We start from the raw sequence: 55727 nt of genomic DNA on the forward strand, positions 1-55727 counted from the left end.
CTCACCGCCGCCACCAGCGAACTCAACCTCGCAGCCACCGTGGTCAACCTCCTCAAACTCCGCACCCGCACCCTCCAACCAGCAACCTGACCCCCAGCCCGGGGACTCCCCGGCCAACCAGCCCGCGCAACCGTGCTGACCACCAACCAAATCGCAACAGGCTCAATCCGCACATTTGTTTCCCCGCTCCCAGGCACCCCGGATCGAGCATCGATCCCCCGCACTCGGCTCCGCGCCGCCTGGGCGAACCGCCCGGCCGACAACTGTGTCGCGACGACGGCCCGGAGACAGGAACCGGTAGCCACCGACAAGAACTCACGGCTGGAGACACCCAGCAACCTGTTCAAGCCCCCCGCCAGCCCCCACCCCGCCCTCCGCGCACCAGTCACCGCCCACACACCGAGCAGAAGAGCCGTATATCCCCTCGTGTTGGGGTGTCGGTAAGAGAGCTGTCACCAGCCGCCACATCCGCGGATCTGCCCGGTAGCGAGCGCTGACCTTCGATCGCGGGAGTATGCCGACCGTGGATCGGTCGATCGAGCTCGATGAGTGGGTCGAGCAGTGGACGCTGCTGGATGACGAGCAGGGTCTGGTGTTCGGCAAGGGCGGAGCTGGGAAGCTCGGCTTCGTCTTGCTGCTGAAGTTCTATGTTCGGCATGGCCGGTGCCCCCGCGGCCGCGGGGAGCTTCCGGACGACGCGGTGCGGTTCGTCGCCGATCAGGTGAAGGTGCCGGCCCCCGAGCTCGGTCTGTATGAGTGGACCGGTCGAACGATCGAGCGGCACCGTACGCAGATCCGCCGGCATCTGGGCTTCCGGGAGTGTTCGGTCGAGGGCGCGGACAAGCTGGCTGGATGGCTGGCTCCGGAGGTCTGCGAGGCGGAGCGCCAGCATGATGTGGTGCGCGAGCAGATGCTTGCGCGTTGCCGAGACGAACGGATCGAGCCACCGACTGCGGGTCGTGTGGACCGAATTGTCCGGTCGGCACTGCGGCAGGCTGAGACGACGCTGGCGTGCCGGATCGCAGCCAGATTGCCGTCCGTGACGTCGGCCCGGTTAGAAGCTCTGGTGTCAGAGACCGGCGACGCTGCGGATGACGCCGATTCGGTGTTGGCGCTGGTGAAGTCGGATCCGGGCAACCTGAGCCTGGACTCGATGCTGACCGAGATCAAGAAGCTGCGTGCAGTCCGGGCGATCGGACTGCCACCGGGTCTCTTCGGTGATGTGGCGCCGAAGGTACTGGCAGGGTGGCGAGCCCGGGCGGCAGTTGAGTCCCCATCGCGACGAACAAGAACTCTCCGTGCTGTGCCTGCGGATGCTGCAATCGGCGCTGGTGTACGTGAACACCCTGATGGTCCAAGACGTCCTGGCCGACGACGACCACCGAGGCCTCACTCCGCTGTTCTGGATGCATGTGGCGCCGTACGGAGAGGTGCGGCTGAACATGGATCGACGGCTCAGCCTGCGCGCCGAAGCGTGATCTGCTCGGCGCGCGCGAGCTAGACAGAGAGAAGATCCCGGAGGCGAGTGCGCGAAGCCTGCAGGTTTCGAGTACGGGCTGTCTTCGCTGGAGTAGTCCGCAGAGCCGCTAGCCGTTCTGTTCGCGCATCTGTTCGTTGATGCGCAGGGCTTCGGCGAGTTGGTCTTCCAAGATGATGATCCGGCAGGCGGCCTCGAGGGCCGTTCCTTGATCGACGAGTTCGCGGGCCCGGGCTGCTATCCGCAACTGGTAGCGGGAGTAGCGGCGGTGGCCACCCTCGGAGCGTTGCGGGGTGATCAGTTTCGCCTCGTCCAGGCTCCGCAGGAATCCCGCCGTGGTGCCGAGCATCTCGGCGGCTCGGCCCATCGTGTAGGCAGGGTAGTCCTCGTCGTCGAAGTTGGCCGGCCCGGTTGTCGGGGTTGAACTCATCGGTGTCTCCGTGTGCAGGTCTGGGGTCATCGAACCTCCATGCCGAAGGGCCCCGGTGCCGAAGCGCCGGGGCCCAGGGGTTGTGGATTGTCACCATCTACCGGCCGTGAGGCCGACCTTGCATGTCCGCAGCGCGCCACGTGAAGGCCATCACTGCGGGGATCGCTGAATGCGTAACCGAAGACCACCTTCCCATCTGATGGAGCTACGGCACCCGCCCGGCGAAGTTCTGGCACTGGCGGGCGATCCGACGGTGTAATCCCTTCCCTTCTTCTCTCGAACCTCAACTGCCTACTGCTAACCACAACTACGAGTACTACGCACTACCTACTGCGAAACCGCTCACTGCAACTGCAAACTGCACCAGCTGTGTTGCATCCCATCAAGCCTGGAACCCTTCTCGACCGCTGGCTCCAGTGACTCTGATCGGATCTTGGCGGGAAACCCGAACCCCTTCACTGATCGGCTCGGCGGAGTCCGCCGTCGTACCACTTCACCGCTTGGACAGATCGGTAGCTGTCCACGTCAGCTTCGCTGTTCTTCTCTGTCAGTACGAGGAACACTACACAACCCAAGTTCCAATGTCTAATCTCGCCACCATAGATTTAATCTTGTGTCGAGAGAGCTTTACTGGCGGCGCAGCCGGAGGATCTGCCCGAGCGCCTCGCCGTCACCTCCGAACGGCGCGGCCGGCTTCGCGAAGAAGCCGACCGCGCTGCAGATCAGCGAGAGTGCGAACGCGGACGCGGCGAGTTGCGCGATTGCTCCCGGGTACCGGCGCCGCAGCAGCGCCAGCGCGCTGATCACCGCCCCGGATCCGAAGAACGCGATAGCGCCCGGAGTGGTTTGGTCGTGCAGAAACAGCCGGCGTACCGCTTCGTCACCGTTGAAGCCCACAAGTGCCACGACCTCCAGGACGACCAGGACACGGCCGAGGTCCGGTTGGTGCTTCGGATCACCGGGTACGCCGTCCTTCCCCGTCGTGCGGAACAAACATCATCGCGGCCGACGCGTCGTGGACCGATCAGTCGTGCTCCGGCAGCCGTCCGGTCAGCAGGAACGAGGTTGCGGCCGTGTTCGCGCACTGGTTCTTGTTCAGCAGGTAGACGCCGTGCCCGCCCTGGTCGGCCGTCACCATTCGGGCCCGGTCGCCGAGTGCCTTCCGCAGCTGCACGGCCCGGCCAGCGGGGTCGCGGAGGTTCTGCACCATCAGCACGTTCGACGGGCCGGCGTCGCCGACCTTGACCGGCTCCTCGATCGGCTTCGGCCAGTAGGCGCACGGGTTGATGTTCGCTCCGGCCGCACCGAACAACGGATACCGGATCCGATCGATCGCCACGTTCCGCTGGTACGACTGCAGCGACGTCGGCCAGTACGAGTCGTTGCAGATCATGTAGTACCGGGCCGAGTTGAGGTTGTCCACACTCGCCGCCGACGCGTTGGCGGTCGCGCCCGTGGGCAGCGGCGGAGGCGGCTGGTTCGCCTCGAGTGCCTTGAAAGCTCCGGCGAGGGTCGCCAGCTGCGTCGCGCCGTACGAGGGGGCGACTGGTTCGCACCCTGGCCGAAAGTACTAGGCCACTGCGTCGTCACGAGGGTCGTCACCAGGCCCGGCCGATGAGTGAACAACCGTCGTACCAGCCGGCGATCGACGTGCCTGTCGTGCCTGGTTCCGGAACTGTGCGGGCGATACGCCGACCACACGGCGGAACGCGGTGCTGAACGCGCTCTCGGACAGGTAGCCCGTGGCCCGTGCAAGTTCGGAGATCGACAAAGTGTCGCGGACGAGGGCGTCACGGGCAAGGCTCATCCGCCACTGAATCAGGTACTCCAGGGGCGGGACCCCGACGTGGCTCCTGAACGCCTGGGCGAACGCGGAACGCGACATGTGGCTGATCTCGGCGAGCTCCTTGAGGGTCCAGGAGTGGGCCACGTCCGCGTGCAGGGCGCGCAGGGCGGCGCCGATGCCGTCCTCGTTCAGAGCGCCCAGCCAGCCGGTGGGCCGATCTGTCTGGGCAGCGTGAGCGCGCAGCATGTGCACGAGCAGGATCTGGGCGAGGTGGTTCTGCACCAGCGGGCCGCCGGCGGCGATGACCCCGACCTCGGTGGCCAGGAGATCGATCAGCTGCGCGAGTCGCCGGCCATGAGGATCAGCCTCGCGGACGATCACGAGCGGCGGCAGGAGATCGGTCAGCAGGGCCGCGTTCTGGTCGTCGAACGCGATATGCCCGACGCAGAGGTAGAGGTCCTCCTCGGAAGCCGGGCCGATCTCGGGGCCGATCCGCACGATCCCGTCTTCGGCGCCCGTCAACACCGGCGCCGCGGAGCGCGGGCTTGCGTCGAGCGTGCCGGCCAGCACGTACGGCGGTGGGTTGCCCAGCATGAAGGTGTCACCCTGCTGCAGGAGCACCGGCTCGTGCCCGTCGAGGATCAACCAGCACTTGCCACGCACGAGGCCCCCGATCCGCACATGCAAGAACGTGTCGAAGCGCAAAGCCCACTCGCCCACAGCCCGGATGCTGGGCCCGATCACCGTGCGGGGCCGGAGCAGGCCGATCGCGTCAGCCACTGGATCCCGATATCCGAGCACCAAGCCCTCCTCCTGGACGATACGTAAAGAACTCTGGACTATCCCTTATGGATAGTATCCCGGGCCTCCCGCAGTATCGAAGTCGAACAGATCGACATGGAGATCGACACAAACAGCGATGGAGACACCCATAATGGGACAGCTCGAAGGCAAGACGTCGGTGGTCACCGGAGGCAGCAGCGGGATCGGCCTGGCCACCGCCGTACGACTCGCCGACGAAGGCGCGTACGTGTTCGTCACCGGCCGGCGCGAGGCCGAACTGGAGGCCGCCGTCAAAACCATCGGCCCAGACCGGGCCACCGCGGTCGTCGGCGATATCTCGAAGCCGGAGGACCTGGACCGGCTCTACGCCGCGGTCGGGGCCCGAGGCAAGGGCCTGGACGTGCTCGTGGCGAACGCGGCGATCGGGTCGTTCGTGACGTTGGAGCAGACCACCGAGGAGCACTTCGACCAGACCTTCGCGGTCAACGTCCGCGGCACGCTGTTCACCGTGCAGAAGGCGCTCCCGCTGCTCCACGACGGCGCCTCGATCGTCCTGGTTGGTTCGACTGCCGGCGACCGTGGAGTAGAGGCGTTCGGCGCGTACGCGGCGTCGAAGGCGGCCGTCCGATCCTTCGCGCGGACGTGGTCCAACGAGCTCAAGGGCCGCGGCATCCGGGTCAACGTACTCTCGCCGGCATGGATCGAGACTCCCGGAGGCACCGCCGCTTTCGGCGACGAGGAAACCGCCCGGGCCATCAAGGAGAATGTCGCCGCGACCGTGGCCAAGGGCCGCATGGGTCAGCCTGAGGAGGCCGCCGCAGTCGTGGCCTTCCTGGCCTCGGAACAGAGCAGCTACGTCGTCGGCGCGAACATCTACGTCGACGGAGGCACGAACCAGATCTGAACAGGCACCACACGGGAGGCGCAGCTGAAAGCATCCCAGATTCTCTGCCGCCACTCTCCAGGGCAACGCGAGCGACGATCAGCCCGGCGGCGCATCGGACACCGAACCGAAGGAGACCGGGACATACGCGCCGAGGGCAACAGAGCTGCGGACAGGCATCAGCGATGCCAGCACCGGCCATGGTGATATGTCGATTGGCGTCCGCATGTGTGTAGCGGCCGGCGTCGTCGGGCTGAAAGAGCGGTTCGGTCGTCGAGTAGGCCTTGGTGCAGCGCAGCGGGTTGGTGGCGGCGGAAGTGCCGGTGGCGGAGGTTCGCTGGCCAACGGGGGCGTAGGTGTAGGTGGCGGTCACAGCGCCGGCGGCCCGACGAGTCCGATGGCAAAGAAGTCGCAGCAACCTTGCAACCAGAACCCGTAGTGCTCCCCGGGGACACAGATATCCGGTCATGTGCTCGGGTACGTCGGCGGCGGGGAGATCGGCGCGGGCGGGACGGATCCGGGCGGTGAGCGGGGCAGGCTTGGTGGTGGATAGCGGGCTTGGTGCGGATGGCGCGGTGGGTTCGTGCCGTGGGGCGGGTTTGGTGTGGGCGGAGGCGGGTTGTGGGCGGGGCGGGAGGTGTAGATGGCGGGGCGGTGGGGTGACTGGGGACAGGCGGTGGGGTGGGAGGACAGGAGATGCCGGGTGCTGTGGGTCCGCGGGGTGTTCCGTGTTCGCGGACGGCGGTCGTTGGCCGTGTGTCGGGTGGGGGTCTGGCGCCGCTGGCAGTGGTGGGTGGCGGGGTTGTCGGTGGTGGGGGGCAGACTTGCGGGTTATGGGTGTGAAGGTTCCGCGTGGGGCTGCGGTTGTGGTTGAGGCGGGGAAGGTTCTCGTGGTGAAGCGGTATCTGCGGCAGGGGGTGTCTGGGAGTGTGTGATGTGCGAGTACGGCGGCGCGCGGGGGCCGCGGTGTGATGGGCATCGGTACGCCGTACTTCCTGGCGGGCATGTGGAGCCGGGTGAGTCGGCGGCGGGGGCTGCGCTTCGTGAGCTTCAGGAGGAGACGACGCTGACGGGCACGTTGGATCGGTTGCTGTGGACCGGTACGCACAACGGGCGGCCGGCGTACTACTTCCTGGTTCGCGACGTGGACGGCGTACCGGAACTGTCAGGTGATGAAGCCGTGGAGCATTGTGCGACGAATCATTTCGAGCTGCGGTGGGCTGATGCGGCGGACCTGGAGGAGTTCGGGATTTATCCGGCCGAGCTGCGGGCGCATTTGACGCAGTTACTTCAGGCGGGCGACTACGCGGGTTAGGCCGAGGAGATTTCCTTGGTCGGCTTGCAGTAGGTGTTCGTCGGGTTCGTAGCCGCGACCGACCTGGGCGCAGGTTTGTAGCCAGAGGAGCCAGTCGGCCCAGCCGTTCGGTACGAAGTCGGCGGTCTCGATGGTGACCAGGCCGGTGCGTTCCCAGAGGCGTCGCCACCAGTCGGGTGGGAGCCAGGTGCAGACGTCCGGTCCCCAGCGCTCCGCGACGTACGGCGGCGGCGCGAAACTGCGGGCGCTGACGTCGGGCGGGGTGAGGTCGGGCGGGGTGAAGTTGGGGGCGGTGCGGATGCCGGGGGTGATGATGCCGAGGGTGCCGTTCGGGCGGAGGAACTCGGTGAGGTACGGGAGGTAGTCGACGCCGGTGCCGAAGTAGTTGTACGCGCCGACGCTGACGACCGCGTCGAAGAACCCGTGCGCGAACGGAAGCTTGCGGGCATCGGACTGGATCGGATGCACCCGGCCCGCCACGCCGGCGTCCTGAATACGTTGCCAGTTCTCGGTGGGGTCGACCCACAGGTCGGTCGCCCAGACCTCGACGTCGTACTCGCGGGCCAGGAAGATCGACGTCAACGCCGTACCGCAGCCGAGGTCGAGGACCCGCATTCCGGGCCGCAGCGACATCGTCTCCAGCAGGCTTTCGGCGCTCCACAGCGGGTGCGGGCCCATCAGATTGTCGACGACCCATTGCTGGTCGTACGTATTCGATCGCGGATATCGGTCAAGGGTGAGCGCTTCGCGCAGGAGTTCGCTGGACATGCCGTGACGATGCCAGCGTGCTCGGTTCGCTCACAACGCAATTTCGGCGACGGTCTCGGCGATCATTCGATGTCCTTGCTGCCCAAAGGATTCGTCGCCGACCTGGTGTGCCCACACCGCCGTGCTGACCGCCTGCGCGGCCGAAGTCGATGACGCGGACGGTGCCGTTGTCGACGAGCCAGTTGCGGGGCTGCCAGTCACCGTGGGTCGGAACGAGCGTCGCAGGCGGTGGTTCTCGTGGGATTCGTAGTTGTCGTCCGGTACGGCGAATTGCCGGTGAAATGCAGCGAGCAGTTCACCGGCTTGGCGATAGGTGTCGGGCGCCCATTCGTACGGCGTGCCTTCGACGAGTTCACCGGGCAGGAAACGGGTCAGGAGGAGCTTGGCGTTCTCGTCTGCGTGGATCAGCTCGGCCGCTCTCCCCCGCGTGGTCCACGACTGCAACCAGTTGCGGTGGGCACGGATCTCGCGGGCGAGGTGGTGGTCGGCATCGTCGCCTGCCTTGGCGATGTAGCGCTCTCCGTGGTGCTCGAGCTCCAGGACGAGGGTCCCGATGGTGCCCCAGCTGTGGTCACGCACGATCGCCGCGGACGGTAGCCACGTGTCGAGGAGCTGTTGCTGCTGCTCGGTGAGTCCCACGCGCCTGAGAGTAGCGCAAGAAATGTGTGGGAAAGGATGGACGAATTCTCTGGAAGGATTTATCCTGGCCGAATGCAGAATTCACAGGAGAATGCATCCCTACCAATAAACTTATCATCGGGAATTGCGGAAAGCAAGTCCAGCGAATTCTGGACGCTCGGAGAGGTGGCGGTCCGGCGGATCGGGTTCGGGGCGAAGCGGCTCGCGGGCGCCGACGGCGGCGGGGCCGACGTACAGGACCGGGCGATCGCGCTGCTGCGGCGAGTCGTGGAGCTGGGGGTTAATCACATCGACACTGCAGCGTTCTACCCGAGTCATGGGCTGACGGGCGAGACGCGGTTCGAGAGTCTCGGGTGGGCGAACGACGTGATCCGCCGGGCGCTGGCGCCGTACCCGGAAGAGTTCGTGCTCGCGACGAAGGTTGGGCCGACCGAGCACGGGCTGGCGCGGCCGGACGAACTGCGGGAACTCGTCGAGAGCGATCTCCGGGTTGTCGGGGTGGATTCGCTGGACCTCGTGTACCTGCGGCAGATGGGACTGGAGTCGATTGCTGAACATTTCGGTGTCCTGGCTGAGCTGCAGGCGAAGGGGATGATCCGGCACCTGGGTGTCTCGAACGTGCGGGTCGCGCATCTGCACGAGGCGCGGGAGATCGCGCCGGTGGTTGCGGTGCAGAACCGGTACAGCGTGGGGTTTGGGCGGGTGAACGACGAGATCCTGGAGCTGTGCGGTGAGCTGGGGATCGCGTTCATCCCGTTCTTCACGCTCACGGCGGAGTCGCGGGAGGCCGGCGGGGTGCCTGAATCCGGGCCGGTCCAGGAGATCGCGGCTCGCCACGGGGCGACCGATGCGCAGGTGCGGCTGGCGTGGACGCTGAGCCGCGGTGATCACGTGCTCGCGATCCCGGGCACCTCCAGCCCGAAGCACCTGGAAGAGAATCTCCAAGCCGCTGACCTCACGCTCTCCGCCGAGGATCTAGCGGCCCTCAACTCGCTGGTGGACTGAGCTTGCCTGAGGTTTGCCCACTGAAGATCCGGTGGGCAACCCTCCACCCATCAGCAATCCACAGGCGGTCGGGATCCAGGCCGTGCTCATCGACCGGAACGACGCGCACGCGAGCGCCGACGTACCGCGGGTGCGGCTGCTGACTCAGCTCCTGGACGTCGTCAGAAGGTGACCTCGTCAGTCTTCTGTACGGCGGCGGTCCGGCCCGGAGCCCGGTGGTACTGCCAGTAGAGGTTGGTGTGCGCGATCACCTTGTCGGGCGTCGGTGCGCCGTACTCGGTCAGGTCCTCCGTGGTGTGGGCGTCGGCGACCAGCGTCACGTCGTACCCACGCACCATCGCGCCGTGGATGGTCGAGCGGATGCATTCGTCGGTCTGCGCGCCGCTGACGATCAGGTGACCGATGCCGGCGCGGGCGAGGACGTCCTCGAGGTCGGTCGCTTCGAAGCTGTCGGCGTACGTCTTGTGGACGAGCGGCTCCGAGTCGTCCCGGGACAGTTCAGGCACGAGTTGCCACGCGTCGCTGTCCTTCACAAGGTTGTCGCTGGAGTGCTGGACCCAGACGACCGGAACTCCCCCGGCGCGGGCCTTGCCGACGAGCGTGCCGATGTTGGCGACGACGCGGTCTCGCTCGAACGCCTCCCCCACGACACCGTTCTGGACATCGACGACGAGCACGGCCGTGTGCGGCCGGTCGGACAGCGTGGACATCGCGGCTCCTCCCTCTTCAAAACGTGACGGCAAAACAAGTACGGCGAACGCTAGACCCGCCCGCCGACAGTTTTCGTTCAGCTACGCAATCGCAGCCGCACGGTCGGTACGTCGCCGTCGTCGAGATCCTCCGCCCGCCGTACGGACGCCTTCACCGGCAGGAGGTACCGCCCGTCCTTCGGGAACATCGACGTGTCCCAGACGCTCGCGCCGATCTCGGCCGTGACCGGGATCATCCCCCACCCGTACGTGACGAAGTTCGACTCCGCCTCGAAGTACGCGCTCTCCTCGTCCGGCACGGTAATGAAGTACCAAGGCGCCGGCCCGCGCCAGTACCAGATCTCCCCCGAGAACTCGATGTCGTTCATCCCGCTAGCAGCCACTCGTCCACCACTCCCATGAACTCGTCGAGATGTCCGTACCAGACCGAATGCCCCGCACCCGGCACCGACCGCACCCAGAATCCCATCTCCACCAACTCCCGCGCCCGCTCCGGTCGCCGGATCCCCAGGTGAGGATCAGTCGGGCGGGGCCGTGCTTGCGGCGAGCAGGCGGCGGGCCAGGAACTGGCAGGCGGCCTGGAGTTCGGGGCTGGCGACGACGCGGAACGGGGCGCGGATCTCGGACAGGTGCGCGGCGTACCAGTCGGGTTCGTTGGTGCTGGCCAGCAGACGGGTGCGGTTCTCGTCGATGGGTTCGAGGCGGCCCATGCTGCGCGGGATCCAGCGGGCGGCGTCGTCGAGCGGCGCGTTGATCTCGACCTCGATCGGGTACCGCCAGCCCATCGCGAGGTGTTCCTCGACGGCGGCCAGCGGGTCGAGGTCGGCGGGTGGGACGAACGAGGTCGGCTGTGCTTCGACCTTGGTGATCTTGTCGACGCGGAGTACGCGCCGGGCGTCCTTGGTGTGCGACCAGCACAACAGGTACCAGCGACCGCGGCGTACGACGACCGCCCACGGGTCGACGTCCATCGGCCATTCGTCCTCGTGGCGGCGGTAGTGGATCGTCACGCGGCGGCTGTCTGCGCTGTGCGAGACGAGCGCGGCGGTGATCTCGGGATCGGGGGTCCGGGCGCCGGGATCGGGTCCGCGCGCGCTGACCCGGCGGATCGCGTCGGTCGACCGGGCGACGGCCTCGGGCAGGACCCGGACGATCTTCCCGAGCGCGTCCTCGACCGGGTCGGCGGTGCCGCGCGGTCCTTCGAGCACCGCCATCACCAGGCCGAGCGCCTCGGTCGGGCTGAACATCAACGGCGGTAGTCGCAACCCACGTCCGACCCGGTAACCGCCGTACGGCCCGCGGACCGACTCGATCGGGATGTCGGCCTCGCGCAGGATCGCGACGTACCGGCGGGCCGCGCGCTCGGACACGCCGAGCTTGTCCCCCAGCTGATCCGCGGTGATGCCGGGGCTGTTCTGGATCAGCTCCAGGACCATCAGGGTCCGCGCCGTCGGGCTCACGTCGTACGCCATCAGTCACCATTCCGGAAGAAGGCCGTCCGGAACTGAGGGTAACCCGATTTAAGTGCTCAGACGGTGAGCGGTTTGTCTGCGACGATCGGGGTCATGCGGGCGGATCGGTTGGTGGCGGTGTTGTTGCTGATGCAGGCCCGGGGCCGGGTGACCGCTGCCGACGTCGCGGCGGAGCTGGAGATCTCGGTGGCGACGGCGCGCCGGGATCTGGAGGCGTTGTCGACGGCCGGCATCCCGGTTTATCCACAGCCGGGGCGGAACGGCGGCTGGCAGTTGGTCGGCGGTGCGCGGACCGATCTGAGCGGGCTGACGGCAACCGAGGCGCAGGCGTTGTTCCTGCTCGTGGGTCCTGCGGCGTCGATCGCTCCCGACGCGAAAGCGGCGCTGCGCAAGCTCGTGCGGGCGCTGCCGGACACCTTCCGCGAGCATGCACAGGCGGCGGCCGAGGCGGTGGTGATCGACCCGGCCCGCTGGGGCGAGCACATGAAGGAACGCCCAGAGCTGGTACGTCGCCTGCAGGACTCCGTCGTACGCCGGGAACGCGTGCGACTGGTCTACTCAGGACGCGGCCGGGACACGTCGGAGCGGGCGGTGGATCCGCTCGGTCTCGTGGACAAGGACGACGTCTGGTACCTGATCGCGTGGACCGAGAAGGGACAGCGGACGTTCCGCCTCGATCGAGTGGTCGACGTCGCGGCGACCGGCGAGTCGTTCGAGCGGCCGGACGGGTTCGAGCTGTCGACGGCGTGGGCGGAGATCGTCGAGCGGATGGAGGAACGGCGATCGGGGCTGACGGCAACTGTCCTGATGGACGAGCGGTTCGTGTGGGTGATGCAGGACCGGCTCGGCCGCAACTGTGAGGTCGACGGGACCGTCGGTGACCGGGTGCGGCTGAAGGTCACCGCGCCCACTCCGTTAATGATCGCGCAGCACCTGGCCGGCTGGGGCGGGTCGATCGAGGTGGTGGACCCGCCGTCGGTGCAGGCGGAGCTGGCGCGTCTTGGCCGGGAATTGACGCAGCGCTATGCCGGAGTGGACCACCGGCATGAGTAAGGTGCCATGGTTCATCGTGTCCCGACACCGCCCCTCAATCAGCCTCAGGAACCATCCGTGACCACATCCCCTCCCCAGCCGCCGCAGGGCCCGTACTCAGGTCAGCCGGCCGGCTACGGTCCGCCACCGCAGCAGTTCCCGCAGTACAGCCAGCCGGGCCAGCCCGGTCCGCAGCAACCAGGCCAGCAGTACCAGCAGCCAGGTCCGCAGCAGCAGACCGGCCTGCCGCCGTACCCGCAGGACGGTCAGCAGTACCAGGGCCAATACCCGGGCCAGCAGTACCAGCAAGGGCAGTCGTTTCCGCAGCACGGGTACGAGGCGCAGGGCCAGACGACCTGCCGCTTCTGTGGTGCGTACCCGGCGGCCGCGGCGACCGTCCGCGGTCACCAGGGCCTGATCATCATCATGCGGTTCCTGAAGCTGCAGGGCCCGTTCTGCCGGACCTGCGGGATCGCGTCCGTGCGCGACATGACCGCGAAGAGCCTGTGGCAGGGTTGGTGGGGTATCGGTTCGTCGATCATCAACCCGATCACGATGCTGATGAACATCGGCCCGATGCAGCGGTTCAAGCAGCTCCCGGAGCCGACGCCGGGTCAGGGCCGGCCGATGGACCCGGGCAAACCGCTGTTCCAGCGGCCGGCGATCCTCGGTCTGCTGCTGCCGATCGCGCTGATCGCGGCGATCGTTGCGGTGAACCTGAACTCGACCGAGTCGAAGGCCAAGATCGGCGCCTGCGTCGTCAACAAGGGCACGACGAAGGACCCGGACGTGAAGGTCGTCGACTGCGGGTCCTCGGAGGCCGAGTACAGGATCGTCGACAAGATCGACGATTCGACCGACGACAGCCAGTGCGGTGAGGACGCCGAGGCGTCGTACGTCTATCAGAGCGGCTCGACGAAGTACACGCTCTGCCTGACTCCAGTTAAGTAGCGGTTGCGGGGTCCCGGCACCGGGACCCCGCTTTCAGCTGTAGTACCCGTCGACCGGCACGCGCGCCTCGTCGTACAGCTCCGGCCCTTCCAGCGGTACGTCGGGGAAGCCTCCCGTCGACTTGAGCCCGTCGAGCTGTTCACCCGACAGCGCGAACACGACCTTGCCGAGCCCGGATCTGGCGAGCGCGCCCGAGCACATCCCGCACGGCTGGCAGCTCGTGTACATCGTGGTGCCGGCCGCGACCTCGGGCGACAGTTGCTGCGCCGCCCACACGGCGAGCTTCAGCTCCGGGTGGAAGCTGATGTTCCCTTCGGTGAGCGTCGTGTTCCGCTCCTCGATCAGCACGGTGCCGTCGGGGCCGACCAGCAGCGAGCCGAACGGCGGGTTCCCGTCGTTCCGGGCCTCCGCGGCGAGTGCGATCGCGCGGCGCAGGAATCCTTCTGCCTCAGGTGTCACGTCGTCTCCAGTTCACTTCGTTGCGCGGCGATCGTCGCCAGCGCCTGCCAGGCCGCCTCGGGCCGTTCGGTCTCGGTGGGGTCGCCGACGAACGGATCGAGTACGACGCTTTCCGCGCCGAGTTCCCGCAGTACGGCGAGATCCTGCAGCACCTGCTCGATCGAGCCCTCCCCCGCGACCCGATCGTCGTCGCTCAGCGGGTCGTCCGTCAGCCGGAGCAGGATCCGCGGCGCGAACCCCGGCGCCGGCCGGTCCTGCGACGCCGCGATGGTCCGCAGGCGATCCAGCCCGGACCGCAGTTGCTCGATCGTCTGCCGCAATGGATGCCACGCCTCGCCATACCGGACGGTCCGCCGCAATGCCGCCGTGCTCGAACCGCCGACCCAGATCGGGATCGCCCCCGCGCCGTAGTCGGCCGCATCGGCCCACGCGCGCCGCAGTTCGGCGAGCACCTCGTCGGTACGCCGGCCGCGGTCCGCAGGTTCCGCGCCGAGCGCCTCGAACTCCTGCCGCGCCCACCCGACCCCGACACCGAGCACGAGGCGGCCACCGCTCAACGCGTCCAGGTTCGCCGCCATCCTTGCCACCAGCAACGGATGCCGGTACGGCGCGATCAGTACGGTCGTCCCGAGCCGGACCCGGTCGGTGATCCCGGCCAGCCAGCTCAGCGTGGTGAACGGCTCGTAGAACGGCGCCGGGTACTGCTTCGCGACATCCGGCGTGATCACCACGTGGTCGGACACCATCAGCAGGTCGTACCCGAGTCCTTCGACGACGCGCGCCCAGTCCCGCAGCCGCGCCGGATTCGTCCCCGGGCCGAAGTTCGGCACGTTCACTCCCAGTTCCACGCCATCAGACTATCCAGGCGATGACCCGCCCCTGAAGAGATTCCTCCCGGCGTACGCCGCCTCGCGCCGGGGAATCGCCGGTAGATTGGGTGCATGGCCGAGAGTCTCGATCCGACCGACTGGGCGATCATCGACGAACTGCAGGAGGACGCCCGGCTGTCGCTGACGCAGCTCGGCAAACGGGTTAACCTGAGCGCGTCGGCCACCACGGAGCGGGTACGCCGGCTCGAGGCCATCGGTGTGATCACCGGCTATCGCGCCGAGGTCGACCTCACCAAGGTCGGCTACCCGGTGCTGGCCGTCGTACGGCTGAAGTACCCCGGCAACAAGCATGAGCCGCTGCACCGCCTGCTGGCCGAGCGCCGCGAGATCCTCGAGTGCCTGCGGACTACAGGCGACGACTGCTACACGTTGAAGGTCGCCGCAGCGTCGATGCCGCACCTGGAGGAGCTCGTCAACGAGCTGACCGACTTCGGTAGTACGACGACCAACCTGGTCTACTCGCAGACGCAGCGCTATCGCGGTCCGCGAAAGCCGGTAGCCGATCCGGGCTGAGGATGAGAGCGTTGCCCGGTGCTGACCGTCCTGGGTGTCGACGTCTCGCCTGATCTGCTGGAGCGATGGGTCGACTGGCTCGCACCCGACGAGCAGCCGTTCTTCGTGACGAAGAAACAGGCGACGGCCTGGAAGCTGGCGACGGACGATCGGGAACCGAGCCGGGAGGACCGCGACACCTACCTCACGTACGCGGTCGACGGGAAGGCCGCTCGGACGGCGTGGCTGAGCGATGCGGCGTTCAGCGAGTTGCCGAAGGCGACGCGGGCCGCGCTGGTCCGGGCGCAGGTCAACTACGACCGTGGGGCGGTGCCGACGGTGCGGAAGTGGGCGCGGATCGTCGGGCCGGAGATTCGGCAGCAGGCGGACGGGCATCGGTTCGTCTGGTGGAAGTCGCTGCTGCGGGAGCCGGCGCGCGTGCTTCCCGAGATCGTGAGCGAGGATCTCGGGCCGAGCCGGCATGCCGAGGTCCGGACCTGGCCCGCGGAGTTGCCACGCGTACGGGAGCTGGCCGGAACGTTCCCGGACGGTAGCGGGCCGAACTGCTTCGGCACCGTGATGGCGGCCTGCGGTGTCGACGGCGCCGAGGACGTCTGGATGCTGCGCGAGCCGTTCGAGGAATGGCTCGCGCACCACACCGAGCGCGGCGGCAAGGACGACGTACCAGGCACTGTGTTTGTCTGGCGCAACACTGCGGGCCTGGTCCAGCATGCGGCGCTGACCATCGGAGACGGGTGGATGCTGCACAAGCCGTCGCAGTCCTGGATGACGCCACGGAAGGTGCGAACGGTCGCGGAGGTGAAGCGCGCCACGCGGACCGCCGGCTGGCGGCTCGAACGCCATAGGGTTGCCCGATGAGGTTGCTCGTCACCGGTGCCGCTGGACTCCTGGGGCGCGAACTCCTGCACGCGGCCGGCCATGAGGTCGTGCCGGCGTACCACTCGCAGGTCGTGCCGGGTGGAGTGCATCTCGACGTACGGCGACGTGACGCGGTGCACGAGGTGATCCGCAGCGTCCGGCCGGACGGAATCATCCACACCGCCTACAAGCAGGACGACTGGGCTGCGACGGCCGACGGTGCGGTCAATGTCGCGCTCGCGGCCGGTGACGCGAGGCTCGTGTTCGTGTCGAGCGACGCCGTGTTCGGGCCACGTGACTCGGCCTATCGCGAGGATGATGCGCCTTGTCCGACAACGCCGTACGGCGCGGCCAAGGCTGCGGCCGAGACGGCGATCCGGGCGATCCGGCCGGGCGCGGTCGTTGCGCGTACGTCGATCATCGTCGGATCGGACGGCCGGTCGGGCGAGGAACAACGGGTACGTCGGTTGCTGGCCGGCGAACCCGGTGCGTTCTACAGCAGCAACATCCGCTGCCCCGTCCACGTCGCCGACCTCGCATCAGCGCTACTCGAACTGCTCACGTCGGACGTCAGCGGCATCACGCATGTCGCCGGACCGGAGGCACTGAGCCGGTTCGAGCTGGGCCGGAGGATCGCGATCCGCGACGGACACGACCCGGACCAACTGCCGTCGGAGCCCGGCGAGCCGTCGGACATCCGCATCGACTGCCGACGTACTCAGCAGCACCTGAAGACGCGCCTCCGACCAGCCGCCGAGTTCCTACGCCCCTGACCGCAGGGGCTCGGCTCAGTCGTTGACCGTTGTGGTGACAGGGGTGCCGAGTTCGACGGTGCGGCTGACCGTGCAGAGGCGGTCGTGGGACATCTTCACGGCGCGCGGCAGGGCCTCGCGGGCCTTGTCGCCGTCCTCGCCCTCGGGGAAGTACACGGTGAATTCGACCGCGAGGTTCTCCATCCGGTTGCCGTCCTCAGCGTCCCGGATCTTGTCGCCGCGGACCACCGCGCTGAACTCGGTCGGCTCGGCCCGGCGGCTCACCACGATGTCGACGTCGATCGCCGAGCAGGTCCCGATCGCCGCCAGCAGCAGCTCGACCGGCGTGAAGTCGGTGTCCGCGCCGCCCGAGCCGATCCGGATGCTTCCGCCGCGGGCGTTCCGCACCTCGTAGCTGCTGTTCGCGAGGCGCTCGAAGGTGACCTGCCGGAGTGTGTCTGCCATAGTGTCGCAGTCCCGTCACATTCTGTTGCTTGTGGCAACGTCATAAGGGTCAGAGGTTCTCGAGCGCCACGCGCACGGGGGTGTCCCCGGCGATCAGCTCGAGCGTCCGGCCGATCGCGGCCGGGGCGTCACAGAGTCCGGCCAGCACCAGCGCGACGTCGTCGCGGGTGATGGCGCCTCGACCGGTCTTGTCGGCGAGGTACACCATGCCGGTCCCAGGATCGTCGGTCAGGCCGCCGGGCCGCAGCACCGTCCAGTCCAGGTCCCTGGCGCGGAGGTCCTCCTCGGCGGCCCACTTGGCCCGGAGGTAGATCGTGAACGTCTCGTCGTCGGTCAGCGACGGTGCGAGGTCCGCGCCCATCGAGCCGACCTGGATGTGCCGCCGTACGCCGGCCTGTTCGGCGGCGTCGGCGAACAGCGCGGCCGCACCGCGGTCGACCGTGTCCTTGCGCGCGTTCCCGCTGCCCGGCCCGGCGCCCGCCGCGAAGATCGCCACGTCCGCGCCCGCCAGCACCTTGGCCACCGCCTCGACGTCGGCCTGCTCGAGATCCAGCACGGCGGCCTGCCCGCCGGCCGCGGCGATGTCGGCCTCGTGATCCGGGTTCCGTACCACCCCGACCACCTGATGCCCGTCAGCGCTCAGCAACCGGGTCAGCCGCAACGCGATCTGCCCGTGTCCACCCGCAATCACGACTCGCATACCCGCAGCCTATCCCCGCGCGTTCGACGATCTGCAGCTCGACAGGACATGTCCCTTCGGTTGGCCGAGCCGCACGCTCAGCCAACCGAGCGTTTCGTCGCAGTGGACGTATACGTACTGTCGAGCTGCCGATTGCTACCCACGCAGGACCGGGCGGAGCGCGTCCAGTACGGCGGGATCCTCGATGGTGGACGGGACCGGTTCGTCGCGGCCGTCGGCGATTCCGCGCATCGTGCGGCGCAGGATCTTGCCCGAGCGGGTCTTCGGCAGCGCATCGACCACCGACACGTCCCGGAACGCGGCGACCGGCCCGATCTCCCGGCGTACGGCGGCCACCAACTCGTCCCGCAGTACGTCGTCCGGCACCGTCGCGCCCGCCTTCAGTACGACGAACGCGCGCGGCAACTGCCCCTTCAACGCGTCGTGTACGCCGATCACCGCGCACTCCGCGACCGCCGGATTCGCCGCGACGACCGCCTCGATCGAGCCCGTCGACAGCCGGTGACCGGCCACGTTGATGACGTCGTCGGTGCGGCCCATCACGAAGATGTAGCCGTCGTCGTCGATGAACCCGCCGTCGCCGGTCAGGTAGTAGCCGTCGTACTCCTTGAGGTAACTGTCGATGTAGCGCTGGTCGTCGCCCCACAACGTCGGCAGGGCGCCCGGCGGCAGCGGCAGCTTGATCGCGATCGCGCCCTCCTGCTGCGGCAGCAGTTCCTTGCCGTACGCATCGAGGATCTGCACGTTCCAGCCCGGCATCGGCACGGTCGCCGAGCCCGGCTTGGTCGGCAGCGGCTCGAGTCCACGCGGGTTGGCCGCGATCGGCCAGCCGGTCTCGGTCTGCCACCAGTGGTCCACGACCGGTACGCCGAGATGCTCGTGCGCCCAGTGGTACGTCTCCGGGTCGAGCCGCTCCCCCGCCAGGAACAACGTCCGGAACGTGTCCAGCGAGTACTTCGCCAGCTCGGCCGCCTCGGGATCGACCTTCTTGATCGCGCGGATCGCGGTCGGCGCGGTGAACAACGCCTTCACGCCGTGCTCGGAGATCACCCGCCAGAACGCGCCCGCGTCCGGCGTCCCGACCGGCTTGCCCTCGTACAGGACCGTGGTCGCGCCGACCAGGAGTGGCGCGTAGACGATGTACGAGTGGCCGACGACCCAGCCGACGTCGGACGCGGTCCACCACACGTCGCCCGGCCCGATGTCGTACACGTTGCGCATCGTCCAGGCGAGCGCGACCGCGTGGCCGCCGTTGTCGCGGACGACGCCCTTCGGACGTCCCGTCGTACCGGAGGTGTAGAGGATGTAGAGCGGGTCGGTCGCCGCGACCTGCACCGGGCCGACCGGCTCGGCGACAGCGGTCAGCGTGGACCAATCGAGATCGCGTTCGCCCAGTGCCGCCGGGGCTTGTTCGCGCTGGAACACGATGGTGTGCTCGGGCTGGTGCGAGGCGATCGTCAGCGCCTCGTCGATGATCGGCTTGTACTCGACGATGCGTGTCGGCTCGATGCCACACGAGGCCGCGACGATCACGCGAGGCCCGGCGTCCTCGATCCGCGCCGCGAGCTCACGGGGCGCGAAGCCGCCGAACACCACCGAGTGGATAGCGCCGAGTCGCGCGCAGGCCAGCATGGCGATGACCGCTTCCGGGATCATCGGCATGTAGACGATCACCCGGTCGCCCTTGCCGACACCTAGCGCTGCTAGCGCACCGGCGAACGTCGCCACTTCGTCCCGCAGCTGCGCGTAGGTGTAGCTCCGCCCGGTCCCGGTGACAGGTGAGTCGTAGATCAGCGCCGTACGATCGCCGTCACCTGCCTCGACGTGCCGGTCGAGCGCGTTGTACGACGTGTTCAAGGCGCCGTCGGGGAACCAGTGGAAGATCGGCGCCTTCGTCGCGTCGAGCGCCCGCGTCGGCGGTCTCGTCCAGGAGATCGCCTCGGCCGCCTCGAGCCAGAACCCATCTGGGTCGTCCAGGCTCCGGCGGTAGCTTTCGTCGTACGCGCCCATTCCCTGGCCTCCATCTTTCGGCTGATCACCATCGTGGCAGGGTTGAGGCATGACGGTAAGCCTCGAGGACGTGAAGCAGGCCGCGGAGCGGATTGCCGGGCGGGTGCGGCGTACGCCGGTGATCCAGGTGGCGCCGGGGCTCACGTTCAAGCTGGAACTGCTTCAGCACACCGGCTCGTTCAAGCCGCGCGGCGCGTTCAACCGGCTGCTCACCGCGAAGGACAGCGGCGAACTCACAGGTCAGGGCATCGTCGCCGCATCCGGCGGCAACCACGGCCTGGCCGCTGCGTACGCGGCGCGCGAGCTCGGCGTACCGGCCCGGATCTTCGTCCCCCAGACGACCCCGGCCGCGAAGCTCGGCAAGCTGCGCACCCTCGACGCGGACATCGTGCAGGTCGGATCGGAGTACGCCGAGGCGCACCAGGCTTCGCTCGCGGCGCAGGAGGAGTCGGGTGCGCTGCTGGTGCACGCCTACGACCAGCCGGAGGTCGTCGCCGGGCAGGGCACGGTCGGCCTCGAACTGCTCGAACAGGCCGGCATGTTCGACACGGTCCTCGTCGCGGTCGGTGGCGGCGGGCTGATCGCCGGCATCGCGACCGCCATCGGCGACAACGTGCAGGTCATCGGCGTCGAGCCCGCGCAAGCACCCACCATGCACCGCGCAATTCAAGCCGGAGCCCCGACCGACGGCCCGGTTGGCGGCGTAGCAGCCGACTCCTTGGGCGCACGCCGCCTAGGCATCCTCGCCTTCGAAGCAGTCCAGGGCCACCACGTGCAGTCCGTCCTCGTCGACGACGAGTCGATTGTTGCCGCCCGCAAGCAGCTCTGGCGCGAGTACCACCTGGCAACCGAACACGGAGGAGCAGTCGCCTGGGCAGCCCTCGCCTCCGGCGTCTACAAACCCGCCGCCGGCGAGCGGGTGGTGGTCGTCGTCTGCGGGGCGAACACCGACCCCGCCACGCTCACTTGACGCGTTGCTGCTTGTCGTCGGACAGGACCCAGGCCGCGAGCACACCGGCGATGCCACCGAACAGGTGACCCTGCCAGGAGATCCCGTCCTGCGGGAGCAGCCCGCCGAGCAGCGCACTGCCCCAGACCATCACGACGACGATGCCGAGCAGCACCTGACCGAGTCGGCGGTTGAACAGCCCGCGGAGGATCAGGTACGACGCGTACCCGAACACCAGCCCGCTGGCGCCGATCGTGATCGTGTTCGGCGGTGAGATCAGCCAGGTCCCGAACCCGCCGATCACCGTCACGATCGCAGTCACCGCGAACAGCCGGGCCGCGCCGCTGACCGCGATCAGTGCGCCGAGTGTGACCAGCGGCAGCGTGTTCGAGATCAGGTGACCGAACCCGAGGTGCAGGAACGGCGCGGTCAGGATCCCGATCAGGCCACGCGGCTCGCGGGAGATGATCCCGTACTGGTCGAGCGCGCCGTGCGTCGCGGTGTCGACGACCTCGCTGAGCCACATCAGCCCCACCAGACCGACGAGCAGCTTCAGCCCACCACCGATCCGGGCCGTGTCCACAGCCCGTCCCGTCCGCTTCGCCGGAGTCTGGAAGCTCATACCCCAACGATGCCGTATCCGCTCAAGTCTCAGCCCGTGACAGGCGCGGCGACAGCGGACAGTGATCTCTGGGATACTGCGAGTGGCAATCGTCGAGTGAGGGGGAACGATGCCGATAGCTGTCTATGTCCTCGGGCTGAGCATCTTTGCGCAGGGCACGTCGGAACTGATGCTCGCCGGGCTGCTTCCCGAACTCGCGACGGATCTGCACGTGACGATCCCCCAGGCGGGCCTGCTGATCTCCGCGTTCGCGATCGGCATGCTCGTCGGTGCCCCGGTCCTCGCGGTCGTCACGCTCACCTGGTCCCGGCGTACGGCGGGACTCCTCTTCTTGGCGATCTTCGCGCTCACCCATGTCGTGGGCGCACTGACGTCGAGCTACGCCGTACTGCTCGCCACCCGGATCGTCGGCGCCTTCGTGTACTCCGGGTTCTGGTCGATCGCCGCGGCGACCGTGGTCGCCCTCGTACCGGCGAACAGCCGCGCGCGGGCGATGAGCATCGTCACCGGCGGCCTCACGATCGCGACCATCGTCGGTCTCCCGCTCGGAACTGTCCTGGGGCAGCACCTCGGCTGGCAGTCGGCGTTCTGGACCGTGGCCGGGATGTGCGTGCTCGCGATGGCAGGCGTCTTCGCCACGCTGCCGGCCGACCGGCCGGACCCCGCCGGCGCACCCCGCCTCGCCGACGAACTCCGGGGGCTCCGCAACGCCCGGCTGTGGCTCGCGTTCGGCACCACGGTGATGGTCACCGCGACCATCCTGGTCGTGTTCAGCTACCTGGCCCCGCTGCTGACGCAAACCACCGGTCTGCCGACTGGTGCCGTCCCGGGTGTGCTGGCGCTGTACGGTCTCGGGTCGTTCATCGGGATCACCATCGGCGGCAGGTACGCCGACGCGCTGCCGTTCCACACGCTCTTCATCAGCATCGTCGGGCTGATCGCGCTCTCCGCCGTACTGGCGCTCACGGCCACCGATCCGGTGCCGGCGATCGCCGTGATCGCGCTGCTCGGCGGCTTCGGCTTCGCCGCGAACCCCGCCCTGAACGCCCGCGTGTTCAGCCTGGCCGGTGACGCGCCGAGGCTCGCGACCGCGACGAACTTCTCCGCGTTCAACGTCGGCATCACACTCGGCCCGTGGCTCGGCGGCCTGGCGATCGACGCCGGTGCGGGCTATCCCGCACTCGGCTGGATCGCCGTCGGCACCGGCGCCGTGGCCCTCGCGACCGTACTGTTCGCAGCGCTCGACCCGGTCAGTTCACCGGACCCTGCGGATCGAGGTGCGACGGGTCGAAGTCGGCGTGCCGGTTGAACACATACTTGTTCAGCAGCCACGTGATGATCCACAGCCCGACCCCGACGACCATCAGCCAGCCGGCGATCTTGTAGTCCTCCGACGCCCGCCCGGACAACGGGCTCGCCAGGTACACGCACAGGACGACACCTAGCACCGGCAACGCAGTCGGCGCGCGGAAGTGCTTGTGTTCGACCCGGTCCCGCCGCAGGATCAGCACCGCGACGTTCACGATCGCGAACACGCACAGCAGCAGGAACGCCGTCGTACCACCGAGCGCCGCGAGGTCGGCGTACCCGATCAGCACGAACGCGAGCAGCGTGGTGAACAGGATCGCGATGTACGGCGTACGGCGCTTGCGGAGCACCCGGCCGAGCGGACCGGGCAGCACCTGCTCGTGCGACATGCCGTACAGCAGGCGGCTGGCCATCAGCATGTTGATCAACGCCGAGTTCGCGACCGCGAACATGGTGATCCAAGCGAACAGCTCGAGCGGGAACCCGGGTGCGCCGGCCTGGACGACCTTCAGCAGCGGCGTCGCGCCCTTGTTCAGCTCGTCCGGCGAGACCAGCGCGACCGCGGAGATCGCGACCAGCACGTAGATGACGCCGGTGATGCACAGCCCGATCAGCATGATCTTCGGGAAGATCCGCACCGGGTCCTTGGTCTCCTCCGCCATGTTCACCGAGTCCTCGAACCCGACCATCGCGAAGAACGCCAGCGCGGTCGCGGCCGTCACCGCACTGAACGGCGACTCGCCTTCGGGGACCTTGAAGTCGGTGAGCCGGGAGGTGTCGCCGTCGCCGCCGATCAGCGCCCAGGCGCCGATCCCGATCACGATCAGCAGACCGCTGAGCTCGACACAGGTGAGTACGACGTTCGCCTTGACGCTCTCGCCGACGCCGCGCAGGTTCACCAGCGCGATCAGTGTCATGAAGGAGAGCGCGGTGATCATCAGCAGCGCGCCGCGGTCGGCGTCGATGTGCGCGGCGGAGAAGAAGTTCGCCGCGAACGCCTTCGACGCGCTCGACGCCGAGGTCAGACCGGAGCACATCACCGCGAACGTGAGCAGGAAGGTGAGGAAGTGGATCCCGAACGCCTTGTGCGTGTAGACCGCCGCGCCACCGGCCTTCGGGTACTTCGTCACGAGCTCGAGGTAACTGGTTGCGGTCAGCAACGCGACCACGAACGCACACAGGAACGGCAGCCAGACCGCGCCGCCGACCTCACCGGCCACCTTGCCGGTCAGCGCGTACACCCCGGTGCCGAGGATGTCCCCGACGACGAAGAGAAGCAGCAGTCCGGGTCCCATGACCCGCTTCAGTTCAGGTCTCTCACCGGTCTGCGCTACGGCGGCGGATTCAGTCATGAAGGCTCCCCGGAGTCGGTCTGACAGCATGTGGCCCGTGATGCACCTTCGACTCATCGTCCCATCGGACCGCAGCGAGCGCGTCCTGAACGCGCTCGTCGATCGCCGGCGTGGTGACCCTGATGCTGCAGCGGCTGATCTGGCGCAGTTACCTGAAGGTGAAGCGAAGGACGGGCGCGCGCGTTGAGGCTTGACCAGACGTCCCCTGTCCGATCCGCGCGCGCCCGGCACCGTCAGACATACCCCACCTGAGGGGTTCTGGCACCTGACAGGGTGCTGACGTATCCCGGACATGGCGCGAAGTAGCCAAATCGGTCGAGCCGGTCCACGGGACGAGATAGCCTGATCGGATGCTGGAGTCGGTAGGGGTGGAGCCGTCGGACGAGGAGGCCTACCGGGCGTTGCTGTCGGCGCCGGGCTGCGGCGTCCGCGAGCTCGCCGATCTCCTCGGCCGTGACGAGCAGGAGGTCGTCGCGACGACCGGCCGGCTCGAGAAGCTCGGACTGCTGACCAGCACCGCCGACGACCCGGTGCGCCTGCTCCCGACCCGTCCGGACGTCGCGGTCGACGCGCTGGTCGCCGTACGGCGGGCCGAGCTCGATCGTGTTCGCGCCGAGGCACGCGTGCTGTTGTCGGAGCTGAGCACGCAGGAGCAGTACCGGCCGGAGAACCTGGTCGAGGTGATCGTCGGTCAGGAGGCGATCGCCGCCCGGTTCGCGCAGCTGCTCAACGGGACCAATGCCCAGCTCCTCGTCCTCGACCGCCCGCCGTACGCCGCGCAGGCCGCGGAATCGGACAGCACCGTACGAGGACTGCTCGGCGACGGGGTCGTCGTTCACGGCATCTACTCCCCCGACTCGCTCGACATCCCGGGCGGTGTCGACGAGGCGTACAGCGCGGCCGATGCCGGCGAGACGTCGCGGGTGCATCCGCAGGTGCCGATGAAGCTGGCCGTGTTCGACGGGAAGATCGCGCTCCTGCCGCTGTCGGTGGACCAGTTGGTCGACAGCGCACTCGTCGTACACCCGTGCGCGTTGCTGGACGCGTTGATCGAGATGTTCTGGCTGCTGTGGGACCAGGCCGTGCCAGTCGTCCCCGCCGCCAAGGCCGACCCGACGGACGCCCGGCTGATGACGTTGCTCGCGGCCGGGTTCAAGGACGACGCGATCGCCCGGCAGCTCGCGCTGAGCAGCCGGACCGTCGGGCGCCGGGTGGCCGAGCTGATGGAGACGCTGGGCGCGCGGACCCGTTTCCAGGCCGGCATCCACGCCCAGCGCCGCCACCTACTCGAGGACTGACCCGTTACGTCCGAAGAACCGCGCAGACGTCCCGCCGCTTCTTCGGACGTAAGCGATCAGCAGGTGGCTAGCATCTGGGTTAGGGCGGTTTTCTCTGTTGATTGCAGGGAGAGCTTGTACGTGTATTTCACCCAGATCCACTCGCGGGCGTAGATGCAGTGCACCGAGGCGTTCGGCGGCTTCCACGCCGACGGGTCCTTGTCACCCTTCGAGCGGTTGCTCGACGCCGTCACCGCGATCAGCTGCGAGATGGTCAGGTTGTTCGCGAACTCCTGACGCTTGGCCGTTGTCCACGCGCTGGCGCCCGACTTCCAGGCCTCCGACAACGGCACGATGTGGTCGATGTCGACGCCCGAGGAGTCGTTCACCCAGGTCGAGTCGTACACGCTGTACCAGCGGCCGGCCGTCGGCTGGCAGCTGCTGTCCACGGTCACACCGGTGCCGTCGCGCTTCAGCACCTCTTCGCGGGTGTCGCAGGTCCCGGACTGGTTGATCCAGTGCGGGAACTTGTCCCGGCTGTAGCCGTCACTCGAGCCCTCCGCCTTCACGGTCAGGCTCGCCAGCTGGGTCGCGGCGGTACTCGCCGACGGCGGGGTCGGCGGGTTCGCCAGCGCCGGTCCGGCGCTCAGCGTCCACGCAGTCGCTACTGCTGCCACGGTTGTCAGTACTGCAGTCCGGCGTCGCATCGGTCAGGCCTCCGAGGGTTAGGGCGGATCCCCCCTGACGTGCTGTCCTCAGCCTTCCCCGATCACAGGCGGTAAGAAACCACCGAGCGATGAAGGCCGCATGAACGTCACCGTCATACCGCGTTCACGCGGCTTCACGGCACCGAAATGCCGGAACGGTATACAGGCGACATCATCCAGTGAGGCCAGTGAGGAGATGCCGATGGCAACCTTCGGTGAGTACGCCGCGTCCCTGCTGCGCTCGGGGCTCGGCCGCCGCGACTTCCTCCGGGCCACCGCGGTCCTCGGCGGCGCCGCAGCAACCGCACCCGTGGCGGCCGGCCCGGCGAGTGCCGCCGTACCCAAGGAAGTGCTGCAACCGGGCAAAGGGCCGATCCACGGCCGTCACTACCTGCGATCGACGCCGGACCAGGTCCGCTGGGGCTATGTGCCGTCGATCGGCAGCGATCCTGTACTGCGGGTGCGGTCCGGGGACACCGTCACCGTCGACACGGTCTCGCACGAGGGCATCCTCGAGGACCAAGGACGCGACCCGGTCGAGTACTTCGCCGGGCACGGCGTCCGCAAGTCGTCCGTGCTGGAGGACGCGGTCGCCATCGCCCGCGACTACGACCGTACGGCGCGGAACTTCGACGTCGACGGTCCGCACGTCGTCACCGGTCCGATCTTCGTCACCGGCGCCGCACCGGGCGACGTCCTGAAGGTCGAGATGCTGTCGATGCTCCCGCGGGTGCCGTACGGCGTGGTGTCGAGCCGGCACGGCAAGGGCGCACTCCCCCGGCTCGCGGGCGGAGGAATCCCGGCCGGGATCACGATCGACGAGATCATGCCGCCCGTGGCGACCGACGGCCGCGCGACCGGCGACCCGGAGCGGTACGGCAACGTGTCGGTGTTCACGCCGATTCGCGGCCGGCAGGGCGTCATGGCCGGCGGCAAGGTGACGTTCCCGCTCAACCCGTTCATGGGGCTGATGGGGGTCGCGTTCGCGGAGTCGTCCGCGCCGACCGCGCCCGAGCTGAACTCGATCCCGCCGACCCTCGGCGGCGGCAACATCGACATCAACCTGCTCGGCGAGCGGTCCACGTTCTACCTACCGGTGTTCGCCGACGGGGCGTTGTTCCACGCGGGCGATCCGCACTTCGCGATGGGCAACGGCGAGGTCGCGCTGACCGCTCTGGAGGGATCGCTGCGGGCCACGTTCCGGCTGACCGTCTGCAAGAAGGGGTCGGGGGACGCGCCGTCGGTCGCGTTCGGATACCCGTTCGCGGAGACGCCGGACGCCTGGGTGCCGATCGGCCTGTCCGACCCCGACGGCAGCCAGAACGGTCAGGGCAACGACCTCAACATCGCGATGCGGCGCGCCGTGATCAACGCGCTCGACTTCCTCGAGACCGACCAAGGCATGGACCGCGCCGTCGCGTACGCCTACCTGTCAGCGGCCGCCGACTTCGAGGTCTCTCAGATCGTCGACCGGACGACCGGCGTCCACGGGGTGATCCGGAAGGCGGACTTCGCCTAGTCCTTCTCTACGACGGTCAACGTCCAGCCCGCGCCCGCGCGGTCGAGCTCGGCGTTCCAGCGTTCGCTGATCAGCTTGTGGAGTGACTTCGGCGTCCCCGGGTCCTTGCCGGACTCGAGCAGGTGCCGCGCGACCAGGCCGCGGGTGTGCTTCGCGTTGTGCGAGACGACCGACCGGACACCGTCGCGTTCCCGCACCACATTCACCGACACCCACTTGTCCGCCTGGTCGCCGGCCGGCCGCCACGCCGCGACGTACGTCGTGGACCGGCAGTCCACGATCACACCGTCGACGCCGGCCAGCGCGGCGGCCAGCGGATCACGCCACACCGACGCCAACGGTCCGTGGCCGGGCAGCGTCGTACCCATCGACAGCCGGTACGGCGGGACGCGGTCGGCCGGACGCAGCGCGCCCCAGGCCGCCGAGATGACGAGCAGACGATTCGCGGCGCGGCGCTTCGTGCCTGCGGAGAGCGTGGAGTAGCCGAGGGCGTCGTACAGGACACCTGAGTACAACTCGGAGACCGGCACGGACGGTTCGGTACGCCACCGGGTGTTCCGCTCGACCTCGTCACGCAGCGAGGCGCCGACCTCGAGTACGTCGTGCGCGTCGGCGGACGCGGAAACCTTCGCCAGCGTCTCGAGCACCTGCTCACGAACCGGATTCAACTCCGGAAACGACAACGTCCCGAAGTCGACAGCACGACCACGAGACCGCCCGCTCTTACCCTCGGACGGCGGCAGGAGAATCAGGGTCACGTCAGTTCGTCCAGGGCGGCCAGGTCGGCGGGGGTTGGGGCCCATCGGCCGGCTGTGACGTTCTGGGTGATCTGTTCGGGGGTGGTGGCGCCGGCGATGACCGAGGCGACGGCGGGCTGGGCCGCGAGGCCGCCGATCGCGACGTCGATCAGGGTCAGCTCACGCTCGGCAGCGAACGTCTCGAGCGCCTCGATCTTGTCGAAGTCGGCGTGGGTCAGCCGCTCGGGCTGCGTCGCCAGCCGGGAGCCTTCCGGTGCGTCCGCGTCGCGCTTGTACTTGCCGGTGAGCAGACCCGACGAGAGCGGGAAGAACGGCAGGATGCCGACACCGATGTGCTCGCAAGCCGGCGCCAGCTCGTCCTCGACCTCGCGTTCGAGCAGCGAGTACCGGTTCTGTGCGCTGATGAAGTGCTCCAGGCCGTTCGACCGGGCGGTCCAGTCCGCGTCGACCACCTGCCAGGCCGCGAACTGCGAGCTGCCGACGTACCGAACCTTGCCCTCGGCAACGAGCTCGGTGAGAGCGGCGAGGGTCTCCTCGATCGGGGTGACCGGATCCGGGACGTGCAACTGGTAGAGGTCGATCCAGTCCGTGCCGAGTCGCTGCAGGCTCGACTCGACCGCCTTGCGGACGTACCGGCGGGAGCCGCGGACACCCCAGTCCGGGCCGTTCTCGCCGTGCATGTCACCGCCGAACTTGGTCGCGATCACCACCTCGTCGCGGCGGTCGCCGAGCGCCTTCCCGAGCAGTTCCTCGCTGAATCCGTGCTCGCCGCCGTAGACGTCAGCGGTGTCGAACAGCGTGATCCCCGCATCGACCGCAGCATTCACCACCGCATCCGTCCGGCCCGCATCGAGCCGCCGCCCGAAGTTGTTGCACCCCAGCCCAACCACGCTCACGGTAAGACCCGAGTCACCCAGCTGTCGGTACTCCATATCGCCCATGTGCTCAGCCTAGTCTCGGCATACAGTGGCCCTCATGCCGAGTCTCACCGTCGACGGCGCCCGCACTCGGGCCGCCGCACTTTCCGTCCAGTCGTACGACGTCGACCTCGACCTCACCCAGGGCGAGCGGACGTTCGGATCCACCACCGTGATCAGGTTCACCGCCTCGGAACCGTCCAGTTGGGTGGACGTGAAACCCGACCAGCTGATCTCCGTGACGCTCAACGGTACGGCGGTCGACGTGGCCGGACTGAACGACGGACGGCTCGAGCTGACCGGCCTGCAGCCGGAGAACGAACTCGTCGTGGTCGCCTCGATGCTGTACTCGCACGACGGCGAGGGACTGCACCGCGCGGTCGACGCCGCCGACGGTCTCGCCTACACGTACGCGATGTCCTTCCTCGACGCCGGCCCGCGGATCTTCGCGTGCTTCGACCAGCCCAACCTCAAGGCGCCGTACCGCTTCAAGGTCACGGCCCCGGAAGAGTGGCTCGTGCTCGGCAACGGCGCCGCCACGCAGGTCTCCCCCGGTCGCTGGGAGCTCGCCGAGACCAAACCGCTGTCGACGTACTTCGTCACCGTCGTCGCCGGGCCGTACCACCAGCTCACCGACTCCCACGACGGCATCGCGCTCAGCGTCGTCTCGCGGCAGTCGCTGAAGGACGCGCTCGACCGTGAGGCCGCGGACATCTTCGAGGTCACCAAGCAGTCCTTCGACGCGTACCACCGGATGTTCGGGTACCGGTACCCGTTCGGCGACTACCACCAGGCGTTCGTGCCGGAGTTCAACGCCGGCGCGATGGAGAACCCGGGCTGCGTGACATTCCGGGACCAGATGGTGTTCCGCTCGGCGGTCACCGACGGCGAGCGCAGCCAGCGGGCGCGGACCATCGTGCACGAGATGGCCCACCAGTGGTTCGGCGACACCGTGACGATGAAGTGGTGGAACGACCTCTGGCTGAACGAGTCGTTCGCCGAGTACATGGCGCACCGGGTGTCGACCGAGGCGACCCGGTACACCGACAACTGGATCGACTTCGCCTACATGCGCAAGTGGTGGGGCCTGCAGGCCGACCAGCGGTCCTCGACCCACCCCGTCGCCGCCGACGCGGTGAAGGACGCGCTCGCGTCGCTCGACGACTTCGACGGCATCTCGTACGCGAAGGGCGCCGCGGTCCTCAAGCAACTCGCGGCGTACCTCGGTGACGACGTGTTCCTGGCCGGCGTCAACGCGCACATCGCCGCCAACGAGTTCGGCAACGCGACGTTCGCCGACCTGGTCGCGAAGTGGACCGAGGCCGGCGCGGTCGGTCTGGACGACTGGGCGCAGGCCTGGCTGCGGACGCCGGGCGTCGACACGATCACCGTCTCCCGCACCGGGAGCGGCTTCAAGCTGCACCGCAAGGCGCCCGAGGCCTACCCGGCGGTGCGGCCGCACAAGCTGACCGTCGGCGGGTACGACACCGAGGGCCGCCGTACGACGGTCGACGTACTGATCGACGCCGACGAGGTGGACGTCGACCTGGACCCGTCGCTCGCGGTCGTGATCCCGGACGCCGGCGACGACAGCTGGGCGAAGATCCGGCTCGACTCCGTGAGCCTGGACAACCTCGCGGCGCTGCTGCCGAAGATCGAGGACGGCGTGACCCGCGCCGTCATCCTGAACAGCGTGCGGGACTCGGTCGCCGACGCGGAGCTGGATCCGAAGGTCGGGTTCGACGTCGTCCTCGGGATGCTGTCGACCGAGACCAGCGACATCGCGGTCGGGACGCTGCTCAACTGGTCGACCACCCACCTGCTCGGCGTCTACCTGCCGTACGAGCCGTACCGCGGGCAGTTGGCCGAGGTACTGCGTGCGCGCCTGGAAACTGTCGAGGTCGGAAGCAGTGTGCAGTTGTCGGTGGCCCGCGGGTTCGCGCGGTTCACCGACGACGTCGACCGGTTGAAGGGCTGGCTCGCGGGTCACGGCGTACCGGAAGGCGTCACGATGGACGCCGACCTGCGGTGGATCGTGACGCTGCAGCTCGCCCGCCTCGGGGCGATCGGCGAGGCCGAGATCGACGCCGAGCTCGAGCGGGACAGTTCGTCCGAGGGCATCGTCCACGCCACCCGCTGCCGGGCCGCGCTGCCGACGGCCGCCGCGAAGGAGCGTGCGTGGGCGCAGATCACCACGGACGCCGACATCGCGAACTACGAGCTGTACGCCGCGTGCGAAGGGTTCTGGCATCCGACGCAGTCCGAGCTCACGGCGCCGTACGTCGACCGGTTCTTCGCGGAGATCGCCGGCACCGAGAAGCTCCGCTCCGGCTGGGTGGTGGCCACCAGCGCGAAGAGCGCGTTCCCGCGGTACGCCGTCGAGCAGCGCGTTGTCGACCGGGCCGCCGACCTGATCGCGGACGAGTCCGTCGCGGCCGGCATCCGGCGGTCTGTCGGGGACATGGCTGACGACCTGAAGCGTGCACTTGCGGTGCGTTCGGCGTTCGCTGACTGACGCGTGGTTAGCCGTCACACCGTGTTGTGACTAATGTGACTGGTGTGATCAGGAGGACCCTGGTGACCAGGCAAGATGTGAATTCGTGACGTAACCTCCACAATGACTGCGCGGCACGGCGCGCCGGTCTTGGTCAGGCCCAGCGTCCGGGAGAGACTGTCTAGAACCGCACAGGAGAACAAGGTCAATGCGCGAGGCGAGGCTCGTCGGTCTGAGCCAGGACGGTAAGCAACTCGTCCTGGCGATGGCAGAGACGGGTGAGGAGTTCGCCGTACCGGTCGACGACCGGTTGCGTGCGGCCCTCCGCGGCGACCGTGCCCGACTCGGCCAGCTGGAGATTCAAATGGAGAGCGCGCTGCGCCCACGAGACATCCAGGCTCGTATCCGCGCCGGCGAAAGTCCCGAGGCGGTCGCTGCCGTCGCCCAGATGCCGATGGAACGCGTGATGGCGTTCGCGGGCCCCGTTCTGGCCGAGCGCGACCACATCGCCAGCCTCGCGCAGCGTGCATCCGTCCGTCGTCGCGGTGGCGGCGACGCCCCGACCAGGAACCTCGGCGCGTGGGTCACCGACCGGCTGCGGACGCGGCAGGTCGACCCGGCCTCGGCCGAGTGGGACGCGTGGCGGCGCGAGGACGGCCGCTGGGCGGTGCGGGTGTCGTACTTCGTCGAGTCTGAGATCGAGGCGGAGCAGAAGGAAGAGAAGGTCGCGATGTTCGCGTACGACGCCCCCGGGCGGTACGCGGTGCCCGACGACGACGAGGCGCGGTGGCTCGTCGGCGAGCAGGCACAGGTCACGACGACCACGCCCGTGCAGCCGCAGCCTGGTGAACGGCGGCTGGCCGCGGTTGCGGACATCGACCCGCTGATCGCGCCGGACCACGGCGCCGACAGCTACGAAGCCGGCTTCGAGGACACGGTCGGCCTGCGCCGCCGCAACCACCCAGCCTCCACCGACGGCCGCGAGTTCGGCCTGGAATCCCGCGACGGCGTCCGCGACGGTCGGCGTGATGGCGGGCTGGATGGTGGACGCGATGGTGGACGCGACGCTCGCGACGGTGGGCGTGATGGTTTACGGGACGCTCGTGATGGTGGGCGGGAGTATCCGCGCGAGGTTGCGCGTGACGGTTCGCGGGATGCGGATCGTGGGCCGCGCCGTGTGCACTCGGTGCCGAACCCGGACGAGGAGCCGACGCTGATCGACGTACCGGTCGACCAGCCCCCGGCCCCCCGCCCCGCGGTCCGCGCCGTCGAACGCCCCGCCGACCCACCCGCCTTCGCCTCCCCCGCCACCCCTGACGACCGCCTCCAGGAACCCCAGCCACCCCGCACCACCGAGCCCCGCCGTTCTGAGCCCGGTCGCGCGGAACCGGCACCCCGTCCGGCAGCCCGCGCGTCAGAAGCCCGCCGCCCGGACCCTGTCCGCGACCCGGCACCGTCCCCCGAGCCGCCGACCACTCCCAAGCAGACCCCCGCAGCCAGCGCCCAGCAGGCCCTGCCCGACGGCGCCGACAGCGGCGCGCCTGCAACCGACGACGCAGCGGGCGAACCCAAGAAGAAGCCGGCCCGCCGAGGCAAGCGCGCCAGCGTCCCCAGCTGGGACGAAATCATGTTCGGCAAGAAAGCAGACTGAACCCGCTCAGGCACTCAGGCGACTGAGTGCCTGCATGGCGTCGTACTCGATCCGGGCGAGGTCACCGAGGGCCGCACCTGCCTTGACCAGGTACTGCGCATCTCCCGACTCGCCCGCTGTGGCGATCAGCGTTGCGACTTCGGTCCACAATGCAGCCGCTTCGCCGTACAGCCGATGTCCGGTGCGCAGCTCACTGCTGTCGAGCAGCTGCGTGCATTCGCCGAGGAAGTCGCGGTACAGGTTGCGGAACAGCGCGCCCCCGGTGCCGGCCTTCTCCATCAAGAGCGCAGCCTGTGGCAGATCCCGTTGCGGGTCGTCGGTCCGCTCGAGCCACGCGCGTACCAGCTTGCCCGCCTTCGCGATGCCCCGGTGACCGAGGTTGGCGATGGGCGGGTGAAGGAACGCGTCGGCGCATGTTCTGATCGCGGGAACGATCTGAGGCGCCAGCGCAGGCAGCTCTCGGGGAGCGGTGAGGGTGAAAGACCGGTGCTTGGCAGTCATTGGGCCGCGCGCCGCCCTGGCCTCGGCGAGGCTCGTCAGGCTGGTGGACACCGCTCCGCCTTGCTGGTCGGTGTCGACCAGATACGCGTTCTGGTCGTCGTACCCGTACATCGCCACGACGTGACCACCGAAGTGCACCTTCGAGCCGAAGTACTCCAGGTAGTAGCTGTCGAGCTGCAGTCCGACCGGGCGCCCGGCGTCGATCGAGGCCGCGACGTTCTCCCAAGCCCTCCTCGGCGAGGTGGTCTCATGGACGAAGAGCTCCAGCTCGAGTGCCCCGGCCAGGTTCCTGGTGAGCTCGAACGGCTTCACCCGTCCCCCAAGGAAAGGGAAGCCCAAACTCTTGCTGTCCCAGTAGATGAAGGACAGACCGGAGCCGAGCCCGAAGAGCATCGCCTCGGACAGATCCACCCCTTGGCCGCGGAGCAGAACACCCAGCGCTGTTGTCTCGCAGTGCAGGCCGCCTCGGGCTTCGATCTCTGTTCGCACACCCGCATGATGGACCCTCCGGCGGCGGGAGGGTCCAGCCGTTCGCTGACACATCACGGACAGTTGTCCCACATCGCGGATGGTGTTTGGCGGTGGACCCTGGGCGGTGTCATGATCTTCGGCATGCAGATGCTGTGTTGTTGCTGTTGTCGCTGACGCGCGCCGACTCTCCGGCGCACGAGGCCCTGACCTTTCCGTGGCCCGCCCGCCGACACAGCACTCACAGGAATTCGCATGAATCTCCCGGCTCTCGCCGACCTGTTCGCATCCCGTGGTCTCCGGCTCCTTCCCGGTTCGTACGCCGTACCGGTCGAGCTCCTCGTCCAGCTGCCCGACGCCACGATCGTCCAGTTCACCGCCCGCGGCACAACGCTCCGGCTACGTAGGTACTCCCCCGACGCGCTGACCACGATCACGATCCCCGCCGAATGCGGATGCGGCGACCACCACCCGCAGACCGGCCCGTCCCGCGTGACACTCAGCCGGTACGCCGTACCGCTCGACGAACGCACCATCGACGGCGAACTCGAGTACGGCTGGCACCACCACGAAGCCGGCCATCTCCGCCTCCCCGACGCCCTCACCCACTTCTTCACCCTCCTCGAATCCCTCCAAACCCGCCACCTAGCCGGCGTCGCCTAACAACCCGAGGCGACATCCGGCGCTCCTGTCCGACGCGCGGTGGCCTGCAGACCCGCGAGACAGCTTCCGGTGAGCCGGAACCCGGTATTCCCTGTCCGCACCGCCCAGAAGGTGTCTCCCCCTCGGCAACCGGCCGCCCGTGCCTCACCGCGCTCATCGCGCAGACGCAGTCCGCCGAAAACGGCATCTCGACAGGACATATACATCTACTACCTGCCACCGCGCGCTGGCGGCAGGCTGGATGCCCGCGTCAGTGGAGGTATACGTACTGTCGACATTGCACAACATCCACACCCCCACCACCCGAGCCCAACCCAGCCGCACCCACGCCCAACGCCCCCGGGGCGACCGGATGACCGGGGTGGGGTGGGGTGCGCGCTGGCTGGAGAGGCTCGGGTGGGGTGACCGGGGTGGGGTGGGGGCGCTGGCTGGAGAGACTGGGGACGCTAGCTGGTCACTTCAGGTGGGTAGCACTCCCCGGTCCAAGGACCGGGACCTGGCCACCCTCGCCCACACCCGCCCACACCTCCAACACGCGATGGGATATCCCCTCGTGTTGTGGGTTCTCTGTTGGTATGCGAGGGGAGAACCCAACACGCGAGGGGATATCCCCTCGCGTGTGAGGGGGCGTTGCGGGAGAGGCGGGAGCGCGTGAATGCTCGTTGCGGCGGGCGGCGGGCGGCGGGCGGCGGGCGGCGGGCGGCGTGCGCGTGAATGCGCGTTGGGCCGGGTGGGCGTCTGGGACGGCGGTGGGCGGGCCGGGTGTCTGGGACGGCGGCGGGCGGGCACGCGTATGAAGGCGCGGGCGGGCGGGTGTCAGGGCGGCGGGTGGGCGGGCGCGCGTGTGAGGCGCGGGCGAGTGGGGTCAGGGGCGGCGGTGGGCGGGTTCGTTTGTGTCGAAGGCTTCGCGGGCCTCCTCCACCTTGGTGAGGTTGGGGGACCATTCGGCGAGGGAGTGGAAGAGGGGGGCGAGGCTGCGGCCCAGGGGGCTGATCGCGTACTCGACGCGCGGTGGGACCTCGGCGTGGTACGTGCGGGTGACCAGTCCGTCGCGTTCGAGCTGGCGCAGGCGCTGGGTGAGGACCTTGGGCGTGATCACCCCGATCCGGCGCTGCAGTTCGACGAACCGCTGCTCGCCGTACTCGTTCAGCGTCCACAGGATCGGCGTCGTCCACCGGCTGAAGACCAGGTCGACGACCGGCGCGATCGGACAGGCCAGCACGGGCTCAACCGCCCGCCCGACCGTTGGCCCGACCACTGAACCGGCTGCTGAACCGACTGCTGTATCAACCGCTGTATCAACTGCTGTGGTCTCGCTCACAAACCCACTACTATCCTCTAGGTACCTACTATCTCGCGACCAGTAGCGTCGTCTTCATGATCGTGATCACCGGAGCAACCGGCAACGTAGGCCGCCCTCTCGTCCAGACCCTGACCGCCGCCGGCGAGGATGTCGTCCCCGTCTCGCGCCATATCGAAAACCATGGCGAAGGCCATCAGGCCGACCTGTCCAACCCATCAACCCTGAAGCCCGTCCTCGACGGAGCGAAGGCCGTCTTCCTCCTCACCTCCGCGAGCTTCCTTGCCAACGGCAACCTCCAGGACGTCGTCGAGGTGATCCGCGACGCCGGCGTACCGCGCGTCGTACTGCTGTCGTCGCAAGGCGTCGGCACCAAGCGCCACCCGTCCATCCACGAGGACGCGGTGACGGCGTCCGGACTCGAGTGGACGATCCTGCGCCCCGGCAACTTCGCCAGCAACGCCTTCGCGTGGGCCGACTCGATTCGCACCCAGCGGGCCTTCGCCGCACCGTTCGCCGACATCGCCCTACCTGCGGTCGACCCGCAGGACATCGCGGAGGTCGCCGCGGCCGCCCTGCGCGACCCGGCCCACGCGAACGCTGTCTACACCTTGACCGGCCCGGCCGCGATCTCACCTCGCCAGCAGGCCGAGGTGTTCGAGACCGTCATCGGCTCGCCGATCCACTTCACGGAACTCACCCGCGACCAGGCTCGCAGCGGCATGCTCAACTTCATGCCGGAGCCAGTCGTCGAGGCCACGCTCGACATTCTCGGTACGCCGTCAGCGGCCGAGCAGCAGGTCAGTCCCGACGTCGAGAAGGTACTCGGCCGCCCGCCGCACACGTTCGCGGACTGGGTCAGCCGGAACGTCCAGGCGTTCCGCTGACCAACGGCAGGAACACGTCGTCGACCAATGCTGTCAGCGTCGGGGCCGGCACCGGTTCGCGGGTGAACATCATCTCGTGACGCAGCAGGTTGGTGGGCGCGGTGAGCACCCGTTCGGGAACGTCCGCGCTCGGGACCATCGCGTTCGCGGTTGCGGGCACGTCGTACTGGCTGCTCGGGATCGCGCTCGTGCTTCGCGGCGCCGGGTTGAGCGCGGTCAATCTCGCGGTGATGGTCGGCGCCTTCCGCGACCTCGACCCGGCGCAGATCCCGCACGCCAGCAGTACGACGCGGATCATGCAGCAACTCGGTGGTGCTTTCGGGGCCGCGACGCTGGCCGTCGTACTCAAGAGCCAGCTCATTGGGCACCGCTTGGAGACGGCGTACGCGCACAGCTTCGGGTGGGCGATCGGGTTCACCGTGCTGGCCGCCGTACCAGCGCTTTTCTTGCCTCGGGGCCGGGCTCTTGAATAAGTAACACGCTTGGTTTAACTTATCCGCGCGGTTGATCTTCCGGCCCGCCACCTGGAGGTTTCAGCATGTCCAGACGCCTATTAGCGCGGGTTCTTCCCGCCGTGCTTCTCACCAGCGTGCTCGTCGTACCGACGGCGCACGCTGCCACGATGTATCCGAGCGGGGTCGGCACCGATCTCGGCCCGGCCCCGACCACGCTCGGCGTGCAGCCTGCCGCCGGCGACGACCCGGCCGGTCTGCGGACCGGCACCGAACAAGGTCGCACGTACTGGCAGACGAACCAGGCCGCCGGCACCGGCTACCTGGAATTCGACGTCGACAGCGACTACGTGAGCGAGATCGGCACCGACGACGTCCTGGTGACGGTGACCTATCTCGACAGCGGTACCGGCACGCTCGAACTCCAGTACGACGCGAAGGCCGACCCGCAGCAGGACACCACTGACATCCAGCTCACGAACACCGGCCAGTGGAAGACCGGCGTCTTCTCGCTGACCGGCATCGCGTTCACCAACCGCCTCGGCGACGCCGACGTCCGCGTCTTCGGAAGCGCCGACATCACGATCGCCGGTCTGCGGATCAGTACGGCGGGAGCGTCGGTGCAGCTCGGCGCGACGCCGGTCCAGAGCGGGATCAGCCCGCGGGCCGGTGACGACGCGTCGCACCTGGTGACCGGCGTCCAGGACGGTCGCCCGTACTGGCAGACCGACCACACCGCGCCGTCGCCCGGCACGAACTTCTTCTACATGAACGTCGCCGACACCTACCTGTACGACAACCGCAGTCTCGTGCTGGTCAGCATCGACTACTTCGACGAGGGCAACGGCCAGTTCGGTCTGCACTACGACTCCCCCGGCGAGACGATCCCGGACAAGTTCAAGAACTCCGAGGTCGTGCGGTACGGCGACACCAAGACGTGGAAGACGTACACGTTCGCGCTGCCGGATGCGGTGCTGACGAACCGCTCGAACGGCGGCGACTTCCGGATCCACAACGGCGACGGCGCGGTCGATCTCAAGGTTGCCGCCGTACGGGTCGCCAAGGTCGCGACCACCCTCGACGTCACCGAGGGGCTCGTCGACCTGATCGGTGAGGCCGCCCGCGCCGATCAGGCTGCTCGCGAAGGGACGCGCGACGGGCAGTACCCGGCCGGCAGCCGCGCCACCTTGCAGGACGCGATCGACAACGCTCAGGCGATCGCGTCCACTCCGGGCGTCACCGACGTACAGGTGAAGACGGCACTCAAGACGTTGCAGGCCAAGCTGAACGCGTTCACCGCGTCAGTCGTGGACACCAACTTCGCGGACGACGGTACGGCGACGGCAAGCGGTGGGACTGGGGCTGCTCAGGTCAACGACAACAACCACCAGACTGCCTGGAGCGGTGGTGCGGACTCGTGGCTGCAGATCGATCTTGGTACGCGGCGTCCCGTCAACGATGTGCGGGTCGAGTGGGCCGAGGCGTCCTCGCCTGACTACTCCGTGCAGGTCTCGAACGATGGGCAGAAGTTCGTCAGCGTGGGCCGGACCGGATCGCCGGGCGGCAACCAGTTCAGCCGGACGCGGTTCGTGACGGTCAGCGCGCGGTACGTCCGGGTCGCGATGACCGGCGCCGACTCGTTCACCGTCAAGGAGCTGCAGCTGCGGCTGGCGCCGGTCGTGACGCCGACGCCGCGGCTCGTGTCGACAACCAACCCGACCGAGGACGGCGTGGTCGCGGACTTCGACGCGACGCAGTTCGGCGCGGACCGCAGCGGCCGGCGGGACTCCACCAAGGCGATCCAGCAGGCGATCTATGCCTGCCAGGACGCGGGCGGCGGCACGGTCTGGCTGCCGGCCGGGCAGTACAAGGTGACCGACACGATCGAGGTGCACGCGTTCTGCAGTCTCCGCGGCGACCACGGTCAGAAGCTCGGTACGGGCACGGTGATCATCGCCGACCTTCCGTCCGGTGACGACGGGCCGAGCCTGTTCCGGATCGGCGGCAGCGCGGGCGTCCTCGGCGTCACGACGTACTACCCGAACCAGAGCGCGAGCACCCCGGTCCCGTACAACTACACGTTCGAGATCCCCGGCGGTGCGTGGATCGGCAACGAGAACTACATGATGGCGACGGTCTCGGACGTCACCATGCTGAACTCGTACCGCGGTATCGGCGTCAGCACGATGCCGAACGACCACGGCAACGCCCCGAGCTCGGGCCAGGTGCACGAGTCGACGACGATCCGCAACGTCCGCGGTACGGCGCTGTTCGAGGGCGCCCGCGCCTACAACGGCGCCGACGTCGGCACCTGGGAGAACGTTGCCTTCAGCAACTCGTACTGGTCGTCCGCGCCGGCCGCCTTCCACCCGCCGGCCCGCTCCGCGCTCGACGCGTGGACCCGGGCGCACGGCACCGGCCTGGTGCTCGGCGACCTCGAGTGGGACCAGTTCTACCGGATCGCGCTCTCCGACTACTCCGTCGGCATCCACGTCGTCGCGGGCCAGCGGGCCCAGTTCACCGGCAGCTTCCTCGAACCCGACGTACGCCGGGTCGGGACCGGGCTGCTCGTCGACGTGATGGACGACCGCTGGGGCCTGACGCTCGCCGGCGGCCGGGTCGAGGGCGGCATCACCAACAACTCGCGCGGCTACGTGAAGATCACCGGCACCGAGGTCACGGGCGCGCAGTCCGGCATCATCCACCACATGTCCGGCACCGCACCGACGTACACGCAGAAGCCGCTGCCCAAGCCGGTGCAGAAGCTGTACGTCGTGGATGCGCCGCACGGGGTCGGATACCTTCCGGCGGCCGACGTGACGCGCGAGGTGCAGAAAGTGCTCGATCGCGCCGGGCGTGAAGGTGGCGGGATCGTGTACCTGCCCGCCGGCTGGTACCGGATCAGTACGCATCTGAGCGTTCCGGCGAAGGTCGAGCTGCGCGGTGCGTCCGCCGTACCGAACCGGGATCAGGGCGGTGCGAGCGGCGGGACCGTCTTGCAGGCGTTCGAGGGACGGGGCGCCGGGGAGTCGGCAAGCGCTCTCTTGACGCTGTCCGGGAAGGGCGCCGGCGTCCGCGGACTGCGGGTCTTCTACCCGGAGAACAACCCGGGCAAGGCCGAGGGCGTGGTGCCGTACCCGTACGCCGTCCGTGGCCACGCCGGCGGGAACTACGTCATCAACGCCGGCTTCCCGAACGCCTGGAACGGCATCGACCTCAGCGGCGACGATGTCGTGGTCCGCAAGATCGCGGGCGCCTTCTTCGACCACGCGATCGCGATCGGCCCGGGACGCGACGGCCGCGTCGAGGGCGTGCTCTCGAACGGGAACGCGGTCACGCGAGTCGGGTACCAGGTGCCGTACTGGATGAACGAGGGCCGCATCTTCGAGCTCGTCATCGACAAGTACATGCGCAAGACCGCGAAGATCGTCACCGTCGACGGGGCGCTCGGGCTGACGCTGCTGAACGTGTTCGCGTACGGGTTCCACGACGGCCTCGTGGTGAACTCCGGGCAGGTGGACGCGTTCAACCTCGGTACCGACAACCTCGGCGGCGACGGGCACACCGTGCAGGTCGTGAACGGCGACGTCGAGGCGACGAACCTCGCCCGCTACAACGGCGCCACGCTGAGCGGTCCGGCGACGTTGCACAACGTGATGGTGATCAACGTCGTCCAGCGCCGGATCAGCGTGGAGGCCGCCGGGAACGGCACCGCGACGATCGCCGGAAACGAGTCCGAGCCAGGAACGTACGAGGTCGGCGCGCAGGTCACAGTGACGGCAGCGCCAGGATCGGATAGCGTTTTCCGGGATTGGACCGTGAACGGGACCGTGGTGTCGACAACGCCGTCGTACACCTTCACCGTCTCCGCGGACCAGATACTGACCGCCAACTTCACACCGAAGTAGGAGCGAGATGGCTGACACAGAACAGCAGGTCGCGATCGTCGGGTGCGGCATCATCGGCCGCACCCACGCCAAGACCATCGCGGAACGGCCGGACGCGATCGTCACCGCCCTGGTGGACGGTGACGCCGCGGCCCGGGAGGCACTCCAGGCGCAGCTGGTCGAGCTCGGCCAGCCGGAGCCGAAGGTGTACGACGACCTGACCGCAGCGCTCAGCGGGTCGGACGTCTCCCTCGTCGCGATCTGCACCCCGAGCGGCACGCACGCGGTGCTGGCCGAGCAGGCACTGAACGAGAAGAAGCATGTCGTGATCGAGAAGCCGCTCGACGTCGACCTGGTCCGGGCCCGCCGCCTCGGCGCGGCGGCCACCCGGGCCGGGAACCACGGCGTGCAGTCGTCGGTGATCAGCCAGCACCGCTTCGACGCGGGCAGCGCTGTCGTGAAGGAGGCGATCGACGCCGGGCGCTTCGGGCAGCTGACGTCGTCCGTCGCGACGGTGGCGTGGTGGCGCAGCGACGAGTACTACGCGTCGGCGGGCTGGCGCGGGACGTGGACGCAGGACGGCGGTGGCGCGCTGATGAACCAGGGCGTGCACACCGTCGACCTGATGCTGTGGTTCATGGGTCGCCCGGTGAGCATCCAGGCTCAGGCGCTGCGGGCTGCCCACCATGCGATCGAGGTCGAGGACACCGTCGTCGCCACGATCACCTTCGAGAACGGCGCCGTCGGCACGCTGCACGCCACCACCGCGGCGTTCCCCGGCGGCCGCACCCGGGTCTCCGTCCACGGCACCGAAGGCGGCGCAGAGATCGAGGACGACCGCCTCAGCCGGCTGAACGTGGACGGCTCCACCGACGACCAGCCCGTCGACGTCGGCAGCCCCGGCGGACACAAAGCGCAGTACGACGACATCCTCAAGGCGATCGCCGCCGGCACCCAGCCGGCCATCACCGTCCAGGACGCCATCGACGCGCTCGCCACAGTGCGAGCCGTCTACATCGCCTCCACCCTCCAACGCCCGGTGAAGTTCCAGGACGTACTAGAAGGCCGCTACGACGACGTAGACGTCTCCCGAGGCATCGGCCTACCGCCGACCTGACAACTCGTTACGTCCGAAGAACTGGCGGGACGTGCCTCCAGTTCTTCGGACGTAACGGTGTGGGTCAGGCGCCGGGGGCGCGAGCGTTCAGGATGCGTTGGTAGAGGTTGCAGTCCTGCCAGTGGCCGTCGATGTGGAGGTACGTCGGGGCCATGCCGATCTGCGTGAAGCCGGTGCGTTGCAGGACGCGTTGGGAGGCGGCGTTGCCGGTGAGGGTGCTGGCCTCGATGCGGTGCAGCTTGAGTTCGGTGTCGGCGATCTCGGCGACTGCCTCGACGGCGCGGGTGGCGAGGCCGCGGCCGAGTACGTCGACCGCGAGCCAGTAGCCGAGTGCGGCGCTGCGGAACGGACCCGGAACCAGGTCGCTCAAGGTGATCTGACCTACGATCCGATCGCCGGACGCCAGCACCCACGGGACCACGAGGCCGTTCTTGTAGCGCTCGAGCTGGTACGTCATCCGCTCGGCCTGCCCGGCGGTGGTGAACCACTTCTCGTCCCGGACCGGTTCCCAGGGCCGGAGATGTTCGCGGCTCCGGGTCTGTGCGTCGGCGAGAGCAGGGGCGTCGTCGAGGGTCCCGATCCGGAGCTCGACGTCCGAAGTCAGCGGGCGGGGCGCGATCACTGCGTCATCACTGGGTCATCACTTGGGCAGCCTACGTGCCTGACTCGATCCCGAGACCCGAGGGGTGAACGCGTCGTGGAAGATCGTCGACGCCGCCCCGACCGCGGCCGCGTCGGTCTGCAGCATCGACTCCTCGACCACGACCGGCCGGGTCTCGCGCGCCACCGGATGCGCGTTCACCGCACGCCCGATCTCGGTCAGCAGGATCTCCGAGATCTCCTTGCTGTACGCCGGCCCGCCGAGGACGACGAGGTCGATGTCGAGCAGATCCACCAGGCCGACCGCGCCCTGCCCGATCACGCGGGCGACCTGCGTGACCGCCTGCACCGCCGCGGCATCCCCGGCGGCCGCCGCCTTGCACACGGCCCGGTACCGCCTGGCCTCGTCGGTGGCGCTCGGGTCGGTCTCGACGTACCCGAACTCGCCCGCGATCACCGGCAGCGACGCCGTCGGGTTGCACTCGGGGATCATCCGGGGCCCGTCGACCGGGTCCCACTCCCCCATCCGCAGCGCCGCGATCTGCCCGAACTCACCGGCGTTCGCGGTGCCGCCGCGGTAGATCGATCCGTTCAGGATCAGGCCGCTGCCGACGCCGGTGCCGAGGTAGAGGTACGCGAAGTCCCGCGCCCGCGCCGACCGGCCGATCCACCGTTCGCCGATCGCGGCCGCCGTACCGTCCTTCTCCACCAGCACCGGGTGGTTCAGCTTCTGCTGCAGCAGTTGACGGATCTTCAACCCGCGCCAGGCCGGTTGCAACGGCAGCGCGAGCAGGGTCCCGTCCGCGTCGATCGGGCCCGGTACGGCGACGCCGACGCCGAGCATCGAGGCGAGGTCGATCTGGCTGATGCTGAGCGCCGCGTTCACCGTGGCCGCGGTCAGGTCGATCAGCTTGTCCGCCGCGAGGTCGTCGGCGAGGTCGACCGTTTCGCGCCGCACGATCGTGCCGTCCAGATCGACCACGGCGACGGTGAGCAGCTCGGGATCGATGTGGATACCGACCGCATGCGCGGCCTTCGACCGCAGCCGCACCGGCGTCCGCGGCTTGCCGAGCCGCTCCGCGCGCTCCTGCGCCTCCTCGACCAGCAACCCCTGCTGGAGGAGCAGACGCAGGATCCGCGACACCGACTGCTGGGTGAGGCCGGTACGGCGGGAGATCTCGGTCCGGCTGATGATGCCGGCCAGCCGGATCGTCTCGATGATCACGGCCTCGTTGAACGAGCCCAGGTCGTACTGGTTCGCGCCCGCCTGCCGCAGCTCGGCGAGTCCCTCGACCGAATCGCTCATCTCCGCCTCCCCGTCTCGTCCCTCACTGGCCGTGATCGTACTGCTGAATCACGGTGCTTCCAGCGCACCGTCGATCCGTCGTACCCCGGCCGCCCACTCGTCGTGACCGGACAGCTGCGCCGGATAACGAGCCGCCGCCTCCAGGTCGACGTCGATGCCCCAGCCCGGCGCCTCGTTCGGCCGCAACCAGCCGTCCTCGATCCGCAGCGTCCCGGGGAACACCTCGTACGTCGCCTCGTTGTAGAGGTGACCCTCTTGGATGCCGAAGGCAACCGACGACACGTCCAGCGCGACGTTGGCCGCGGCGCCGATCGGCGAGGTGTCGCCCGGACCGTGCCAGGCCGTCCGGACGCCGGAGATCTCGGCGAGATCGGCCAGCTTGCGGGCCGGGGTGAGACCGCCGATGTCCGAGACATGCGATCGGATGAAGTCGACACCGCCGTCCCGGATCAGCCGGACCGCGTCGCCGAACGACGTCGTGAGCTCGCCGACGGCCAGCGGCACCGGGGAGGCGGCCCGGACCTCGGGCAGCCGGTCCCACAGCTCGGGCGCGAGCACGTCCTCGAGGAAGAACAGCCGGTGCGGCTCGAGCGCACGAGCCAGCACGACGGCCTCCTTCGGCGTCAGCCGCGAGTGCACGTCGTGGAGCAGTTCGATGTTATCCGGCAGCGCGTGCCGCGCCTCGGCGAACAGCTCCGGCGTGGTGCGCAGGTAGTCCCGCACCGACCAGCCGTTGTGGTACGGCGCGTCCGGGTAGAGCGTCGGCACCCGCGGAGCGCCGTACCCGCCGCCGCCCGGCGTCGAGACCTGCAGCCGGATGTGCCGCCAGCCCTGCGCGATCAGCTTCTGTGCGTGGTCGATCGTGTCCTCGATCGTCTTCCCGCTGGCGTGGATGTAGGTGTCGGCGGCCGCGCGGACCTTGCCGCCGAGCAGCTCGTACACGGGCATGCCGGCGCGCTTGCCGGCGATGTCCCACAGCGCCTGGTCGATACCGGAGATCGCGTTGTTCGTGACCGGTCCGCCACGCCAATAGCCGGAGTACGACGCGAGCCGCGTGAGGTCACCGATGTCACCCGGGTAGCGCCCGACGAGCAGCCGGGACAGGTGCTCGTCGACGAACGTCTGGACCGCCTTCCAGCGCTGCGTGAATGTGGCGCACCCGAGCCCGTACAGGCCCGGTTCGGTGGTTTCGATCTTCACGACCACCAGCGGGATGCCTTGCGGTGCCGTGACGATCGCCTTCACCTCGCGGATCCGGACGTCGTCCCGCGCAGGCCACGGCTGGTCGAAGTTCGAGGGCATATCAGTGCTCCAGAGGGAGGGTGGGTAGGTCGAGTTCGTGCCGGGCCTCGAAGCCGAGCACGGTCCGTACGGCGGTCAGGTCGATCGGCACCTCGCGTCCGGCGAACGGTCGCGACCGCGGCACGTCCGGCGCGTACGCGTCCAGCAGGTCCTCGGTCGGGTACGGCGCGGTGGTGGTGCTCGCGGCAACGAAGAAGGTGTGCGCGCCCGAGAGCGGAGCCGTCAGTCCGAGTTCAACGGCGTACGCCGCATCGCGCGTATCCAGGTAACTCCAGCCCTCCCGCACTCCGCTGCCCGGATGCTCCCGGACGTGGTCGGACATCTTCTGCAGCACCTCCGTCGAGTTCACGTGCGGGAACCGGAACGCGACCACGTCGATCCCCCACCGCCGCCACGCCATTCGCGCGGTGTTCTCGTCGTTCTGCTTCGACAGCGAGTAGGCGTCGCCGATGTCGCTCGGCGCCTGCTCGTGCCACGGGAAGTACGGCGGCCGGATCTCGTGCGGGTTGAACGGTACGCCGGTCGCGTTGATGCTGCTCGCGATCACGGCCCGGTCGATGCCGAGCGCACCGGCCTGGGCCAGCACGTTGAACGTCGACACCACGTTGATCGAGTACACCTCGTACGGCGTACCGGCCGACGGGTGCGGCAGCGCTGCCAGGTGCACGACGTACTCCACGTCCTCCAGCGCATGCGCCACATCCGTCTCGGACCGGGTGTCGCCGATCAGCACCCGGTCCGCCTTCAGGTCCGGGTGCTCGACGTTCGACAGGGCGGTCACCTTCGCACCCAGGTCGTTCAGGTGTTCGACCGTGACCAGCCCGATCCGGCCGGCGGCCCCCGTCACCAGCACCCGCCGGCCGTTCAGTTCACTCACTCTTTGATACCTCCGGCCATCCCCACGCCGCGCAGGAATTGTTTCTGGAACACCAAGAACAACACGACAGGTATCAGAACCGCGAGGAACAACGCGCTCATCTGCAGCGAGATCTCGGTGGTCTTCTGCACCCGCGGCAGGGCGACCGAGATCGGCTGCAGCGTCGGGTCGGGCAGTACGAGCAGCGGCCAGAGGTAGTCCTTCCACGAACCGATGACGGTCAGTAGCGCGACGACTCCGACGATCGGCTTCGACAGTGGCAGGATCAGCGCCGTGAACAGCCGCAGGTTGCTCGCGCCGTCGATCCGGGCCGCCTCGATCAGCTCGCGCGGGATCGAGTCGAAGTACCGCTTCATCACCAGGATGTTGAACGCGCCGGCCGCCTGCGGCAGCCACACCGCCCAGAACGTGTTCTGCAGACTGATCCCGAGCAGCGGCATCTTCAGGACAGTCATGTACAGCGGGACCAGCGAGATGACACCGGGCAGGAACAGCGTCGCGAGTACGGCGCCGGTGACGATCGGACCCCACTTCGGCCGCAAGATGCTCAGCACGAACGCGCCCGTCGTACACACGAACAGCGTCGAGATCATCGAGCCGATCGCGATGAACGCCGTGTTGCCGAGGTACGCGCCGATCTGCACGCGGTTCCAGGCATCCGGGATGTTCTTCAGCTGAATGCCCGACGGCCACATCTGCATCGGGCCGCTCAGGATGTCCTGGCTCGTCGAGACACCGGACTTGAGCAGCCAGAGCAGCGGACCGACGCCCGCCACCGCGACCGTGATGAAGATCAGCACCTGGATCGCCGGCAGGCCGTAACGGATCACACCGCGCTGCCGGTCTTTCGGCGAGATGATTCCGCGCTCGTAGCTCATGGAGTACTCCAGCGGCGAGTAGCGAAGTGGTAGACGAGCGACAGCACGCACAGCACCCCGGCCAGCAGCACGCTGAGGGCAGTCGCGGCACCGAAGTCGCCGTTGATGAACGCGTACCGGTAGATCAACAGCAGGATCGTCGTGGTGGCGTTGTTCGGTCCGCCGCCGGTGAACAGGAACGGTTCCGTGAACACCTGGAACGTCCCGATCAGCTGCAGCAGCATCATGATCAGGATGATTCCGCGGATCTGCGGCAGCGTGACGTGCCAGACCCGGCTCCAGATCCCCGCCCCGTCCAGCTCGGCCGCCTCGTACAACTCCGTGCGTACGCCGGTCAGCGCCGCCAGGTAGATGATCGAGGTGGCACCCGCGCCGGCCCACGTCGCCTCCAGCACGATCGCCGGCATCGCCAGCGACTGCGAGTTCAGCCACGCGAACGGCCCGAGCCCGAACCAGCCGAGGATCGAGTTGAACACGCCCGCCCCGCTCGGGTCGTAGAAGAACGTCCACAACAGGATCGCGGCCACCGGCGGTACGACGGCCGGCAGGTAGGAGAGCACGTTGTACAGCCAGCCGGTCTTGCGCAGCTCGCTGATGAACACGGCCAGGAACAAGGGCACCGGGAAACCGAAGATCAGTGCCAGGAGGGCGAAGTACAGCGTGTTGACAGCGGCCTGCGGGAGTTGCGGGTCGGTCAGTACGTAGCTGAAGTTCGACCACCCGACCCATTCGGCGGGCAGCACCAGGTTGTTCTTCTGGAAGCTGAGCACCAGTCCGCGGACGATCGGGCCCCAGGAGAAGTACAGGAAGATCAGCACCAGGGGCAGGGCGAAGAAGATGGCGCTCAGCCCGCCGGAGCGGTACCAGGTGGCAACACTCCGGCCGGACTTCTGCGTTCGTTGCTGGAACATTGGGCTACCGCGCCAGACGCGCGTCGATCTTCGAAGCGGTGTCGCTCAGTAGCTTGTCGATGTCCGCGTCCTTCTTCGTGAGCACCTGCTGGACCACCGGGTCGAGCAGCGAGTAGACCTCCTGGCCCTTGTTCGACGGCTCCGGCAGCAGCTTCAGCGACGTCGTCGAGTCGATGTAGCCCTGGAACTGCTTCACCGGCACGTTCACGTACGGCTCACGCCACTTGTTGAACTGGTCGTACGTCGCCTGGCTCAGCGGGCTGATGCCGGGACGGCCGACGAACCCCTTGTCGGCGATCGAGTTCTTGGCGTCCTGGATCGCGACCGACTCGGTCGTGTACTTGTCGAACACGTCGAACTTGATCCACTTCAGCGCCGCGACGACCTCGTTCTTGGTCGCCTTCGGGCTGATCATCTTCAGCGAGCCGCCGGTCAGCGTGCCGTACGGGCCACCGTCCTGCGGCAGCGCGCCCTCACCGAAGTCGGCGGGCTTCATGGCGAACTGCTTCACGCTCATGTCGTAGGCGTCCGGCGCCTGCAGGACCATGCCGATCTTGCCGGCCGCGAAGTCCTGGCGGACCTCCTCCTGGTTGTACAGGAAGCGGCTGCCCATCGAGTTGTCGGTCCAGCGCATGTCCTTGAGCAGCTGCAGCGCCTTCTTGGTCGGCGCGTCGTTGAACGTGCTCTTCTTGCCGTCCGGGCTCTCGACCGTGCCGCCCATGCTGTACGTCATCGTGGTCAGCATCCAGCCACCGGTGTTGTTCGTGGTGAGCTGCGCGTAGCCCGCCTTGCCGGTCTTGTCGTGGATCTGCTTGGCGTACTGACGGACCTCGTCCCAGGTCGTCGGCGGCTTGTCCGGGTCCAGGCCGGCCTGCGTGAACAGGGCGCGGTTGTAGGCGATGCCGACCGAGAACACATCGATCGGTACGCCGTAGATCCGGCCGTTCGCGTCCTGGACGATCTTCAGCACGTTCGGGTTCAGGTCCTTGGTCAGGTCGACCAGCTTCAGCTCGTCGGTGATGTCCGGCAGCTGCTTGTTCGGGATCATGTTGGCCGGCTCGGTGAAGCTGATGTTCATCACCGTCGGCAGCGTGCCGCCGGCCACCTGCGCCTGGAACGTCTGCGCCTGCCACGACGTCTCGGTCGACTTCACCGTGATGTTCGGGTTCTTGGCCGTGAAGTCGGCGATCTTCTGGTTGAACGCCTTCAGGTCGTTCGGCTTGTCGGGGGTCGGACGGTCCCCGATCGTGATGGTGACCGGCGCGCTCTGGTCGATCTCGCTACCGCCGCCGGACGCCGTCGGCGTCGTCGCCTTCGCGCAACCGGCCGCGGCCAGTACCAGGCCGGCAACCCCCAGCGCGGCGCCCCACCTGTTCACTCTCGTCATCGGAACTCCTCGGGTTTCCGGATGCCGCCGATGTGCTCTGAGCCACACACCGGCCAGGTCCCGAGTAAGTTAAACCAAGCGTGTTACTAACTCAAGACCTCATCCAACTCTTTTGAGGTAACGCTTTCGCTACAGGTCAACCAGCCCGCCTCGCCGGCCCTCAGTAGCGCTGCAGCACCAGGCGTTCGGCGGTGGTGACCATGAGGTCCGCGACCGCGTCGGCCGGAAGGTCACGTCCTGTGTAGAGCTGGTCGAAGAACTCGAAACCGGTGAATGCCCACAACAGGTGCGCAGCCTCCACAGCGGTAATGCCTGGACCGAGCATGCCCTGGTCGGCGAGGCGCTCGGCGTGCCAGGCCAGGCCTGCGGCACGGTCGGAACCCATCCGTTGCACCACGGCATGGGTGACGACGCCGACGCAGGCGCCCACACCCTGATCGCGGGACCCCTCGCCAACCCGTCCGGCCGCCTCGCCGAACCCGACGAGATCGGCGCACTGACCGCTCTGGTCGCCAGCCCGTTAGGTGCCTCGATCAACGGAGCCAACCTGCGTATCGACGGCGGCTTCACCCCTACGGTCAACTGATTGACATCCTCCCGCGTACTGCCGTCGGGGTGTGGCGCGAGCTCTAGCCGAAGCCGCGGACGCGGAACTGCATGACTCGGTACGGCCAGCCGTTATCGGTGTTCCACTGGCTGACCGACAGGTGCATGTCCGAGAGCGTCGAGCCCGGGATGACGTACCCGCCGTACAACTGGGCGACGTGATTGTCGTTCTCCGAGCCCCACGCGCCGCCGTAGATCAGGGTCTGCCGGTACGCCGTGTAGAGGTTGGAGGTCGGCGTGTCCATGATCATGCCGTCGATCCGGTAGTCGCCGGCGTTGAACCACGTCAGCACCCACTTGCCGCCGAGCGGACGCAGGCTCATCTCGCCGAAGCTCCCGTTCAGGATCGGCGTCGCGGGATTGCCCCACGCCCAGACCCCGTCCCGGTAACCCCACGGTTCGTACGCCGCCGGGTTCGCGATCTGCTCCTGGCGGACGCGCTTGAGGATGATCGGCTTGTCGCGCTGGAACCCGGTCGAGTAGACGTACACGTACCCGTCGTTCCCGAGCCCCCACGTCAGCAGCTGGAACATCCCGCCGTCGAGGTTCGGGTCGAACTTCGCGCCGGTGTGGTACCAGCTCGCGCCGGAGTTGTCCGAACGCCAGATCTCTGTCCAGACGACGTTTCCGAGGCCCTTGTTCACCATCGCGTGCAGGTACATCGACCCGCCGATCGTGATCACGTCCGACGGCAGCACGGTCGAGAACGTCGGATTGTCGTGCGGGTAGTCCCAGAGCTGCTGCGCCGCGTCTCCCCCGACCGCGCCGGACCATCTCACGCCGCCGTTCAGGTCGGTGGTCGTCGACCACAGCGCGACCGGTGACCGCCACCAGCCACCGCCGACGCGCGCCTCCTCGAAGGTGTCGCCGAACATGAACAGCAGCCGCCCGTCCGGCGTCCGCGCCGGAATCCCGAGGTCGGTCGCCGCCATCCGGAACCGGTCGGTCAGACCAGGCCCGGTCAGATCGGCCACCTTGTTGGTCAGCACGGCCTGGCTGCTGCCGAAGGCACGGCCCGGTACGGCGGCCAGTACGCCGGCACCGAAGGCCGCGCGCAGGAACGTGGATCGCTTCATCATCGACTGACTCCCAGGGGCGGTGGAGGTGGGAAATCGATTGCTCAGACACCATCCCGCGCCACTGCGGCCAAGTCAACCCTTTCGTCAGCCGTGCACGAGGACAGCCGCGACCGTCGTGATCAGTGACTTTGTGCATGAGATCCGTACGGCGACGGTCGCGGCGTACGGATCTGGTGCACAAAGTCGATCTGGTTAGTCGGTGCCTGTGGCTACTGAGCGGGTGGGGTCGGTGATCCATTCGGACCAGCTGCCGATGTAGACGGTGGCGGGGAGGCCGGCGGATTCGAGGGCTAGGGCTTCGTGGGCGGCGGTTACTCCGGAGCCGCAGTAGACGGCGGTTTCGGTGGAGGGGGTGACGCCGAGGGCAGTGAAGCGGGCCTGGAGGTCGGCGGGCGGGAGGAAGTGGCCGGTCTCGTCGACGTTTGCGGTCGTCGGGGCGTTGACGGCGCCCGGGATGTGCCCGGCGACCGGGTCCATCGGCTCGACCTCACCCGCGAAGCGCTCGGGCGCCCGCGCGTCCAGCAGGATGCCCTTCGCGGCCACAGCTGCAGCACCGTCGGCGTCGAGCACAGGCAGATGACCAGGGGTTGCGGCGAAGGTACCGGCACCATCACCCGGCGATTCCACAGTTATGTCTCCGCCGGCGGCCTTCCACGCGGCCAGGCCGCCGTCGAGGACGCGTACGTCGGTGAGCCCGAAGTACCTGAACACCCACCAGGCACGGGCAGCTGACATCGAGTTGGCGGCGTCGTACACCACGACCGGGGTGTCAGCGGAGCTGATGCCGAGGCGGCGGAACGTCTCTGTGACGGTGGTTGCGGTGGGCAACGGGTGGCGGCCGGGGCCGGGTGGGGCGGCGAGCTCGGTGTCGAGGTCGACGAAGCACGCGCCGGGCAGGTGGCCGGCGTCGTAGGCCTCCTTGCCGGGCGGGCCGGCCAGGTTCCAGGTGACGTCGACCAGCACCGGAGCGGCGCCCAGCGCACGCAGGTCGTCCACAGTGATCAACGGGCTCATGACGCAGCTCCTCCGAACGGCAGGACTTCGGGTGACAGGGTGGCTCGGGCGCGGGCCTGGGTGAGGCGGCGGCGGTGGTGCCGGCGGCAGAGCACCTCGTACGCGACCTCGTGGTCCAGCGACACCATGTCGCCCACCACCAGCTGCTCGCCCTCGGTCACCATCTCCCCACCGATCGTACGGGCGTTGTGCGTGGCCCGTTCACCGCACCAGCACAAGGCCTCGACCTGGAGCAGTTCCATCCGGTCCGCGAGCTCCACCAGACGTGCCGATCCCGGGAACAGCGTCGCCCGGAAGTCGGTCAGGATGCCGAAGCAGAACACGTCGATCTGCAGTTCGTCGGTGAGCCGCGCGAGCTGTTCGATCTGCAGCGGGCTGTAGAACTGCGCCTCGTCGCAGACCACGTAGTCGATCCGGCCGCCGCGGGTCAGCTCGTTGACGACGTAGTCCCAGAAGTCGAACTCGGTGCGGACCTCGACCGCTTCCGCGGACAGCCCGAGGCGCGACGAGAGCACCGACTCCCCCGCCCGGTCATGACTGGTGAAGATCTTCCCGAGCCTCCCGCGTGCCTTGTGGTTGTGATCCATCTGGAGCGCCAGCGTCGACTTGCCGCAGTCCATGGTCCCGGTGAAATAGAGGAGCTCAGCCACGGGCGAACATCCTGCCAAGTCAGAGGTCCGGCCCGCACCCCGGGGTGTGTCGGAGGGGTGGGTTGGGTTCTGAGCCTCCGTTCAGCTTGAATGGATTGTGCGCAAAGCTCTGCTTCTCGTCCTCGCGGCCTTTCTGGTGGTCGCCACCGCCACTGTTCCGGCCGGTGCGGCGCCGCTCCGGGCCGAGGCGGGACTGCGGGCGTACTTCGTGATCACCGCGCCGAACCAGACCGGCAAGGTGACCGGCGCGATCACGCAGAACGGCGGCACGGTCTACGCGACGTACGACGCGATCGGGGTGATCGTGGCGCACTCGACGGCCACTGACTTCGCGGACAAGCTGCGCGGCGTCGACGGCGTACAGAAGGCCGGCGCGACCCGGACCACGGACCTGCCCGCGGCTGTCGCGAACCCGGCGATCCCACCGGCCGTGCCCGAAGTCACGACGGCCCAGCCGGAGATCGACCGTGCGGACATGACCCAGATCGGTGCGGATCGAGCGTGGGCGAAGAACCCGGGCTCGAAGAGCATCACCGTCGGTGTGCTCGACACCGGGGTGGACGACCAGCACCCGGACCTGAAGGCGAACTTCGACGCGTCGAAGTCGGCGTCCTGCGCGTACGGCAAGGCCGACACGCGAGCGGGCGCCTGGCGGCCGATCGCCGAGCACGGCACGCACGTGGCCGGCACGATCGCCGGTGCGAAGAACGGTCTCGGCATGGTCGGCGTCGCACCCGGCGTGAAGGTGTCGTCGATCCGCGTCGCCGAGGCCGGCACCGAGCTGTTCTTCCCGGAGAACACGGTCTGCGCGTTCATGTTCGCCGCCGACAAGGGCGTGTCGGTGACCAACAACAGCTACTACACCGACCCGTGGCTCTACAACTGCCCGACCGACAAGGACCAGGACGCGATCGCCGAAGCGGTACGCCGGTCCGTCGCGTACTCGGACAGCAAGGGTGTGGTGAACGTCGCCGCGGCCGGCAACGAGAACGACGACCTGGCCAACAAGACCGAGGACCCGACCAGCCCGGACGACTCGACCCCGACCGACCGCGCCGTCACCAACGACTGCATCAGCCTGCCGACCGAACTGCCGAACGTCGTCGTGGTCGCGTCGGTGGACCCGACCAGCGCGAAGTCGCCGTTCTCGAACTTCGGTGAGGGCAAGATCAACCTCGCCGCACCGGGCCAGGCCGTGTACTCGACGGTGCCGGGCGGCGGCTACAAGCTCCTCGACGGTACGTCGATGGCGTCGCCGCACGTCGCCGGCGTCGCGGCCCTGCTCCGCAGCGTCGACCCGAAACTGAACCCGGCGCAGGTCCGCGCCCGGCTCGCCCAGCAGGCCAACGACCTCGCGTGCCCGCCCGCGGCCTCCGGTGAGTGCTCCGGATCTGCGGGAAACAACTCGTACTACGGCGAAGGTCTCGTCGACGCGGCCGAGGCGGTCGGTGCCGCGTCCGCCCAGCCGCAGGGCGCGATCTCGGTCACCCAGCCGTCCGAGCAGCTCGGCGTCGGCGGTATCCCGGCGGTCCCGCTGCTGCTGAAGGGCACCGGTGGCACCGGTGACATCAGCTACTCGGCAACCGGTCTGCCGCCCGGCCTCAGCATCGACGCAGAGCGCGGCTGGATCACCGGCGTGCTGACACCCGGCGCCGGCCGGTACAAGGTGACTGTCACCGCCCGCGACGGCGAAGCGAAGACGGCCACGACCAGCTTCTTCTGGGACGTCTGGAGCTTCTAGTACCCCGTGTCGATGAGGAGCGGGATCTCCATCTCGTCCGCAGTCAGTGAGCCGTGCAGACCGATCAGCCCGGCCTCCTGCGCGTGCCGGCGGCTGGCCACCAGCGCAACCGGTCCGAGCGCCGCGACGATGACGTCGCCGAGGCGCGGTGACACCCGGTCCTCGACAACCGGACCGAACCAGCCGCGGGCGATCGCCTCGGAGCGTGTCAGGACCAGCGCCTTCTCGCCCAGCCGCTCCCGGTAGACGGCGAGTACGTCGGCCTCCGCGCCCGGAACGCAGTACAGGTGGCGGAAACGCGACTCCCCGCCGACGAGAGTCAGCCCGTCGGTCAGTGCAGGTTCTGCGTCGAGGTCCACGCGGTGCTCGGGGGCGATGTCGATCATGCCGTGGTCGGCGACCACGAGCAGTACGGCGTCCCGCGGCAGCGCTGAACGCACTTGCTGGGCGAACGCGTCGGCTGCACCCAGTTCCTTCTGCCACTGCCAGGAGTCGCAGCCCTGCTGGTGGCCGATGTAGTCGAGCTGCGAGTCGTACACGTAGACCAGCGACGACTTCCCTTCACGACTAGCGAAACGCGTCGCATCCAGCCGGTCCTCGACAGTGTCGGCACCGCGGTGTGCGCTCCCCCGGAACGCGGCCGCCGTCA

56 protein-coding genes (1 of these 56 running past the window's edge) are annotated in these 55727 nt (G+C 68.3%); 23 read left to right on the forward strand and 33 right to left on the reverse strand.

The features are described from left to right. Positions 1-523: 523 nt before the first annotated feature. A complete protein-coding gene (locus ACWF0M_RS24670; RefSeq protein WP_452238058.1) occupies positions 524-1501 on the forward strand; it encodes a DUF4158 domain-containing protein in 978 nt (325 codons plus the stop codon). An 85-nt stretch (positions 1502-1586) separates the two neighbouring features. Here the strand turns inward: ACWF0M_RS24670 and ACWF0M_RS24675 are convergent, their stop codons facing one another. The 4 genes from ACWF0M_RS24675 to ACWF0M_RS24690 all read right to left on the reverse strand — a co-directional run bounded on the left by ACWF0M_RS24675 (position 1587) and on the right by ACWF0M_RS24690 (position 4494). Further along, positions 1587-1907 carry a MerR family transcriptional regulator gene (locus ACWF0M_RS24675; protein WP_452238059.1) on the reverse strand — a complete coding sequence of 107 codons (321 nt, stop codon included), beginning with the start codon at positions 1905-1907 and terminating at the stop codon, positions 1587-1589. Between the two features lie 627 nt (positions 1908-2534). Beyond that, positions 2535-2900, reverse strand: a complete 366-nt coding sequence (locus ACWF0M_RS24680; RefSeq protein ID WP_452238060.1) for a hypothetical protein — start codon at positions 2898-2900, stop codon at positions 2535-2537. A gap of 31 nt (positions 2901-2931) precedes the next feature. After that, the gene (locus tag ACWF0M_RS24685; RefSeq protein ID WP_452238061.1) at positions 2932-3330 is read right to left on the reverse strand and encodes an alpha/beta hydrolase; all 399 of its coding nucleotides are present in this window, start codon (positions 3328-3330) and stop codon (positions 2932-2934) included. Between the two features lie 147 nt (positions 3331-3477). Continuing rightward, complete coding sequence (locus ACWF0M_RS24690) at positions 3478-4494, reverse strand: AraC family transcriptional regulator (protein WP_452238062.1); 1017 nt, start codon at positions 4492-4494, stop codon at positions 3478-3480. A 133-nt stretch (positions 4495-4627) separates the two neighbouring features. Between ACWF0M_RS24690 and ACWF0M_RS24695 the strand changes: the two genes are divergently transcribed. Together ACWF0M_RS24695 and ACWF0M_RS24700 are read left to right on the forward strand one after the other, a co-directional pair. Then, entirely contained in the window at positions 4628-5380 is a 753-nt protein-coding gene (locus ACWF0M_RS24695) for an SDR family NAD(P)-dependent oxidoreductase (RefSeq protein ID WP_452238063.1), read from the forward strand. 913 nt (positions 5381-6293) lie between these two features. Next, positions 6294-6674 carry an NUDIX domain-containing protein gene (locus tag ACWF0M_RS24700; RefSeq protein WP_452238064.1) on the forward strand — a complete coding sequence of 127 codons (381 nt, stop codon included), beginning with the start codon at positions 6294-6296 and terminating at the stop codon, positions 6672-6674. Here ACWF0M_RS24700 and ACWF0M_RS24705 read toward each other — a convergent pair. Both ACWF0M_RS24705 and ACWF0M_RS24710 read right to left on the reverse strand, forming a co-directional pair. Continuing rightward, positions 6645-7442, reverse strand: a complete 798-nt coding sequence (locus ACWF0M_RS24705; protein WP_452238065.1) for an SAM-dependent methyltransferase — start codon at positions 7440-7442, stop codon at positions 6645-6647. The genes ACWF0M_RS24700 and ACWF0M_RS24705 overlap by 30 nt on opposite strands. Beyond that, positions 7405-7725 carry a phosphotransferase family protein gene (locus ACWF0M_RS24710; RefSeq protein ID WP_452238207.1) on the reverse strand — a complete coding sequence of 107 codons (321 nt, stop codon included), beginning with the start codon at positions 7723-7725 and terminating at the stop codon, positions 7405-7407. The genes ACWF0M_RS24705 and ACWF0M_RS24710 overlap by 38 nt, the downstream gene beginning before the upstream one ends. Positions 7726-8246: 521 nt before the next feature. Between ACWF0M_RS24710 and ACWF0M_RS24715 the strand changes: the two genes are divergently transcribed. Both ACWF0M_RS24715 and ACWF0M_RS24720 read left to right on the forward strand, forming a co-directional pair. Continuing rightward, complete coding sequence (locus ACWF0M_RS24715; protein WP_452238066.1) at positions 8247-9086, forward strand: aldo/keto reductase; 840 nt, start codon at positions 8247-8249, stop codon at positions 9084-9086. 31 nt (positions 9087-9117) lie between these two features. Then, positions 9118-9258 carry a hypothetical protein gene (locus ACWF0M_RS24720; protein ID WP_452238067.1) on the forward strand — a complete coding sequence of 47 codons (141 nt, stop codon included), beginning with the start codon at positions 9118-9120 and terminating at the stop codon, positions 9256-9258. Here ACWF0M_RS24720 and ACWF0M_RS24725 read toward each other — a convergent pair. The 3 genes from ACWF0M_RS24725 to ACWF0M_RS24735 all read right to left on the reverse strand — a co-directional run bounded on the left by ACWF0M_RS24725 (position 9248) and on the right by ACWF0M_RS24735 (position 11268). Then, the gene (locus ACWF0M_RS24725) at positions 9248-9796 is read right to left on the reverse strand and encodes an isochorismatase family protein (protein WP_452238068.1); all 549 of its coding nucleotides are present in this window, start codon (positions 9794-9796) and stop codon (positions 9248-9250) included. The two genes, ACWF0M_RS24720 and ACWF0M_RS24725, sit on opposite strands and share 11 nt — an antisense overlap. 77 nt (positions 9797-9873) lie before the next feature. After that, complete coding sequence (locus ACWF0M_RS24730) at positions 9874-10164, reverse strand: DUF1905 domain-containing protein (RefSeq protein ID WP_452238069.1); 291 nt, start codon at positions 10162-10164, stop codon at positions 9874-9876. A 150-nt stretch (positions 10165-10314) separates the two neighbouring features. Continuing rightward, the gene (locus ACWF0M_RS24735; protein ID WP_452238070.1) at positions 10315-11268 is read right to left on the reverse strand and encodes a helix-turn-helix transcriptional regulator; all 954 of its coding nucleotides are present in this window, start codon (positions 11266-11268) and stop codon (positions 10315-10317) included. Positions 11269-11340: 72 nt separating this feature from the next. Between ACWF0M_RS24735 and ACWF0M_RS24740 the strand changes: the two genes are divergently transcribed. After that, complete coding sequence (locus tag ACWF0M_RS24740; RefSeq protein WP_452238071.1) at positions 11341-12321, forward strand: helix-turn-helix transcriptional regulator; 981 nt, start codon at positions 11341-11343, stop codon at positions 12319-12321. A 57-nt stretch (positions 12322-12378) separates the two neighbouring features. Next, positions 12379-13251: an LppU/SCO3897 family protein gene (locus tag ACWF0M_RS24745; protein WP_452238072.1), complete on the forward strand. Its 873-nt coding sequence runs from the start codon at positions 12379-12381 to the stop codon at positions 13249-13251. A 33-nt stretch (positions 13252-13284) separates the two neighbouring features. On the opposite strand, the gene ACWF0M_RS24750 is transcribed toward ACWF0M_RS24745, so the two are convergent. Next, positions 13285-13710 (reverse strand): nucleoside deaminase, encoded by a 426-nt coding sequence (locus ACWF0M_RS24750; protein ID WP_452238073.1) that lies wholly within the window; start codon positions 13708-13710, stop codon positions 13285-13287. Continuing rightward, positions 13707-14558 (reverse strand): LLM class flavin-dependent oxidoreductase, encoded by an 852-nt coding sequence (locus ACWF0M_RS24755; RefSeq protein ID WP_452238074.1) that lies wholly within the window; start codon positions 14556-14558, stop codon positions 13707-13709. Before ACWF0M_RS24755 ends, ACWF0M_RS24750 begins: the two co-directional genes overlap by 4 nt. 93 nt (positions 14559-14651) lie before the next feature. On the opposite strand from ACWF0M_RS24755, the gene ACWF0M_RS24760 reads away from it, so the two are divergent. The 3 genes from ACWF0M_RS24760 to ACWF0M_RS24770 are packed head-to-tail and all read left to right on the forward strand — an operon-like array spanning position 14652 to position 16744. After that, the gene (locus tag ACWF0M_RS24760; protein WP_452238075.1) at positions 14652-15113 is read left to right on the forward strand and encodes an Lrp/AsnC family transcriptional regulator; all 462 of its coding nucleotides are present in this window, start codon (positions 14652-14654) and stop codon (positions 15111-15113) included. Positions 15114-15131: 18 nt separating this feature from the next. Further along, positions 15132-15971 carry a hypothetical protein gene (locus ACWF0M_RS24765; protein ID WP_452238076.1) on the forward strand — a complete coding sequence of 280 codons (840 nt, stop codon included), beginning with the start codon at positions 15132-15134 and terminating at the stop codon, positions 15969-15971. Then, complete coding sequence (locus tag ACWF0M_RS24770; RefSeq protein ID WP_452238077.1) at positions 15968-16744, forward strand: SDR family oxidoreductase; 777 nt, start codon at positions 15968-15970, stop codon at positions 16742-16744. The genes ACWF0M_RS24765 and ACWF0M_RS24770 overlap by 4 nt, the downstream gene beginning before the upstream one ends. A 15-nt stretch (positions 16745-16759) precedes the next feature. On the opposite strand, the gene ACWF0M_RS24775 is transcribed toward ACWF0M_RS24770, so the two are convergent. The 3 genes from ACWF0M_RS24775 to ACWF0M_RS24785 all read right to left on the reverse strand — a co-directional run bounded on the left by ACWF0M_RS24775 (position 16760) and on the right by ACWF0M_RS24785 (position 19898). Continuing rightward, on the reverse strand, positions 16760-17188 hold the full coding sequence (locus tag ACWF0M_RS24775; RefSeq protein ID WP_452238078.1) for an OsmC family protein: 429 nt from the start codon (positions 17186-17188) through the stop codon (positions 16760-16762). A gap of 49 nt (positions 17189-17237) precedes the next feature. Continuing rightward, positions 17238-17888 (reverse strand): SDR family oxidoreductase, encoded by a 651-nt coding sequence (locus ACWF0M_RS24780; protein WP_452238079.1) that lies wholly within the window; start codon positions 17886-17888, stop codon positions 17238-17240. Between the two features lie 135 nt (positions 17889-18023). Next, complete coding sequence (locus ACWF0M_RS24785) at positions 18024-19898, reverse strand: propionyl-CoA synthetase (RefSeq protein WP_452238080.1); 1875 nt, start codon at positions 19896-19898, stop codon at positions 18024-18026. Positions 19899-19947: 49 nt separating this feature from the next. On the opposite strand from ACWF0M_RS24785, the gene ACWF0M_RS24790 reads away from it, so the two are divergent. Continuing rightward, the gene (locus ACWF0M_RS24790) at positions 19948-20868 is read left to right on the forward strand and encodes a threonine/serine dehydratase (RefSeq protein WP_452238081.1); all 921 of its coding nucleotides are present in this window, start codon (positions 19948-19950) and stop codon (positions 20866-20868) included. On the opposite strand, the gene ACWF0M_RS24795 is transcribed toward ACWF0M_RS24790, so the two are convergent. After that, complete coding sequence (locus tag ACWF0M_RS24795) at positions 20861-21469, reverse strand: rhomboid family intramembrane serine protease (protein ID WP_452238082.1); 609 nt, start codon at positions 21467-21469, stop codon at positions 20861-20863. The two genes, ACWF0M_RS24790 and ACWF0M_RS24795, sit on opposite strands and share 8 nt — an antisense overlap. Before the next feature lie 109 nt (positions 21470-21578). Here ACWF0M_RS24795 and ACWF0M_RS24800 point away from each other — a divergent pair, with 109 nt between their 5' ends. After that, positions 21579-22778 carry a Cmx/CmrA family chloramphenicol efflux MFS transporter gene (locus ACWF0M_RS24800; RefSeq protein WP_452238083.1) on the forward strand — a complete coding sequence of 400 codons (1200 nt, stop codon included), beginning with the start codon at positions 21579-21581 and terminating at the stop codon, positions 22776-22778. On the opposite strand, the gene ACWF0M_RS24805 is transcribed toward ACWF0M_RS24800, so the two are convergent. Then, positions 22720-24129, reverse strand: coding sequence for an APC family permease (locus tag ACWF0M_RS24805; RefSeq protein ID WP_452238084.1), 1410 nt, complete (start codon positions 24127-24129; stop codon positions 22720-22722). The genes ACWF0M_RS24800 and ACWF0M_RS24805 overlap by 59 nt on opposite strands. Before the next feature lie 350 nt (positions 24130-24479). Between ACWF0M_RS24805 and ACWF0M_RS24810 the strand changes: the two genes are divergently transcribed. Then, entirely contained in the window at positions 24480-25427 is a 948-nt protein-coding gene (locus ACWF0M_RS24810; protein WP_452238085.1) for a transcriptional regulator TrmB, read from the forward strand. A 56-nt stretch (positions 25428-25483) separates the two neighbouring features. Here ACWF0M_RS24810 and ACWF0M_RS24815 read toward each other — a convergent pair whose 3' ends face one another. Next, positions 25484-26113, reverse strand: coding sequence for an HNH endonuclease family protein (locus ACWF0M_RS24815; RefSeq protein WP_452238086.1), 630 nt, complete (start codon positions 26111-26113; stop codon positions 25484-25486). 202 nt (positions 26114-26315) lie between these two features. Between ACWF0M_RS24815 and ACWF0M_RS24820 the strand changes: the two genes are divergently transcribed. Next, positions 26316-27632, forward strand: coding sequence for an acetamidase/formamidase family protein (locus ACWF0M_RS24820; protein WP_452238087.1), 1317 nt, complete (start codon positions 26316-26318; stop codon positions 27630-27632). Here the strand turns inward: ACWF0M_RS24820 and ACWF0M_RS24825 are convergent. After that, complete coding sequence (locus ACWF0M_RS24825; RefSeq protein ID WP_452238088.1) at positions 27629-28390, reverse strand: YaaA family protein; 762 nt, start codon at positions 28388-28390, stop codon at positions 27629-27631. The genes ACWF0M_RS24820 and ACWF0M_RS24825 overlap by 4 nt on opposite strands. Continuing rightward, complete coding sequence (locus tag ACWF0M_RS24830; protein ID WP_452238089.1) at positions 28387-29286, reverse strand: aldo/keto reductase; 900 nt, start codon at positions 29284-29286, stop codon at positions 28387-28389. Before ACWF0M_RS24830 ends, ACWF0M_RS24825 begins: the two co-directional genes overlap by 4 nt. A 79-nt stretch (positions 29287-29365) precedes the next feature. Between ACWF0M_RS24830 and pepN the strand changes: the two genes are divergently transcribed. Together pepN and sepH are read left to right on the forward strand one after the other, a co-directional pair. Further along, positions 29366-31822, forward strand: a complete 2457-nt coding sequence (gene pepN, locus ACWF0M_RS24835; RefSeq protein ID WP_452238090.1) for an aminopeptidase N — start codon at positions 29366-29368, stop codon at positions 31820-31822. 187 nt (positions 31823-32009) lie between these two features. Next, positions 32010-33452 carry a septation protein SepH gene (gene sepH, locus ACWF0M_RS24840; RefSeq protein WP_452238091.1) on the forward strand — a complete coding sequence of 481 codons (1443 nt, stop codon included), beginning with the start codon at positions 32010-32012 and terminating at the stop codon, positions 33450-33452. Between the two features lie 6 nt (positions 33453-33458). Here the strand turns inward: sepH and ACWF0M_RS24845 are convergent, their stop codons facing one another. After that, positions 33459-34442 carry a BtrH N-terminal domain-containing protein gene (locus tag ACWF0M_RS24845; RefSeq protein WP_452238092.1) on the reverse strand — a complete coding sequence of 328 codons (984 nt, stop codon included), beginning with the start codon at positions 34440-34442 and terminating at the stop codon, positions 33459-33461. 234 nt (positions 34443-34676) lie between these two features. On the opposite strand from ACWF0M_RS24845, the gene ACWF0M_RS24850 reads away from it, so the two are divergent. Then, complete coding sequence (locus ACWF0M_RS24850; protein WP_452238093.1) at positions 34677-35084, forward strand: hypothetical protein; 408 nt, start codon at positions 34677-34679, stop codon at positions 35082-35084. An 865-nt stretch (positions 35085-35949) separates the two neighbouring features. Here the strand turns inward: ACWF0M_RS24850 and ACWF0M_RS24855 are convergent. Continuing rightward, positions 35950-36306 (reverse strand): winged helix-turn-helix transcriptional regulator, encoded by a 357-nt coding sequence (locus tag ACWF0M_RS24855; RefSeq protein ID WP_452238094.1) that lies wholly within the window; start codon positions 36304-36306, stop codon positions 35950-35952. Between the two features lie 155 nt (positions 36307-36461). Here ACWF0M_RS24855 and ACWF0M_RS24860 point away from each other — a divergent pair, with 155 nt between their 5' ends. The 4 genes from ACWF0M_RS24860 (at position 36462) to ACWF0M_RS24875 (ending at position 42727) form a co-directional block, all read left to right on the forward strand. Beyond that, the gene (locus ACWF0M_RS24860) at positions 36462-37271 is read left to right on the forward strand and encodes an NAD(P)H-binding protein (RefSeq protein ID WP_452238095.1); all 810 of its coding nucleotides are present in this window, start codon (positions 36462-36464) and stop codon (positions 37269-37271) included. Between the two features lie 101 nt (positions 37272-37372). Further along, positions 37373-37744: a hypothetical protein gene (locus ACWF0M_RS24865; RefSeq protein WP_452238096.1), complete on the forward strand. Its 372-nt coding sequence runs from the start codon at positions 37373-37375 to the stop codon at positions 37742-37744. Positions 37745-37845: 101 nt separating this feature from the next. Then, positions 37846-41631 (forward strand): glycosyl hydrolase family 28-related protein, encoded by a 3786-nt coding sequence (locus ACWF0M_RS24870; protein ID WP_452238097.1) that lies wholly within the window; start codon positions 37846-37848, stop codon positions 41629-41631. A gap of 7 nt (positions 41632-41638) precedes the next feature. Next, complete coding sequence (locus tag ACWF0M_RS24875) at positions 41639-42727, forward strand: Gfo/Idh/MocA family protein (protein WP_452238098.1); 1089 nt, start codon at positions 41639-41641, stop codon at positions 42725-42727. 64 nt (positions 42728-42791) lie between these two features. Here ACWF0M_RS24875 and ACWF0M_RS24880 read toward each other — a convergent pair whose 3' ends face one another. The 8 genes from ACWF0M_RS24880 to ACWF0M_RS24915 all read right to left on the reverse strand — a co-directional run bounded on the left by ACWF0M_RS24880 (position 42792) and on the right by ACWF0M_RS24915 (position 50373). Further along, positions 42792-43349: a GNAT family N-acetyltransferase gene (locus ACWF0M_RS24880; protein ID WP_452238099.1), complete on the reverse strand. Its 558-nt coding sequence runs from the start codon at positions 43347-43349 to the stop codon at positions 42792-42794. A gap of 18 nt (positions 43350-43367) precedes the next feature. Beyond that, positions 43368-44633 carry an ROK family protein gene (locus ACWF0M_RS24885; RefSeq protein WP_452238100.1) on the reverse strand — a complete coding sequence of 422 codons (1266 nt, stop codon included), beginning with the start codon at positions 44631-44633 and terminating at the stop codon, positions 43368-43370. Positions 44634-44681: 48 nt separating this feature from the next. Continuing rightward, positions 44682-45935: an enolase C-terminal domain-like protein gene (locus ACWF0M_RS24890; protein ID WP_452238101.1), complete on the reverse strand. Its 1254-nt coding sequence runs from the start codon at positions 45933-45935 to the stop codon at positions 44682-44684. Between the two features lies 1 nt (position 45936). Then, positions 45937-46812 carry an NAD-dependent epimerase/dehydratase family protein gene (locus ACWF0M_RS24895; RefSeq protein WP_452238102.1) on the reverse strand — a complete coding sequence of 292 codons (876 nt, stop codon included), beginning with the start codon at positions 46810-46812 and terminating at the stop codon, positions 45937-45939. Further along, on the reverse strand, positions 46809-47690 hold the full coding sequence (locus ACWF0M_RS24900) for a carbohydrate ABC transporter permease (RefSeq protein WP_452238103.1): 882 nt from the start codon (positions 47688-47690) through the stop codon (positions 46809-46811). Before ACWF0M_RS24900 ends, ACWF0M_RS24895 begins: the two co-directional genes overlap by 4 nt. Next, positions 47687-48601, reverse strand: a complete 915-nt coding sequence (locus tag ACWF0M_RS24905; RefSeq protein WP_452238104.1) for a carbohydrate ABC transporter permease — start codon at positions 48599-48601, stop codon at positions 47687-47689. The genes ACWF0M_RS24900 and ACWF0M_RS24905 overlap by 4 nt, the downstream gene beginning before the upstream one ends. 4 nt (positions 48602-48605) lie before the next feature. Further along, positions 48606-49988 carry an ABC transporter substrate-binding protein gene (locus ACWF0M_RS24910; protein ID WP_452238105.1) on the reverse strand — a complete coding sequence of 461 codons (1383 nt, stop codon included), beginning with the start codon at positions 49986-49988 and terminating at the stop codon, positions 48606-48608. Positions 49989-50148: 160 nt separating this feature from the next. Continuing rightward, positions 50149-50373 (reverse strand): hypothetical protein, encoded by a 225-nt coding sequence (locus ACWF0M_RS24915; protein ID WP_452238106.1) that lies wholly within the window; start codon positions 50371-50373, stop codon positions 50149-50151. A 15-nt stretch (positions 50374-50388) separates the two neighbouring features. Here ACWF0M_RS24915 and ACWF0M_RS24920 point away from each other — a divergent pair, with 15 nt between their 5' ends. Continuing rightward, positions 50389-50574 (forward strand): SDR family oxidoreductase, encoded by a 186-nt coding sequence (locus ACWF0M_RS24920; protein ID WP_452238107.1) that lies wholly within the window; start codon positions 50389-50391, stop codon positions 50572-50574. A gap of 43 nt (positions 50575-50617) precedes the next feature. Here ACWF0M_RS24920 and ACWF0M_RS24925 read toward each other — a convergent pair whose 3' ends face one another. From ACWF0M_RS24925 to ACWF0M_RS24935, 3 genes are all read right to left on the reverse strand, one after another. Continuing rightward, on the reverse strand, positions 50618-51673 hold the full coding sequence (locus tag ACWF0M_RS24925) for a DUF4185 domain-containing protein (protein WP_452238108.1): 1056 nt from the start codon (positions 51671-51673) through the stop codon (positions 50618-50620). A 192-nt stretch (positions 51674-51865) separates the two neighbouring features. After that, positions 51866-52687, reverse strand: coding sequence for a sulfurtransferase (locus ACWF0M_RS24930; RefSeq protein ID WP_452238109.1), 822 nt, complete (start codon positions 52685-52687; stop codon positions 51866-51868). Then, a complete protein-coding gene (locus tag ACWF0M_RS24935; RefSeq protein ID WP_452238110.1) occupies positions 52684-53337 on the reverse strand; it encodes a thymidine kinase in 654 nt (217 codons plus the stop codon). Before ACWF0M_RS24935 ends, ACWF0M_RS24930 begins: the two co-directional genes overlap by 4 nt. A 97-nt stretch (positions 53338-53434) precedes the next feature. On the opposite strand from ACWF0M_RS24935, the gene ACWF0M_RS24940 reads away from it, so the two are divergent. Further along, complete coding sequence (locus ACWF0M_RS24940; protein ID WP_452238111.1) at positions 53435-55078, forward strand: S8 family peptidase; 1644 nt, start codon at positions 53435-53437, stop codon at positions 55076-55078. Here ACWF0M_RS24940 and ACWF0M_RS24945 read toward each other — a convergent pair. Next, on the reverse strand, positions 55075-55727 hold the 3' portion of the coding sequence (locus tag ACWF0M_RS24945; RefSeq protein WP_452238112.1) for an alkaline phosphatase family protein. Its footprint extends 475 nt past the window's final position; only the last 653 of its 1128 coding nucleotides appear in the window; the start codon falls outside the window, past its right edge; the stop codon is at positions 55075-55077. The genes ACWF0M_RS24940 and ACWF0M_RS24945 overlap by 4 nt on opposite strands.

This window comes from Kribbella sp. NPDC055110 (assembly GCF_053607525.1).

What these genes read in the sequence shown, in the direction of transcription:
- ACWF0M_RS24775 (WP_452238078.1), bottom strand. Translation starts at nt 17,188, where the DNA reads ATGGCAGACACACTCCGGCAGGTCACCTTCGAGCGCCTCGCGAACAGC.
- ACWF0M_RS24725 (WP_452238068.1), bottom strand. Translation starts at nt 9,796, where the DNA reads ATGTCCACGCTGTCCGACCGGCCGCACACGGCCGTGCTCGTCGTCGAT.
- pepN (WP_452238090.1), top strand. Translation starts at nt 29,366, where the DNA reads ATGCCGAGTCTCACCGTCGACGGCGCCCGCACTCGGGCCGCCGCACTT.
- ACWF0M_RS24900 (WP_452238103.1), bottom strand. Translation starts at nt 47,690, where the DNA reads ATGAGCTACGAGCGCGGAATCATCTCGCCGAAAGACCGGCAGCGCGGT.
- sepH (WP_452238091.1), top strand. Translation starts at nt 32,010, where the DNA reads ATGCGCGAGGCGAGGCTCGTCGGTCTGAGCCAGGACGGTAAGCAACTC.
- ACWF0M_RS24770 (WP_452238077.1), top strand. Translation starts at nt 15,968, where the DNA reads ATGAGGTTGCTCGTCACCGGTGCCGCTGGACTCCTGGGGCGCGAACTC.
- ACWF0M_RS24925 (WP_452238108.1), bottom strand. Translation starts at nt 51,673, where the DNA reads ATGATGAAGCGATCCACGTTCCTGCGCGCGGCCTTCGGTGCCGGCGTA.
- ACWF0M_RS24885 (WP_452238100.1), bottom strand. Translation starts at nt 44,633, where the DNA reads ATGAGCGATTCGGTCGAGGGACTCGCCGAGCTGCGGCAGGCGGGCGCG.
- ACWF0M_RS24705 (WP_452238065.1), bottom strand. Translation starts at nt 7,442, where the DNA reads ATGTCCAGCGAACTCCTGCGCGAAGCGCTCACCCTTGACCGATATCCG.
- ACWF0M_RS24735 (WP_452238070.1), bottom strand. Translation starts at nt 11,268, where the DNA reads ATGGCGTACGACGTGAGCCCGACGGCGCGGACCCTGATGGTCCTGGAG.
- ACWF0M_RS24860 (WP_452238095.1), top strand. Translation starts at nt 36,462, where the DNA reads ATGATCGTGATCACCGGAGCAACCGGCAACGTAGGCCGCCCTCTCGTC.
- ACWF0M_RS24695 (WP_452238063.1), top strand. Translation starts at nt 4,628, where the DNA reads ATGGGACAGCTCGAAGGCAAGACGTCGGTGGTCACCGGAGGCAGCAGC.
- ACWF0M_RS24780 (WP_452238079.1), bottom strand. Translation starts at nt 17,888, where the DNA reads ATGCGAGTCGTGATTGCGGGTGGACACGGGCAGATCGCGTTGCGGCTG.
- ACWF0M_RS24785 (WP_452238080.1), bottom strand. Translation starts at nt 19,898, where the DNA reads ATGGGCGCGTACGACGAAAGCTACCGCCGGAGCCTGGACGACCCAGAT.
- ACWF0M_RS24920 (WP_452238107.1), top strand. Translation starts at nt 50,389, where the DNA reads ATGGGTGACGACGCCGACGCAGGCGCCCACACCCTGATCGCGGGACCC.
- ACWF0M_RS24890 (WP_452238101.1), bottom strand. Translation starts at nt 45,935, where the DNA reads ATGCCCTCGAACTTCGACCAGCCGTGGCCTGCGCGGGACGACGTCCGG.
- ACWF0M_RS24820 (WP_452238087.1), top strand. Translation starts at nt 26,316, where the DNA reads ATGGCAACCTTCGGTGAGTACGCCGCGTCCCTGCTGCGCTCGGGGCTC.
- ACWF0M_RS24790 (WP_452238081.1), top strand. Translation starts at nt 19,948, where the DNA reads ATGACGGTAAGCCTCGAGGACGTGAAGCAGGCCGCGGAGCGGATTGCC.
- ACWF0M_RS24730 (WP_452238069.1), bottom strand. Translation starts at nt 10,164, where the DNA reads ATGAACGACATCGAGTTCTCGGGGGAGATCTGGTACTGGCGCGGGCCG.
- ACWF0M_RS24760 (WP_452238075.1), top strand. Translation starts at nt 14,652, where the DNA reads ATGGCCGAGAGTCTCGATCCGACCGACTGGGCGATCATCGACGAACTG.
- ACWF0M_RS24910 (WP_452238105.1), bottom strand. Translation starts at nt 49,988, where the DNA reads ATGACGAGAGTGAACAGGTGGGGCGCCGCGCTGGGGGTTGCCGGCCTG.
- ACWF0M_RS24850 (WP_452238093.1), top strand. Translation starts at nt 34,677, where the DNA reads ATGAATCTCCCGGCTCTCGCCGACCTGTTCGCATCCCGTGGTCTCCGG.
- ACWF0M_RS24875 (WP_452238098.1), top strand. Translation starts at nt 41,639, where the DNA reads ATGGCTGACACAGAACAGCAGGTCGCGATCGTCGGGTGCGGCATCATC.
- ACWF0M_RS24815 (WP_452238086.1), bottom strand. Translation starts at nt 26,113, where the DNA reads ATGCGACGCCGGACTGCAGTACTGACAACCGTGGCAGCAGTAGCGACT.
- ACWF0M_RS24810 (WP_452238085.1), top strand. Translation starts at nt 24,480, where the DNA reads ATGCTGGAGTCGGTAGGGGTGGAGCCGTCGGACGAGGAGGCCTACCGG.
- ACWF0M_RS24795 (WP_452238082.1), bottom strand. Translation starts at nt 21,469, where the DNA reads ATGAGCTTCCAGACTCCGGCGAAGCGGACGGGACGGGCTGTGGACACG.
- ACWF0M_RS24675 (WP_452238059.1), bottom strand. Translation starts at nt 1,907, where the DNA reads ATGAGTTCAACCCCGACAACCGGGCCGGCCAACTTCGACGACGAGGAC.
- ACWF0M_RS24700 (WP_452238064.1), top strand. Translation starts at nt 6,294, where the DNA reads ATGTGCGAGTACGGCGGCGCGCGGGGGCCGCGGTGTGATGGGCATCGG.
- ACWF0M_RS24805 (WP_452238084.1), bottom strand. Translation starts at nt 24,129, where the DNA reads ATGACTGAATCCGCCGCCGTAGCGCAGACCGGTGAGAGACCTGAACTG.
- ACWF0M_RS24930 (WP_452238109.1), bottom strand. Translation starts at nt 52,687, where the DNA reads ATGAGCCCGTTGATCACTGTGGACGACCTGCGTGCGCTGGGCGCCGCT.
- ACWF0M_RS24800 (WP_452238083.1), top strand. Translation starts at nt 21,579, where the DNA reads ATGCCGATAGCTGTCTATGTCCTCGGGCTGAGCATCTTTGCGCAGGGC.
- ACWF0M_RS24905 (WP_452238104.1), bottom strand. Translation starts at nt 48,601, where the DNA reads ATGTTCCAGCAACGAACGCAGAAGTCCGGCCGGAGTGTTGCCACCTGG.
- ACWF0M_RS24915 (WP_452238106.1), bottom strand. Translation starts at nt 50,373, where the DNA reads ATGGGTTCCGACCGTGCCGCAGGCCTGGCCTGGCACGCCGAGCGCCTC.